Origin of the sequence: Rhizobium sp. CCGE531 (genome assembly GCF_003627795.1) — a bacterium.
Lineage (GTDB): Bacteria > Pseudomonadota > Alphaproteobacteria > Rhizobiales > Rhizobiaceae > Rhizobium.
In genome coordinates, this window is the sequence record NZ_CP032686.1 from 515,780 (window position 1) to 573,450 (window position 57,671).

At 56.7% G+C, this 57,671-nt stretch carries 44 protein-coding genes and 3 pseudogenes (1 of these 47 cut by a window edge); 25 read left to right on the forward strand and 22 right to left on the reverse strand.

Going from position 1 to position 57,671, the window contains the following annotated elements:
• From CCGE531_RS28735 to CCGE531_RS28750, 3 genes are all read right to left on the reverse strand, one after another.
• Nucleotides 1-781, reverse strand: the 5' portion of a protein-coding gene (locus tag CCGE531_RS28735) for an IS110 family transposase (RefSeq protein WP_120670180.1). 254 nt of this gene lie to the left of the window's left edge; only the first 781 of its 1,035 coding nucleotides appear in the window; the start codon lies at nt 779-781; its stop codon lies beyond the left edge, outside the window.
• A 485-nt stretch (nt 782-1,266) separates the two neighbouring features.
• Nucleotides 1,267-1,560: a hypothetical protein gene (locus tag CCGE531_RS28745; protein WP_120670182.1), complete on the reverse strand. Its 294-nt coding sequence runs from the start codon at nt 1,558-1,560 to the stop codon at nt 1,267-1,269.
• A 125-nt stretch (nt 1,561-1,685) separates the two neighbouring features.
• A complete protein-coding gene (locus CCGE531_RS28750) occupies nt 1,686-1,949 on the reverse strand; it encodes a hypothetical protein (protein WP_120670184.1) in 264 nt (87 codons plus the stop codon).
• Between the two features lie 598 nt (nt 1,950-2,547).
• On the opposite strand from CCGE531_RS28750, the gene CCGE531_RS28760 reads away from it, so the two are divergent.
• The gene (locus CCGE531_RS28760) at nt 2,548-3,507 is read left to right on the forward strand and encodes an HD-GYP domain-containing protein (protein WP_162944065.1); all 960 of its coding nucleotides are present in this window, start codon (nt 2,548-2,550) and stop codon (nt 3,505-3,507) included.
• Nucleotides 3,508-3,553: 46 nt separating this feature from the next.
• Here the strand turns inward: CCGE531_RS28760 and CCGE531_RS28765 are convergent, their stop codons facing one another.
• Nucleotides 3,554-5,257 (reverse strand): sensor domain-containing diguanylate cyclase, encoded by a 1,704-nt coding sequence (locus CCGE531_RS28765; protein ID WP_245459432.1) that lies wholly within the window; start codon nt 5,255-5,257, stop codon nt 3,554-3,556.
• A gap of 1,066 nt (nt 5,258-6,323) precedes the next feature.
• Between CCGE531_RS28765 and CCGE531_RS28775 the strand changes: the two genes are divergently transcribed.
• The 3 genes from CCGE531_RS28775 (at nt 6,324) to CCGE531_RS28785 (ending at nt 7,864) form a co-directional block, all read left to right on the forward strand.
• Entirely contained in the window at nt 6,324-6,935 is a 612-nt protein-coding gene (locus tag CCGE531_RS28775) for a plasmid pRiA4b ORF-3 family protein (protein WP_162944108.1), read from the forward strand.
• A gap of 134 nt (nt 6,936-7,069) precedes the next feature.
• On the forward strand, nt 7,070-7,354 hold the full coding sequence (locus CCGE531_RS28780; protein ID WP_120670192.1) for a DUF1778 domain-containing protein: 285 nt from the start codon (nt 7,070-7,072) through the stop codon (nt 7,352-7,354).
• Entirely contained in the window at nt 7,355-7,864 is a 510-nt protein-coding gene (locus CCGE531_RS28785; RefSeq protein WP_120670194.1) for a GNAT family N-acetyltransferase, read from the forward strand.
• Between the two features lie 313 nt (nt 7,865-8,177).
• Here the strand turns inward: CCGE531_RS28785 and CCGE531_RS28790 are convergent.
• A pseudogene (locus CCGE531_RS28790) lies at nt 8,178-8,435 on the reverse strand (IS30 family transposase); the annotation flags it as partial.
• 15 nt (nt 8,436-8,450) lie between these two features.
• A complete protein-coding gene (locus tag CCGE531_RS28795; protein ID WP_120670196.1) occupies nt 8,451-10,157 on the reverse strand; it encodes an adenylate/guanylate cyclase domain-containing protein in 1,707 nt (568 codons plus the stop codon).
• 327 nt (nt 10,158-10,484) lie between these two features.
• Between CCGE531_RS28795 and CCGE531_RS28800 the strand changes: the two genes are divergently transcribed.
• A complete protein-coding gene (locus tag CCGE531_RS28800) occupies nt 10,485-11,069 on the forward strand; it encodes a DUF4337 family protein (RefSeq protein ID WP_120670198.1) in 585 nt (194 codons plus the stop codon).
• Nucleotides 11,070-11,095: 26 nt separating this feature from the next.
• On the opposite strand, the gene CCGE531_RS28805 is transcribed toward CCGE531_RS28800, so the two are convergent.
• Complete coding sequence (locus CCGE531_RS28805) at nt 11,096-12,061, reverse strand: magnesium transporter CorA family protein (protein ID WP_120670200.1); 966 nt, start codon at nt 12,059-12,061, stop codon at nt 11,096-11,098.
• A 370-nt stretch (nt 12,062-12,431) separates the two neighbouring features.
• Between CCGE531_RS28805 and CCGE531_RS28810 the strand changes: the two genes are divergently transcribed.
• The 4 genes from CCGE531_RS28810 to CCGE531_RS28825 all read left to right on the forward strand — a co-directional run bounded on the left by CCGE531_RS28810 (nt 12,432) and on the right by CCGE531_RS28825 (nt 16,744).
• Entirely contained in the window at nt 12,432-13,424 is a 993-nt protein-coding gene (locus CCGE531_RS28810) for an AraC family transcriptional regulator (protein ID WP_120670202.1), read from the forward strand.
• A 579-nt stretch (nt 13,425-14,003) separates the two neighbouring features.
• A complete protein-coding gene (locus CCGE531_RS28815; RefSeq protein ID WP_245459434.1) occupies nt 14,004-16,007 on the forward strand; it encodes a methyl-accepting chemotaxis protein in 2,004 nt (667 codons plus the stop codon).
• A complete protein-coding gene (locus tag CCGE531_RS28820; protein WP_120670206.1) occupies nt 16,007-16,471 on the forward strand; it encodes a chemotaxis protein CheW in 465 nt (154 codons plus the stop codon). Before CCGE531_RS28815 ends, CCGE531_RS28820 begins: the two co-directional genes overlap by 1 nt.
• A gap of 84 nt (nt 16,472-16,555) precedes the next feature.
• Nucleotides 16,556-16,744: a hypothetical protein gene (locus tag CCGE531_RS28825; RefSeq protein ID WP_120670208.1), complete on the forward strand. Its 189-nt coding sequence runs from the start codon at nt 16,556-16,558 to the stop codon at nt 16,742-16,744.
• A gap of 529 nt (nt 16,745-17,273) precedes the next feature.
• Here CCGE531_RS28825 and CCGE531_RS28830 read toward each other — a convergent pair.
• The 7 genes from CCGE531_RS28830 to CCGE531_RS28865 form a co-directional block, all read right to left on the reverse strand.
• A complete protein-coding gene (locus tag CCGE531_RS28830) occupies nt 17,274-17,858 on the reverse strand; it encodes a TadE/TadG family type IV pilus assembly protein (protein ID WP_348633036.1) in 585 nt (194 codons plus the stop codon).
• Between the two features lies 1 nt (nt 17,859).
• On the reverse strand, nt 17,860-18,390 hold the full coding sequence (locus CCGE531_RS28835) for a TadE/TadG family type IV pilus assembly protein (protein ID WP_120670210.1): 531 nt from the start codon (nt 18,388-18,390) through the stop codon (nt 17,860-17,862).
• Nucleotides 18,387-19,733, reverse strand: a complete 1,347-nt coding sequence (locus CCGE531_RS28840) for a TadE/TadG family type IV pilus assembly protein (protein ID WP_245459504.1) — start codon at nt 19,731-19,733, stop codon at nt 18,387-18,389. The genes CCGE531_RS28835 and CCGE531_RS28840 overlap by 4 nt, the downstream gene beginning before the upstream one ends.
• A 391-nt stretch (nt 19,734-20,124) precedes the next feature.
• Nucleotides 20,125-21,297 carry a DUF2252 family protein gene (locus CCGE531_RS28850; RefSeq protein ID WP_120670214.1) on the reverse strand — a complete coding sequence of 391 codons (1,173 nt, stop codon included), beginning with the start codon at nt 21,295-21,297 and terminating at the stop codon, nt 20,125-20,127.
• 21 nt (nt 21,298-21,318) lie between these two features.
• Nucleotides 21,319-21,522, reverse strand: a complete 204-nt coding sequence (locus tag CCGE531_RS34500; protein WP_162944066.1) for a hypothetical protein — start codon at nt 21,520-21,522, stop codon at nt 21,319-21,321.
• A gap of 755 nt (nt 21,523-22,277) precedes the next feature.
• Nucleotides 22,278-23,204, reverse strand: coding sequence for an MBL fold metallo-hydrolase (locus CCGE531_RS28860; protein ID WP_120670218.1), 927 nt, complete (start codon nt 23,202-23,204; stop codon nt 22,278-22,280).
• A 278-nt stretch (nt 23,205-23,482) separates the two neighbouring features.
• The gene (locus tag CCGE531_RS28865) at nt 23,483-24,364 is read right to left on the reverse strand and encodes a LysR family transcriptional regulator (protein ID WP_120670220.1); all 882 of its coding nucleotides are present in this window, start codon (nt 24,362-24,364) and stop codon (nt 23,483-23,485) included.
• A gap of 135 nt (nt 24,365-24,499) precedes the next feature.
• Here CCGE531_RS28865 and CCGE531_RS28870 point away from each other — a divergent pair, with 135 nt between their 5' ends.
• Nucleotides 24,500-25,486 carry a quinone oxidoreductase gene (locus tag CCGE531_RS28870; RefSeq protein ID WP_120670222.1) on the forward strand — a complete coding sequence of 329 codons (987 nt, stop codon included), beginning with the start codon at nt 24,500-24,502 and terminating at the stop codon, nt 25,484-25,486.
• Between the two features lie 240 nt (nt 25,487-25,726).
• Here the strand turns inward: CCGE531_RS28870 and CCGE531_RS28875 are convergent, their stop codons facing one another.
• Together CCGE531_RS28875 and CCGE531_RS28880 are read right to left on the reverse strand one after the other, a co-directional pair.
• A complete protein-coding gene (locus tag CCGE531_RS28875; RefSeq protein WP_120670224.1) occupies nt 25,727-26,479 on the reverse strand; it encodes an NmrA family NAD(P)-binding protein in 753 nt (250 codons plus the stop codon).
• 127 nt (nt 26,480-26,606) lie between these two features.
• The gene (locus CCGE531_RS28880; RefSeq protein WP_120670226.1) at nt 26,607-27,011 is read right to left on the reverse strand and encodes a cupin domain-containing protein; all 405 of its coding nucleotides are present in this window, start codon (nt 27,009-27,011) and stop codon (nt 26,607-26,609) included.
• Nucleotides 27,012-27,660: 649 nt separating this feature from the next.
• On the opposite strand from CCGE531_RS28880, the gene hlyD reads away from it, so the two are divergent.
• The 5 genes from hlyD to CCGE531_RS28905 all read left to right on the forward strand — a co-directional run bounded on the left by hlyD (nt 27,661) and on the right by CCGE531_RS28905 (nt 34,003).
• On the forward strand, nt 27,661-28,671 hold the full coding sequence (gene hlyD, locus CCGE531_RS28885) for a secretion protein HlyD (protein ID WP_120670228.1): 1,011 nt from the start codon (nt 27,661-27,663) through the stop codon (nt 28,669-28,671).
• Nucleotides 28,668-30,410, forward strand: coding sequence for an ATP-binding cassette domain-containing protein (locus CCGE531_RS28890; RefSeq protein WP_120670230.1), 1,743 nt, complete (start codon nt 28,668-28,670; stop codon nt 30,408-30,410). Before hlyD ends, CCGE531_RS28890 begins: the two co-directional genes overlap by 4 nt.
• The gene (locus CCGE531_RS28895) at nt 30,407-31,549 is read left to right on the forward strand and encodes an ABC transporter permease (protein ID WP_120670232.1); all 1,143 of its coding nucleotides are present in this window, start codon (nt 30,407-30,409) and stop codon (nt 31,547-31,549) included. Before CCGE531_RS28890 ends, CCGE531_RS28895 begins: the two co-directional genes overlap by 4 nt.
• A 1-nt stretch (nt 31,550) precedes the next feature.
• Entirely contained in the window at nt 31,551-32,663 is a 1,113-nt protein-coding gene (locus CCGE531_RS28900) for an ABC transporter permease (protein WP_120670234.1), read from the forward strand.
• Nucleotides 32,664-33,244: 581 nt separating this feature from the next.
• Nucleotides 33,245-34,003, forward strand: coding sequence for an SDR family oxidoreductase (locus tag CCGE531_RS28905; RefSeq protein WP_120670236.1), 759 nt, complete (start codon nt 33,245-33,247; stop codon nt 34,001-34,003).
• Between the two features lie 102 nt (nt 34,004-34,105).
• On the opposite strand, the gene CCGE531_RS28910 is transcribed toward CCGE531_RS28905, so the two are convergent.
• Nucleotides 34,106-34,309 (reverse strand): hypothetical protein, encoded by a 204-nt coding sequence (locus CCGE531_RS28910; RefSeq protein ID WP_120670238.1) that lies wholly within the window; start codon nt 34,307-34,309, stop codon nt 34,106-34,108.
• Nucleotides 34,310-34,344: 35 nt separating this feature from the next.
• On the opposite strand from CCGE531_RS28910, the gene CCGE531_RS28915 reads away from it, so the two are divergent.
• The 9 genes from CCGE531_RS28915 to CCGE531_RS28960 all read left to right on the forward strand — a co-directional run bounded on the left by CCGE531_RS28915 (nt 34,345) and on the right by CCGE531_RS28960 (nt 48,276).
• On the forward strand, nt 34,345-34,629 hold the full coding sequence (locus tag CCGE531_RS28915; protein WP_120670240.1) for a GNAT family N-acetyltransferase: 285 nt from the start codon (nt 34,345-34,347) through the stop codon (nt 34,627-34,629).
• Nucleotides 34,630-35,408: 779 nt separating this feature from the next.
• Nucleotides 35,409-36,047 (forward strand): response regulator, encoded by a 639-nt coding sequence (locus tag CCGE531_RS28925; protein ID WP_120670244.1) that lies wholly within the window; start codon nt 35,409-35,411, stop codon nt 36,045-36,047.
• A 421-nt stretch (nt 36,048-36,468) separates the two neighbouring features.
• Entirely contained in the window at nt 36,469-37,155 is a 687-nt protein-coding gene (locus CCGE531_RS28930) for a response regulator (RefSeq protein ID WP_120670246.1), read from the forward strand.
• Between the two features lie 790 nt (nt 37,156-37,945).
• On the forward strand, nt 37,946-39,130 hold the full coding sequence (locus CCGE531_RS28935) for an acetate/propionate family kinase (protein ID WP_120670247.1): 1,185 nt from the start codon (nt 37,946-37,948) through the stop codon (nt 39,128-39,130).
• A gap of 70 nt (nt 39,131-39,200) precedes the next feature.
• Nucleotides 39,201-41,615 (forward strand): phosphoketolase family protein, encoded by a 2,415-nt coding sequence (locus tag CCGE531_RS28940; RefSeq protein ID WP_120670249.1) that lies wholly within the window; start codon nt 39,201-39,203, stop codon nt 41,613-41,615.
• A gap of 467 nt (nt 41,616-42,082) precedes the next feature.
• Entirely contained in the window at nt 42,083-46,564 is a 4,482-nt protein-coding gene (locus CCGE531_RS28945; RefSeq protein ID WP_245459514.1) for a PAS domain-containing protein, read from the forward strand.
• A complete protein-coding gene (locus CCGE531_RS28950; RefSeq protein WP_120670253.1) occupies nt 46,561-47,202 on the forward strand; it encodes a response regulator in 642 nt (213 codons plus the stop codon). The genes CCGE531_RS28945 and CCGE531_RS28950 overlap by 4 nt, the downstream gene beginning before the upstream one ends.
• Nucleotides 47,203-47,204: 2 nt before the next feature.
• On the forward strand, nt 47,205-47,582 hold the full coding sequence (locus CCGE531_RS28955; RefSeq protein ID WP_120670255.1) for a response regulator: 378 nt from the start codon (nt 47,205-47,207) through the stop codon (nt 47,580-47,582).
• 1 nt (nt 47,583) lies between these two features.
• Nucleotides 47,584-48,276: a response regulator transcription factor gene (locus CCGE531_RS28960; protein ID WP_120670257.1), complete on the forward strand. Its 693-nt coding sequence runs from the start codon at nt 47,584-47,586 to the stop codon at nt 48,274-48,276.
• Between the two features lie 645 nt (nt 48,277-48,921).
• Here the strand turns inward: CCGE531_RS28960 and CCGE531_RS28965 are convergent.
• Together CCGE531_RS28965 and CCGE531_RS28970 are read right to left on the reverse strand one after the other, a co-directional pair.
• Nucleotides 48,922-49,062, reverse strand: a pseudogene (locus tag CCGE531_RS28965) (IS110 family transposase); the annotation flags it as partial.
• 286 nt (nt 49,063-49,348) lie between these two features.
• Nucleotides 49,349-50,635, reverse strand: coding sequence for an ATP-binding protein (locus tag CCGE531_RS28970; RefSeq protein WP_120670259.1), 1,287 nt, complete (start codon nt 50,633-50,635; stop codon nt 49,349-49,351).
• A gap of 763 nt (nt 50,636-51,398) precedes the next feature.
• On the opposite strand from CCGE531_RS28970, the pseudogene CCGE531_RS28975 reads away from it, so the two are divergent.
• Nucleotides 51,399-52,377: pseudogene (locus CCGE531_RS28975) on the forward strand (alpha/beta hydrolase).
• A 77-nt stretch (nt 52,378-52,454) separates the two neighbouring features.
• On the opposite strand, the gene CCGE531_RS28980 reads toward CCGE531_RS28975, so the two are convergent.
• The 3 genes from CCGE531_RS28980 to CCGE531_RS28990 form a co-directional block, all read right to left on the reverse strand.
• Entirely contained in the window at nt 52,455-53,726 is a 1,272-nt protein-coding gene (locus tag CCGE531_RS28980) for a hypothetical protein (protein WP_120670263.1), read from the reverse strand.
• A 31-nt stretch (nt 53,727-53,757) separates the two neighbouring features.
• Nucleotides 53,758-55,719, reverse strand: a complete 1,962-nt coding sequence (locus CCGE531_RS28985; RefSeq protein ID WP_120670265.1) for a cellulose synthase catalytic subunit — start codon at nt 55,717-55,719, stop codon at nt 53,758-53,760.
• A 133-nt stretch (nt 55,720-55,852) separates the two neighbouring features.
• Nucleotides 55,853-57,244 (reverse strand): HlyD family efflux transporter periplasmic adaptor subunit, encoded by a 1,392-nt coding sequence (locus tag CCGE531_RS28990; protein WP_120670267.1) that lies wholly within the window; start codon nt 57,242-57,244, stop codon nt 55,853-55,855.
• Nucleotides 57,245-57,671: the final 427 nt, after the last annotated feature.

Consider the following 57,671-nt stretch of genomic DNA (forward strand, 5'->3'; position numbering starts at 1 on the left):
CGACCTCGCCTGACTGGTAGCGTCGTGTCGTCAGCCCGAGCCAGGCGCCCACCGAGCGCGATGTTCTGAAGTTGGCCGGATCTTCAATCGCCGCGACGTAGGATAGGGCCGTGATGGCGCCGATGCCCGGGATCGTCATCAGACGCTTCGCAGCGTGACTCTGCCGCGCCGCTAAGACCAGCTGCCGGTCAAGTTCGGCCGCATGCCTACGTATGTCTCGCCAAGCATCGAACAGGGGCAATATGATCCGCGCCAGGCTGTCATGGCCATCCAGTAGTGCCTTCACATGGCCGTCGAACACGCGGCCAGTTCCCTTGGGAACGATAAGGCCGAATGTCTTCATCAGGCCGTGAATCTGGTTGCTGAGCTGGATCGAGATATTCAGGAGATGATTGCGTGCCCCAACCAGCGTGCGCGTCAGCATGCTGTCGAACGCCTTAACCCGGACGGCCTTGCAGAAGCCGGCTTCCGCCAGTTGCGCCAATCCGTCCGCATCATTGGCATCGGTCTTGTTGAGTGTTTCGTTCAACACTTTTTGCGCATGCCGTGCCTCAATGCAGATCGCAGGCATCCCTTTGGCTATCAGGGCGTGATAGAACCACGTCGACAACGGCCCCGTTTCGAAGACGACGCGTCTTGCGTGCGGGGCGTGCTTGCGGATCATCCCCGCCAGAAGTGTGGGGTCCGAAGGGCATTTCCCGCGCCAGATGCGTTTGCCGTCTTGCCGGATTGAGATCGCAGTCTCTTTCAAAGAAATGTCGAGCCCGATATACTGGTTCATGGTTGCCTCCAACAAATGATGTTTGGGCCGGTTCCAATCGTGAGCCCGTATTCCCATCTTATCGGGGGCAACCACCCCTACCAGCAACAACTGAGAAAATGGCCTGAGGAGATCGCGCCGCGATTACCCCATGTTTTGTAGCCGAGGCATTTGCGTGGCTGATCGTTGAGATGGCGAGCAAGGTGTGCCAGGTCGCGCTGCGGCACAATGCTGAGATCCGTATCCCGTCGGGAAGGATCTTTGCGACAAGGCAACGATCGTTGTCATAGACGATCGACTGCGGCACTGCCCCGAAGAAGACGAACGCATGGATGTGGCCGCCGACCCGGGAGGGTGAAATGCTCGCGATAAACGTCATAGCCGCTACGAACGTCACTGGCCCACTGGTCGGCGTTCTTGTTCCAGTGGTTAGCCACATCTTCTTCGGAAAGTGCGGTCACAGTCACGTCTTGCTCCCCGCGGATTTCATGAGGCCTTCGCTACTGTCAATGCAGCGTAATCGGTTCATCACGGTCTGACGCCAACACTTTGGTCATCTCCAAAAGCCCTATCGCTTGAGCTAGGATTTCGATGCCAATCATGGTTGAAGCAATCTCGCGTGCGTTGGCCATCAAATCGCTGGCAACGTCGTCCAGCATTTCAACGATATCGAGACGTCCGTCCGCAGCCATGCTTTTCGATGCAGAGCGGAGTTGGGCGATGAAGCGATCAATCAGGTTGAGGCGTCTGGCCTCGCTCAACCCCTCGAAAATCTTTCTGCCTTTGCTATCGCTCTTCATTAAGGCCTCGAATTCAAACCTGATTTCGGCGCATTTTCGTGAAGCAGTTCGCCACGCTATGGTATCGGCATCAAAAGGACACGACAATCCTGAGTTCAAGTTATCGGGTGCGATCGATCCGTCGGCTATAAGTCCTTGTTTTCGGTGCCGGGCGAGGCACACGCCAATTCCACAACGTCCCGAGAGAGCCATTGATGGGCGGCAATAGCAAATCGAAGCTCGGGAAGCGTGCGACTTCCCTCTCTGAACAGGGTGACGACGGCAGCCGCTGCGATTTCATATTCTGGTGCGTTCCGGCTAATGCCCGTTGCATCACGCCATTCTTCGAGTGCTTGGCTGATAATATCAAGTTCAACCGACCCGAATGTCGCATTCACAAAGTCTCTCATTGTCTCTCCCGAAAACAAGCGGCAGAGAGATGGGAATCGTCGCGGCCAATTTCAAAGGGACCATCACGACCGATCAAAACGGCCGGACGCTGTCACTTGGCGGATGGCGATCAGCATCCGCTTTTTGTCCGCGCGCTCGATCGGGTGCCTGAGGTTCGGGAAACCGATCCGAGACCGCCCGTGCCACTCGCCAGGTTATTCCCGCAAGAGCCGGAGCCACTGCCACCGGACTCACCGCAGGTTCCAGCACTGCCGGGGCTAGATCGGGCGCCGCCTACATCCACGCTTGATCGGCCGAACGAAACCCTTCGGGGTGCATGGCACTGCCGATATGCAGGGTGCACGTTCGACACTCGTTTTAGTATAAAGCTTAGATTGTATATTCGAGAATAATATCGTCGAATTTGCGAAATTAGATATGTAAATCTAGGATTGAAAATAGAAATGAGATATGAAAAGTCGATTCATGGTAAATATATTTCAAAACTGAGTATGCCGTGACTGCTGAGATGTGCTATGTTGCGTTCGCTGGACGGTATTATTCCGCAAGGACTAGTTTGGTTATATTCAGAATTTTTACGACTGGCAGGCGGTTCCGGTGATAGAGAAATTCGGATTACATCAGCTGGATATGAAAAACTTCGCAGGGGAGCGAGAACGCTCTGCGGATGAGATTTTCAGCGGGATTGACAATTTCCCGAAGCCATCTCGCGTGGCTATCAAGCCGACAGTGCAGCGGGAGGCAATATGGATCGACGCGAGGCAAGATGCGGATAGTGGCGCGGATGTTCCAAGGCCGATGAGGTCAACTGCTCTTGGAATTGCTGCCAACGTCCAATCACCCTACCGAGCAAAGCAGGTCAGACTGGCCAAGCGGCTGATCAAAGAAGCAATACCGGACGTTCGACATCTTTTTAATCGGGCACGGTGTTACCGCGACATCCAATATGATTCCGCCGGGAGAGTGGTCGGAAAGCTTATGTTACGGTCCTCGGCCGATGTTGTTGCGTTAATCGGTGCCGAAAAACCCGAAGGCGGACAGGAAGGAACTCTCCTTCATTCGTTGGCCGTAAGCGCATCGATGATTGCATTTGGCCGGAGTTTGGGATTGGACGAAGATGCGGTGGGCCCTCTCGGTTTCGGCGGACTGCTACATGACATCGGAAAAATGGCTTTATCAACGAAGCTATTGGAGAGATCTGGCCCGTTGAATACCGCCGAGCTCATGGTTATCCGCACACACCCGGAGTTGGGCTACGAGATGCTCAGGCAAATCGAGGACATACCGAAAGCCGTTCTGAACATTTGTCTCTATCACCATGAGAGGTTCGATGGCTCCGGCTATCCATACGGGCTTGTCGGAGTCGAAATCCCCGAGGTTGCACGCATCGCTGCAATCTGCGATGTGTATGATGCGCTCACCAGCGTGAGACCATATAAAACCGCATGGTCCCCCTGCGAAGCAATCGATGCGATGCTCAGGTCAACTGGACAGTTCGACCCCGTGCTGTTGGACGCGTTCGTATCGTGGGTAGCGCGCGAGGGGCTTATCCAGTAGATCAGGGATCGGTTGCGGGCAATGTTGTGGCGAACGGTGACTGCAATTATCCAGCGACAACCCTATTGCGTCCGCTATCCTTCGCTCGGTAGAGCGCACGGTCCGCTTCGCGTAAGAGAGTTTCCGATCCCAAGGGCGCGCCTGTGGGCAGAGCGGCGACGCCAATGCTGATGGTCGCAACGAGATTGGGATTGAGCTCATGCGGTATCGCCAGGTGAAGGATCGACTGTCTGATCTGTTCTGCGATGACGGTGGCCTCGGCTTGATCGGTATCGGGAAGAAGAACCGCAAATTCTTCGCCGCCATAGCGCGCTGCCACGCTGTTGTCTGACGCGACCGCAGTCTTGATTGCCCGACCGATCTGCTTCAGACAATCGTCACCCGCCAAATGGCCATAGCGGTCATTGAACGACTTGAACAAGTCGACATCGATCATCAGCAGGGCGATTTTTCGTCCTTCTAATTGGTTGCTGTGCAGCTCCCGCGAGAGGGCGCTGTCGAAGAAGCGCCGGTTGGCGAGACCCGTGAGCCAGTCTTCTTCCGCCATCTGTTGCAAACGCCGATTTGCGTCTTGAAGCTGCTCCTCGATGGCCTTGCGTTCGGATACATCGCGCAGTGTTCCGATGATCCCTGTCGGCGTGCCAGTATCCGGATCCCTCAGAGCCTTAAGTTGAGCCTCTACCCAAATCCAATATCCATCTCGATGGTGGAAGCGGCAGATCACAGTGCTCTTGTGGTTGTTGAGGAGCTGCGGCAACATCACTGCTATGCGTTCAGCATCTTCCGAATGCGCGAAGCTTACGAATTGCATGCCGATCAGCTGTTCTGGCTCGTGACCGAGAATTTCCCGGCATGCCGGCGAAACATAGCGATGCGCAAAATCGAGATCGAGCTGAAACACCATGTCGGTGCTATGATCCGCGAGCAAACGGTAGCGGGCCTCGCTCATCTGAAGACGGCGTTCGGCTGCAACGCGCTCATCAATATCGTGTCCAACCGAGTGGATGGCAATTCGCCCTTCAGCGTCGACCGTTGCTCTGTTCGTCCAAGCCATCCAACGAACCTGGCCATTTGGAAGTATGACCTGATTTTCGTTGTGAAGGCTCCAATTGACGCTGCAGACGGTTCGAAGATGCTCCGCTACGGCGGCACGGCCTTCCTCCGGGATAAAATCGAATAGGCTCCTGCCGATCATATCATGCGGTTGCAGGCCGTAATGGCGCGCATAAGCATGGTTGACAAAGCGAAGCTCGCCTTCGGGGCTGGCAAGCGACACGAGTTCCGTCTGGTCTTCGACTAAACCCCTATAGCGCTCTTCGCTCGCCGAAAGCAGTCGCTTCGCCGTCTTCAGCGCGGTCACATCCGTCACCACGGCAAGAGAAACATTCCCACTATCAGGCGAGCTCGTGTCGAGGACCGCCGATAAAAGCACGTCGATCACGCCACCGTCCTTACGCACCATCTGATATTCGACGTCGTCGATGCGTCCTGTTTGGAAGAATCTTGGCAGGATCTCCTTGATTGCGTAGGTCCGCGATTCCGGTGTCAGGAAATCGGAGGATCGTCTACCAATCACTTCTTCGCGGCTATAGCCGAGCTTTGCCAACCAGGCGTCGCTGACCGCGACAAGTCGTCCATGCTCGTCGATCGAGTGGAGCATCGCCGGCGTGACCTTCATGCGATGCTCGAGTTCGAGCAGGACATTATTGTTTGGTCGAATTTCTTTTTCGCCTGCTAGGGAAGGAGACACCTGAACTGATCCATTTGCTTCACATTGTCGGGAGCACTGTCATGTGGATGTAGCTCATGAAAATCCAGCCGGCAAAATAATGATCCAGTGGCTAAGCTTAGTGTGTTTCCACTATGAGACTATTAACTTTGGGATCGGGCACCCCGCCGACGAATGAGTGGTACCGAGGCTGCATGACGGGGTGCGCCGTGCCGCTGCAAGCGTACTAATCAGCGCATGGCAGCAAATCCGTCCTGTCGGTCCGCGTAACGCGAATGTTCGGACTCACCCGAGTTTCCAGATCTCTAAACACTTTCGATGCTGGAAACATCTGCGCGTGGTTAGCAAACCGAGACAACGAAGCACCGGTCTGTATATCCGCAAGTTGAACTTGGAATATCCAAACTCAGTCAAGGCGGCGATTCCATTGGATCGCCCACGCCATTTACGGATGAGCCTGGACAAGCAACATTGCAGGGCTGGCCAAGAGTGCTAGGACCATCAAGAGCGAAACACCAATCTTCAGCATTCTGATCCGCCGTGTTTTGGCGCCGCTCCAATCATATGCCATAGAGGTCCTCATACGCGAAATATAGAAGGCACGGCTACAGATAATGGTTGCAGACACCTCGGCCAAACAAAATCGGACCACTGCCCTTTCGTTGCAGACGCGAATGTCACTCAGCCAATAGCCTTAGTCCCTTCGCGGCAGTTTACATTTCGATCATCAATAGCCTGATTGCTCGGGAGTATCGGCAGTTCGGGCTAGAATTCCGACCGTTCGAACCTGGCGCCGTCTATCACTAGGTGATCTTTTGGCAAAGAGGGCGCCAACTCACTACCGGCATGCGACAGGCCGTCGACGAATTGCTTGTCGCTCTCGGGGGGATGTGATTTATCGAACCGGCCCAGCGCGGTGCATCGATGCCGATTGAGATGCGATGGGTTCGAATTCCACACCGCCAGTTTATATTCTCTGCAAATAGCAGCGCGGAGCCATGCAAATTGGGGAGGCATAATGGCGTCCGGCCGTAGGCGATTGATGGCGCAACTTGACTCCACTCTATCCATCCTGTTCATCTGCGGCATGTTCAAGGCTATCAACGCAGTTCAGGTTCAAGTTTCGCTGAACGAGATCGAGCCGAAGGTTTGGCGCCGGCTGGTTTTGCCGTCGCACTGGAACCTTGAACAACTGCATCTTGCCATTCAGGCGGCCTTCAACTGGTGGAACTATCATCTCCACGAGTTCTCTATCGGTGGTTTGCGCTACGGTGACGTCGAGTTGTTGACGGAAGATGCCTTCGACGATGACCCGCGTGTGTTCGACTTTCGCGAGGTTCGCCTTCGAGACTTTGAGCAGGGCGCGACGTTCAGTTACCTCTACGATTTTGGTGATAGCTGGCAACATAACGTCGTCGTCGAAGAATTCTTCGCTTTCGACACTCCACCTAAGTTCGGGAGTAGCATCGATGGAGCGCGCGCCCGGCCGCCAGAAGATGTGGGTGGTGTGTCCGGGTATGAACGCTTCCTCGAGATCATGGCAGATGATGAAGACCCCGAACATATCGACACCAAACGATGGTGTGGCGGGCATTTCGATCCGGAATGGTTCGATCTAGCGGTCGTGGACAAGGATGTGCGCAACGCCCTGCGTCCCGGTGTGAAGCGCCGGCTGCATCAGCCAAAGTCGAAGCGGTGAACTCCGCTCCTCATTCTCCAAACGGCATCTCGTTTCGATCGGCATAGGGAAGCGAAAGGAAGGCGAGTACCCCGCTTTGTATTGAAATCCGCGTTACAATGGGATATATACATCCGCAGCACAGGAGCGCTCTTATGGCAACTACGACACCAAGGAAGGAAACACCCGTCTCGATGCGCTTCCGCGATGACGATCTGACCATTATTGATCGCGGCGCGGAGTTGCTCGGCATGTCTCGCACCGAGTTCATGCGGCGTGCAGCTTTGCACGAGGCGCAGGCAGCAATCCTCAACGAGACCGTTATCCGCCTCTCGCCGGATGGTTATCAGGCCTTCATGCAGGCGATCTCGGCTCCCGCTGCCGCTCCTCCGCCCAAAGCAGCCGAGCGATTACGCCGCTCAGCGCCGTGGGAACGCTAGGTGGCGCTTTCAGGCATTGAACTGCTAAACGACACCCATCGTCTGGATGTATTCGACTGTGGGAAGCCGGCTCTCAATGCGTGGCTTACCGGCTTTGCCCGAGCCAACCAGTCTCGCGGTTTCACCCGCGTTCTGGTCGTTCACGAGGATGGTGCCGTCGTCGGCTATTACGGCGTCGCACCGAGTGTCATCCCGCCGAACAGTGCACCGCATGCGATCCGTACCGGACGACCACCGGATCCGATTCCCTGCCTCTTGATCGGACAGCTCGCGGTTGATCAGCGCTATGCCGGACGAGGTATAGGCAGCGGGCTGGTCAAGGACGCGCTGCAACGGTGCATTGCCGGTGCCGATATCGTAGGTGGTCGCGCTGTGGTGGTCCGGGCCATCGATGCCGAGGCGGAACATTACTGGCAGAGCTGGGGCTTCATCGCTTCCCGGGACAATCCTTCCGTCCTTATGCGCTCCATTCAGGACGTCCGACTCTGGCTGGCGGATACGACCCACTAACTTTAAGGGATTGCTTCCCGACTGATCGGCTTCCGGCACGATATGGAGCTCACTTCGTTTTCGAGCGGCATCAGGTCGAAGCGTCGGTGGCGCGGATAGATAGTGAACAGCTTTTGCCGATTTACAGCCATTCTCATTGATGCGGGTATCTAAGAAGGAACGATCCGCGCTTGGCTTAACATTGTAATGTTATAACTGTGGCGGCAAGGTTGGAATGTCCACTGTTGCGCAAAGTAGAAATGTCACTTTGGGCGCGTCTTCAGCCATGGGAGAAGCTCATCCGACTGCATCATGCCTGCGCTTGGGCAGGGGATCAGCCTCCCTCTTGCAAATGCTCCATGAACACTTCGGTTGGTGTCTTGTAGCCGAGGCACTTGCGCGGCTGGTCATTGAGATAGCGGGCAAGGTGAATCAGGTCGCGCTGAGAGACGGTTGCTAGATCTGTATTGCCTGGCATGAAGCGGCGAATGCGCTTGTTGACGTTTTCCACGGCCCCCTTTTGCCACGGAGCACTCGGGTCGCAGAACCAGCTGCACGCACCGATCCCTTCTTCCAAAGCCCTGAACCCGGCTGTCCCCACCCGCTGTCACATCTCCGGCAGGCCGGCCTTTCGGAAGCCGTCGACAAAGTGGTCTCGTACGGATGCATCGCGCAACGGTTGGGAGCTGAGCCAATGGCCGATCGTGAAATGAGGATGAGCGATCAGGAACAACTCTGCTTCTCGCCGCGCCTCCTCACGGTGGCCCAACTGCGCAAGCGTAGCAGCCAGGAATTTGCGTGAGTTGGTACGATACGTATCTTCCCTGCGGAGTGTTGCGGTTGCCGCCTCATAGTCACGCGCTGCGTATTGCGCCTGCCCAAGATGACAAAGATACCAGCAGGCTGGATAGGGATTGAGCCGCAGAGCTTTTTCGATCTGCGCTAATCCGTCGGCGACCCTGCCGTCCAGCACGGACATGTCTGACATGGCGGCCCAGGTGTCGGCGTGGTTGGGGTCTAGCTCCAGGGCCTTGGCGAAGGCGTCCTCCGATTCCTCCCATCGCCGCTCATAAGCCAAAATGGTCCCCAGAACGTAACGGCAGCCGGCATCGTTAGGATCTAGGTCGACGGCCTTTTGCGCAAACGTCGCCGCCATCTGACGGTTAGGATCTTCAGGCTCGCCGAAATGAGTCCAGGCAAGCCAGCGGTTATAGGCGAGCAGACCGAGCGCCTCGGCATATGACGGCTCAAGCTTAACCGCGCGTTGAAGCAGCATATACGCCTCACGCTCAGTTTGCGGCGACTCTTCCGTCAGGAGGCGGGCGCGCACACACAGATCGTACGCCTCAAAGTTTTTCGGCCGATTGCGCTGCTTCGGGATGGTCAGCCGGCCGACGAGGGCTTCAACAATCTTGGCGTTAACTTCATCCTGTAATTCGAAAACATCTTCCACGGTCCTGTCAAACCGGTCGGCCCACAAGTGCCGGCCGGCTCGCGCGTCGATCAATTGGGCATTGATGCGGACACGGCCCATTGCGCGTCTGGCACTCCCCTCCAGGACGTAGCGGACGCCGAGTTCCTGGGCCACCAGCCGTACGTCGACCGGCTTGCCCTTGTAGCCGTTAACGGAATTGCGCGCGATGACGAACAGGCCAGCTGTACGGGAAAGGTCGGTGATCAGGTCTTCGGTCAAGCCATCGACGAAAGGCGCGTCCGCTTCATCCCCACTAATATTCGTGAACGGCAATACAGCGATCGAGGGACATTCGGGCAGCGGCAATATGCTCTGGAGTGCATCTGGCCAATGCCATATGTGGACCGGGCGAGTCAGGTTCTTCAGGTAACGTTCACCTGCATCAAAGAATTGGTCGCCGATCTTGCCGACTATCTCGCCGTAAACTTTGGCTGAAATGCAAATACCTCCCGGCGCGGCCTGGGTCTCGAGGCGCGCCGCGACATTGACGCCGTCGCCGAGGACGTCTGCACCGTCGTCAATGACATCTCCCAGATTGACGCCGACACGCAAAAGCAGGCGCCGGTTCCCGGAAGACTCAACAGCAGTAGGGGCCCGTTGCATTTCCAGCGCTGCTGCGACCGCGTCCACCGCGCTACCGAATTCGATTAAGAAGCCGTCGCCCATGACCTTGAAGATGCGGCCGTGGTGGCGCATCACAGCCGGCTCGATAACGCCAGAACGGAGGTCCCTGAGGTTCGCCAGCGTTGCGGCTTCATCAGCCTCCATGAGGCGTGAGTATCCCACCACATCGGCAACGACGATGGCGGCAAGGCGACGCTGGATAGGTTGATCCGTCATGTGAGGACAAGCCTAACGACCGAGTTCACAAATTATTGATCAACCGCGGGTGAGTCAACAAATCGTAGGAAGTAATGTCCAGGCGATCTCCACCTCCATCGAGCCGTCATTCTCATTGTGACCGACAGTGTCGAGGTGGACGACACGGAAATGAGTATTCACGAAAAGCGGATGGTTCTTGAACTAGTTGAAGCCTTCAATCCTTTAAAAGGATCGGGCGATCGTGATTTGATTCTGACCGCCCGAAATCCCTTCTTAGCCTAGTTCCAGATGCGAAGATTTATGCGAGAATATGTGCCCTGATTGTTTTACTTTTTGAGCTGGACAATGCCTGAAGAAATCGAGGTCGATACCGATAAATTGCGTGAAGCTATCGATGAGGAGATCGAGAAGAAGTCCGCCTCTCTGCTGCGTTTCATCGCTCTGACAACGGCGTTATTTGCCGCACTCGCAGCAATCGGCTCTCTTTTGGCGGGAGGCTCAATCAATGAGGCGTTGGCTTTAAAGACCGAGGCGGCTCAAAAACAGGCTCAAGCCTCTGATCAGTGGGCTTATTACCAGGCGAAAGGTATCAAGGCTGCGATCCTCAAATCCCAGATGGAGCTTCTCGCCGCGCAAGGCAAGCCGGTGGCGCAGGATCTCGATGAAACGAACCGGCGCTATGCGGACGAAGAAAAATCAATCAGCGCTGCGGCGCATGAACTTGAAAAAATGCGAGACGAGAAGGATGACGAGGCCAATCTCCTTATTCATCGCCACCACTACTACGCCTACGCCGTCGCCATGTTGCAGGTTGCAATCGCGCTGGGTGCCGTGGCCGCCCTGACACGGAGACGCTCGGCCTGGTGGGGATCCTCAGCTCTTGGCCTTTTGGGTGGGGTGCTACTATTGTGGGCGTGGGGCGCAGGGTGATCCAGGTTCCGCTGTATCACCCGCCGTCAGAACCAGCCCTTCACCTTGAACCAAACCAATGGAATGAGAGTGCTAAGTAAGATGACGGCCCAACCATATTGATATCCCCAGGTCCAGTCATATTCCGGCATGTTCTTGAAGTTCATGCCGTAGATGCCGGCAACAAGGGTTGGAGGAATGCCGGCGATCGATACGATGGTCAGAACCTTGAATATGTCGTTTTGAGCAATGCCAATCAGGCCGACGAGAGCGTCCAGCACGAACTGGACTTTGTTGGCAAGTTGCTCTTCATAATCCACGAGCGAATGGATATCTCGGCATAACCCTGCCAGACGCGGTTCCAGATTTTCCGACCACCCCTTGGCTTGCTGCTCAGTGTAGGTCACAACGCGCCCGAGACCCTGTAAACCGTCTCGAATCTCGGAGAAACGGTCTCCTAGACGCCCCACCTGGCGCAATTGTGCTCGCAACAGCTTGTTTGCGCGGGCTGCATGGTGGCCGCGGGGGGCCTCAGCACGAAAGGCGCTTGTTGAAAGGCCATTGAGCTCTCCTGCCAGGTGCTCAAGAGCATCGGCAACGCGGTCGACAATGTCTTCACAGAGCAATGTGAAGACCTCGAGGCTCGATTTTGGAGCATCTTCTCCGGCAAATCCGGCCGCGACGGCGTCAACAGCCGGCAGTGCCATAAACCGGACCGTGACGAGACGATTCATGGATAAGACAAACCCGAGGGGAGGTGTCGTATCAGCCCCCTCCGGATGTCGGGCTGCTGACGGCGTACTCATGTAAAGCACGCCATGCTGATTTCTCAGTCGGCTCGACGTTTCGATTTCACTGAGGGCACCAAGGGAGGGGAGAGGCGCGCCAATGGCCTCCTCCACTTCCTTTAGCTCAGCACTGCTAGGACTCAGGAGGTCGATCCATAAGGCTTCTGCAAACGCTTGCGGCTGGCCCTTCTTATCGTCTTGCGGCACTGGGAAAACGCTTAACATTTCCTATGGTCACTCCCTGCCTATGGCCAGAAACTCTCGATTCGTCCGAGAATGGCACTCAGTCGACCGAACGGCAATTGGCGAGAATGAGCGCTGGAAGTAATGATATGTTCCGGCGGGCCTGATTTTGAAGCCTGGCAATCCTTCAAGGATTGGATCAGGCTTACGCGGGCACGCCGCACCACGATCACGATCTATCGTCGCTATCAGCGAACGCGCATCATGCTATGTCGGCTATGCAGCAATGACCTCTCTGAGGTGCGTACTTCGGCATGAACTTTGCCTGCTTTAAGGAAAAACAGCAGCCGCAATTTGCGGCGGCGACGTTTTTGATCATTTGCCACGTATTTCAGCAAAGTTGCCCGCCAGTATGCCACAGAATATCGCAACGAAGTTCGTGCCCCGCTTTCACGGATCGACTTTTGACGGCATGGTCGAGACGTTAGCCGGGCACTTCGGCTCGTTCGCCGCCGCGCCGATTGGTCAAACCTCGAGCTTCCAGTGGAACACGGATTTCTGGACGAACGGCACTTTGACATTGGTCACCGGCCAATATCACAACGAATGGCGCGTGAAGGCAGTGCCCCAAACGGCGAAATGGCTATCGATTCTCTCGGTGCATAGCGGCGCCATCGATATATCATCGGGCCAACGTGCCATTGAGAGCCGGCCCGGGGGGCTGGTGTTGGTCAACAACCACGAAGCCGACCATTTTTCCGTACGAGGCGCGCCGAATATATCGAACGTGTTGCGCCTGGATTGGTCGGTTATCGTACAAGCCGTCGCTGCAATCTTCGAAATACCCCTCGACGGATCGCTGGATCTCTTGCCGATGGTTGATCTTTCGACGCCTTCGGGGCTCCTTGTCGGCAATTTGGTCGGAACGGTTATTTCCGGTATGTATAATAACGGACCATTGCTGCAATCGCCGCTCGCCATGTCGCATCTCGCCCAGACGCTGGCCGATCTCGTGGTCCGAACGATCCCCCATCGTTTCTCATTCCGCCTGGAGAAGCGGATGCGTCTAATCGCACCATGGCATGTGCGCGACGCGATAGATTTCATGCAAGCGAACGTCGCCAAGCCGATCACGATGCCGGCAGTGGCCGAGGCCGTCGGTGTGTCGATACGTGCGTTGGAAATGGGATTTCGCACCTTCAAGGAAATAACGCCAGCAGCTTATCTCAGAACTCTTCGATTGCGCGCCGCCCGCAGCGACCTGCTCGACCCATTGAACCGGCAGTCCGTGAAGGCGATCTGTGTGAAGTGGGGGTTTTTCCATGTGGGCCGGTTTTCGGCGGCCTATCGGGCTATCTTCGGCGAAAATCCTTCGGATACCAGGAAGCGATCGACGGACGCATGATACCGAATCTGAGTTGTATGGCTGCCGGTCGGATCGAACCACGATCTAGGCTTGCTTGGAATATCGGGCATTATTGCGTCCAAACTCGAGCCATTCGGCAGGGTGTGCCAGCGTCTAGCAGGCGGGTAGGCGCCAACATATCTCTTGGCGCATATCTCGTTCAGTTTAGCGGCTGACCTCTCGTGCAAGTCCTCTCGCTACCGACTGGCATTGGCCGAACGCTTATCGTCGCTGTAGTTGTTGCTCACATCCTGCTTGCGCTCTTGGCTCAAAGTCAGCGACCCTGCCGTCGTGATGCCGCCGGATAGATCCGTTTTTCGACTTCACTATCCAAAAGGCGCAGCAATTTTGTGTCGCAGTAAAGCAAGAAAAGCTTCATTAACCATCGCGATCGGATAGATCATCTCAGACCGACATTGCGTTATCGAACCCGCAACATCGGTCCTGCCGCTCGAATGAGTTGAAGCGGTATGCGAAAATTGGGGCGGACAAATTGGTCGTCCAACCCCGCTTCAGCGACACTTTGATTGTGTTTTTGCTGATCAGAAAAGGCCCCCGCCACATATGTTCCAGAATTCGATGAACTCCTTGAAGATCGGCACTAAACTGCTGGCGCTCACCATCGTGACGGTCGCGATTGGCGCCGGTGTCGGCATTTTCGAGGCGAGGAAGCTTCGATCGATCAACGATACCTACAGTGCGGTCCTCGATCATAATGCCACGGGAACACTCGAGCTGGGGGAGATCATCCGCAATTCCGAGACCATATCGAAACTCGTGTTTCGGCTGGTTGTGGAGCAGGACGAGCCCTCGATGCACAAGTCGCAGCAAGAGCTGCAGAATGCCATTCAGGACACTGCTGTTCTGATCGAGGAGGCAGGAAAATCGTATCCCGAGCGATCGAGTGATTTTCGGACGATGAAGGCTGATTTTGATGCCATGCTGGCTGCCTCGCAACCCACCATTCAAGCGTCGCTGGTGAATAACAACAGTGTTTCAATGGATCTCGCCACGAGCCAATTTCGACCAGCAGCAAACACCTTCGCCGACGATGCTAAAGCCCTTTACGCATGGGCACAGTCGGACATGAAAAGCAGGAATGATGCTGCAAGTGCTGTAACCGATGATACGATTACGACGAGCTGCGCCGCGTTGGCTGCGGGGACACTGATATCAATCGTATTGGGTGCCGCGATGAGCACGACACAGATCGTAAGGCCTGTTCGGCGTCTGACCGAGACAATGGCCACGCTCGCCGGCGGCAACCTCGATGTCGATGTTTCCGGCTCCGAACGCGGTGACGAACTGGGTGCGATGGCCCGTGCCGTGGAGGTGTTCAAGCAGAACGGTATCAAGGTGCGTGAGATGAACGCACAGGAAGCAGCGTTGCAGGCCAAGAGCGCCGATCTGCAGTCGAGTATCGGCGAGGTGGTATCGGCCGCCGTCGCCGGGGACTTCACCCAGCGCATCACCAAGAAATATGACGATGTTGATCTCGATCGGTTCGCAGCCAGCGTCAACGAGTTGGTGACCTCCGTCGATCGTGGCATTGCCGAAACTCGCCGGGTCATCTCCGCGCTTGCCGATGGCGATCTGACGGAAAACATGCGCGGGGAATTCCAGGGCGCCTTCGGTGAGCTGAAGAACAACGTCAATGCGACGATGGCCAACCTGCGCTCCGTGCTCGGCGAAGTCCGCTTGGCGATCGACACGATCAACGGTGGCGCCAGCGAAATGCGTATCGCATCGGGCGATTTGTCGAAGCGCACGGAGCAACAGGCTGCCGCGCTGGAAGAGACCTCTTCCGCTCTTGAAGAAATCACCGTTGCGGTCAGAAGCTCGACCGAGCGGGCGACGGAAGCCAGCCACATGGTCGATGAAGCCCGCAGAAGCACAGAGCAGTCCAGTGCCGTTGTCAAGGACGCGGTTTCGGCGATGGGTCGGATCGAACAGGCCTCAGGCGAAATCGGCCAGATCATCAACGTCATCGACGAAATCGCCTTCCAGACCAACCTGCTCGCGCTTAACGCCGGAGTCGAAGCCGCGCGCGCCGGTGATGCCGGCAAGGGTTTTGCTGTCGTCGCCCAGGAGGTGCGCGAACTTGCCCAGCGTTCGGCAACCGCTGCCAAGGATATCAAGGCTTTGATCAACCGCTCCGGTGAAGAGGTGAACACCGGCGTCAAGCTGGTGACGGCGACGGGTGATGCCCTTGGCCAAATCCAGGGCCACGTCATCAAGGTGAACGAGCATGTTCATTCGATTGCCACGGCAGCGCGTGAGCAGTCGACGGGCTTGTCGGAAGTCAGCACGGCGGTCAATCAGATGGATCAGACGACGCAGCAGAACGCGGCAATGGTCGAGGAATCAACTGCTGCCACGAACCGGCTCGCCGATGAGGCCTCCAATCTGTCGCAGCTTATTGCTCGCTTCAAGCTCGACGGCTCGCCTTCTGCACCACGCGCTGCTCGCTACGACAGTAAGCCGGTCGCTTCGCCTGCTCGAATTCTGACCCAGAAGCTTACAGGAGCGTTTGGTGGGCGCAGTGGAGCTGCTGTTGCGACCAAGGAATGGGAAGAATTTTGATGGAAAGCATGGCTAGCAACGCAACGCTGGAAATCATCGCCTTTCATCTTGGCGATCAGCAGTTCTGCATCAGGACAACCGCGATCCGAGAAATCCGTGGGTGGGCAGCGGCAACACCGCTGCCCCATGCCCCGCCTGATGTTCTTGGCGTGATGAATCTGCGCGGCTCGGTCATTCCGGTGATCGATCTTGCGGCGAAGCTCGGTGTCCACAGCGCTAGTCATACGGATCGCAGCGCCATCGTTGTGGCGGAAATTGGCGAAAACATCATCGGTTTGGTGGTCGATCGCGTTTCGGACATCCTCTCCATCGGCAGCGACCGGATCCAGCCTGTGCCCGATCTCGGCAGAACCTTCGATCCCGCGTTTTCTCACGGAATCATCCCTCTCGAGCACGGCATGGTCTGCTTCCTCAATCTGGACCACATGTTTGCCGGCATTGAGGATCGGATCGAAGCTGCCTAGATCGGGCGTTTGCTCTCTCCTACTTTCCGCGGTTTTTTTCTCAAAGCCGCGGAGTGTCTCGTGAACCCGAGGAGAATTTCATAAATGTCCCAAGTCATCGCAATCAAATTTGGTCAACAGACCCAGACGGACATCAGCTTAGATGACTCCGAAAATGCAAAGATCCTACAGCGCCTGGAGCGAGAGCGCCTAGAGTTGATCAAATCCACCAATTATCTGGAAGCACTGTATGCTCGCCTGCTGATCATCCGTGCGGAGAGCCCCGCCGTCTAGCAGTTTCATATCGAAGCTATTTCCATGGAATAACGCCACGAGCGTCGCCAACTATCGTCATGCCGACGACCCGGATCGAAGAGCTAAGAAGATGCCGTTGAGGAAGGGCATTGCGCAATCGCGGTGGGAGTCGCGACATATTTGAGTACGGCAACAACATGCTTGGAGGCGCCGCCCCAGTCAAAGGGAGAGGATTCACTGCCTTCGATCTCGCCGGTCAGTTCGTAACCACGACGTACAACGGCTATAACAGCGCAGCGACGAGTATAATTCTGACCGCGTGAAAAGGATCCGCCGTCGCCAACGCACGCAGGTATCTTTATCGAGAGCCCTGTCCTTCATGCGTTATCTCGCTCCTCAAACCTCAAACGCGTCGCCACTCTCGTCGTCATCGTGATTAATCCCGTCCTCGGTTGCAACCGGCATTTCGCCATCAGAAGCACCGTTTCGCCTGAGCAATCCCGCATCTTCCAATGCGTCGATATTCGGCGGATCACACAGGGTCTCCATCCTAATGCGAACATTTAGCCTAGTTGTAGGTGATTTTGTCGGCTACTCGCGGCCGACTGAAAAAGTAGCGGTCAAAACTATAACTGCTGATACCAGTGAAGTTGCCGAGAAATGCGGAAAGTGGCGTAGTGAAAGTGTACCGAACGCGGGTCAGGACGACCTGTGCCCCAGATTCCTGTATCTTCGCGGGCACCAGAATCGGACTTGCTGCGCCAGAAGCAAGCGTCGAGGTGTTGAACGCAGCGGACCAATTCACCGTCACATTACCATTTGCCGCTACATCTTCCACCGCGACCATGATCGTCAGCGCTGCGGTATCGTAAGGCTGGAGGATGAAACTCATCCCCGAGAGCAGTCCGGCAACATTGGATTTTGTCCATGTGCTTTGCTGCGAAATGATGTCGCTGGTCGTCGCGGCGATTTCATCGATCTTGCGGCTGACGGTCAAGGCATAGCCGAGATCGACTGTCGCTGCCAGAAGCAGGAGCAAGAGCGGCAAAACCAGCGCAAACTCCACACCTGATACGCCGGCACGGTCCCTTAGCAAACGTCGAAGGCCAACGACTGCGATTCGATATCCCTGGTGATCGCATTTCATTGTCATGTCAGAATGGCTCGTTGCGAAACAAAACGGTCGCACCAAGGAGATAGCGACCGTCCGACAGCTTTGCGCTGGAATAGGTGAAGTAGTTGACGACGGAAGCCCAAGGCAGAAACGCCTGCACCAGCATGTAATCGCTGGCCTTGCCGGTGGCAAAAGTCTCGATGACGGCAAGATTGCCTGTGCTGTCAATTGGAGCGGCGCTGGTGATAGCCGACAGGTTGGAGATAACATCGACCTTGATCAAGAGATTGTCCGAACAACTGAAGGTAAGAGCCATATCCGCACAGATTTTTGCCTTGAAGTCGGTCAGCGTCATACTGGCCGATGCGGCCTCACCGGTGCGGATCATACGGGACATCTTCTGCACTGACGCATCAAGGCTTGAGGACGCGAAGAACATCACGGAGACCTCGATGATGGCGAAGATCATCAGGGACAGCGGAAATATCAGCAGCGCGAATTCGACCGCAGCCGCTCCCTTGCGATCGGCAAGCAGGCGATGCAGAGGTTTCGACAGTCCGAACCGCCTCATTGGGTTAGCCGCACGGATGCAAGATATTGTGTGAAGAGCGCCGAGAGGCCGGCCACGATATCCGTTGACGACGAGGCCGAAATGAACAGGCTCTTGGATGAAGCGCAATCAGCAAGCGCGTAGGGAATGTAGTCGCGCCGCGTGATGCTGGCGGATACACCGCTATCCATGATGCCGCCCCAGGTGCTGCGCCAATTGGCGCTCGACATCGTCGAGCCGACCGTGTTGTTGTAGCCCCAGTCGGTGGTGATGGGCAGATATTCGGTATAAAGAACCGCCATGGTGTTCGACTGGCCTTTCAAATATGCGCACCAGTCAGGATTGATGGGGGCGACCTTATTCCAGGATGGTCCAACCGTTTTAGCCTTCCCACCTGACACCTTGACACCGTCCGTCACCCATTCCCGCTTCGACTGAACGCCGTCTGTCAGCAGCAAGACCAACTTGAGGGGCTTGGCCAACGAGCTGCCATCTCCGCCGGTACCGACCTTCTGTTGCAGAGCCGGCAGGGCAACGTCGAAGAAGGTGTATGTAGTGGATGTTGCACTCGTCAGCCCATAGCTGTCATCAGAGAGCCGCTTGCGCGCGTCGCTCGTTTGGAGGGTTGGAGCAAGAACTTCAGTCGTCGTATCGCCCAGACTATAGAGTCCGACTTTGATGCGTTCGTGGCTGCTATCCGCCTGATCGATCAAAGTGATGACTTCGTTGACGGCATCTACCGCAACATCGGCTCGCAGCTTTATCCCTTTGGCATGCGCGTACGCGTAATTGTCACTGTAGCTCACGCCGCCGGCAACGTGTGCGTCTCCGCTATGGCAGGCGAATTGGCAGCCGATCCCGTTATACATCGTCTGTTGGCCTGCTGTCGTTGCCGCCAGCAGCATGGATGGTGATTTGTCAATGACGATATAAACGTTGAGATAAGACGTTGCGGGACCTTTAACGGAACTGGCGACGCTTACGGCCACATTATCAATGTTGGCGATCTTCATGAGTGTCGTCGGCACGACGCCACTTGCAATTGCCGTTATCTTATGATTATCGGAATCTATTTTGATATCGCCAACGGAGTAGCTGTTTTCCGATTGAGCATCGAACCAATCCGCAACCTTCTGCTTAAGAGAATCTGTGTTAGCAGTATTGATCTTCTTCACGGCAGCGATCAATGCAGCATCGAGATCGCTTTGCATTTTCTGCCTGACGTTGTACGCCCTGATATAGTCGAGGCTGGCACCAACTGCAAGCATCATCGGAACCAGAGAGAGTGCCACAACGATCGCGATGTTGCCATGTTCGCTTGCAAAAAGCCTTCGCAGAGCAGCAACGAGATGATCGCGTGAGATGAAATGTCTTAGCTTCAACGTCGCCACCAATATTTATCATACTAATGCACAACTGAGGCTGACTTGGCCTTAAGCAGTTCTTTACATCGCCGCACGACCAGCTGGATTTTCGGCCAGGCGTTTAAGTTTCTGCGCGATCTGACCTCGATTGCGTGTTCTGGATATAGGCGTATGGCGCATTTTGTTGCTTGGGCTGCATCCTCGTCGTCGAATCCCGCTCTTCCACATGGATGATAGCGGCGTCACGCGACCTTCTGGCTTGCCACGCTCTATCAGAGCCCGCCGTTCTAACCCGTCGATTAAAGGGGGCATAATTGGGCTTTCCGGTCGATGATCTAGAACGGGCGGGTCGATTGCGGACCGCGTTTGGTCCAATCCACGACTGGCGCTCCTAGTGATGCGTCAATGCAAATTTCCGGCAATGCTCAAGATACGCCTTATCGTGAATGGACAACAGTTCGACCACACTCGACCAAAGCCAAGATGGCGCTCCCGGCTTTTTCCTGCGCGAATGACCAAGTTCCGACGTCCATGACTGCCATTCCCGACGATCCATCTGTCGACCATGAGCATGCCCCACGACCCCGCCAAGGTAGCGGGCTAACGCCTGGAGTTCGTTTCCATCGAGACGATCGATCTCGATCTTCATGTCCTGGGGAGCGATTTCGCGAACGAACACAGCCTTATCCATCACCCTCGATGCGACCATCCGTTCACCAAGATTGGGTGAAAGCGCCGTCGCTCCTGCGACTACCCTTTCTGCATAGCCCCGCGGCATTTCCGCTTGAGATGCCGACGGAGCGCAGGCTGCTGCTGCTTCCTTGATATCCAGCAAGGAAACCGGTCCGTGCTTGCAATCTTGAACCAAGACTGCGCATCGCAGACGGCCAAGAGAGCTACAGCCCTTGATCCAAAAAGCAGCATCGAGGATTTTCAAATCGCCGGATGTCAATTTCTCGGAGCCCAGCACACTCATTTCCATTTCCCGGTCACTGCAAAGCGCCAGAACCGCAGCGCGCTCGGCTCGATGCAGCGGCCAAAGGCGCTTATTGCGGGGGAGCAAGGGATGCTTCGTTTGAAAGTCCTCCATTGCGAGGTTCTTCCAGCGTCTGTGAGTGGCCCGTTTCAATAGCTTTCGGATGTCCTTGGGCTTGCGGAGGTGCGGTGTGCTGGCCTGGCTTTCCACCGAGGCGAGCTCGTATCCGGCAATGAGGGCGTCCAGCATTCTTGCCGTCGTGACGCCGGGGAGGTCCGAATCGCGCGCAGCCGATGCGAGCGAAAGGCCCAGCCGGATGAGATCGTGTGCGGGATTGCCTATAACCGTCTGATCGAAGTCCCGAATCTGAACTGCAACTTTGCCCTCGCAATCAGCCAAGGCGCCTAGATTCCCGAGGTGACAGTCACCGCAAATCCAGATAGGAGGCCCGTCCGGAATGAATATTGAACGTCGCTCGAGCCATTCATAAAAATGCTTGGTCGTGCCTCGTATGTATGTTGCCGGGGACCGCGCCATCTTGAGGTTTCGGCGTGAGGCCAGGAAAGAATCGCGATCTTTGCTACTCATCAGATCACATTTGCGCCTCTGCTACTTTGTGCTCATCATGCGCCCACTATCGATTGGAAGCTGATGGGAAATTTCTCCATCCCGGCCTTCGCGATGCCGGCGTTCGGCTGCCGCCTTGGCTGCGGCGAACGCTGTATCATGATCCAGAAACGTCTCAGACCAGATCTTTCCAAGACGATAACCGTATCCATCTTCGTGCTTACCCACGTGATGGGTTACTGTCATGTGGTCTCCTCCATCTGATCAAGATCAATTTGCGCGGCGGCATTTATCGCCTCGGCAGATGCATAATGGGTGTCACAAGCCATGATGCTGCAATTGATGAACGAGCAAAGAAGGCTGTGGTTCCGGTGTGCAGGGGGCGGCGTCCGATCGATCTGGTGAAATCTCACCGATACATATGCAAAGACCTCGTTGAGAGGACTTTCAGCACTCAGATGCCGGCGGCTCGTGACGTCGGGTCTGGAGGCTTATGGCTGTTGACGACCAGGGGAACAATGCTCGCGAACAGAGCTACTCGGACTCAGAACGAACGGTGCAAGGAAATGGGTCGCTTGCCACGCTTGACTATCCAGTGAGGAGGAGTCCTCTGTCTGGCGAACCTCTGGGCTTCCGAGACGATGGAACTGCACAAATTTTGCTGTTTTAGGCTCGAGCTTCTCCTGACGGGTTGCACGTCAAAATGCCCCGACACTGTTGGATAATTACGCGGTTCTGTTTGAGCGCGGTAAGGCCAATGACCTCAGCGCCCGGCCGACACCGACCGGGTCGCCGGCCAGCGGGCCATGGCCGTTCTCGAGAACGTGTCCGTGGGGCTGTCGGATCCAAGCGTCGCTACCCGCACCCGCCGGCGCGCTGCATCTTCGACCGAACCGCCGTGCGAAGCCCGGTCGATTGCCGGGCCTCGCAACTCAAGCTGAATGTCCGATACCCTTTTCCACCGCGATTTTTTTGCAACAGCAAAGGTGCAAGGGAAGGCGTCAGTAATCCCAAAAGACCGGAACCCAACGGAAAGCTTTGCCCGATGCTGCGACCCGACCGACAGACGGGAACGGCAGGTGAGTGGCCACCAACAGCTCGCCAGTATCCGCGAGCTCCCGCAAAAGGTCCGTTCTTACGAGGACCGCTTCCGCAGGGTTGTGCTCAAAGCCGTTGTACCAATCCGGTTGTTCGAAACCGACTGGAAAAACCACATCGCCTGCGAACGTCAGCCGCTCGGCACCCGATTTGAGCCGTATGATGCTGTGTCCAGGGGTGTGGCCGCCAGTGCGACGTGCGACCACACCGGGAGCCACCTCGTGCTCGTCGTCGAACAGCCGTAGGGAGTCGCGGTATTCGCCTAGGAACCGCTTGGCGGTTGCCCGCAGCGCGTCCGGAAAGCCCTCCGGCATATTGGTATGGGAGAAATCAGGTGCCTCCCAGAACTTTGCTTCGGCGGCCGAGAGGTGGATCCGCAGATCGGGACGCAGCCGCTCCTTGACCCCTTCGATGAGAAGTCCGCCGATGTGATCCATGTGCAGGTGTGTGAGCACCACATCCGTCACAGATCCAAGATCGATATCTGCCGCCTCGAGGCGTTTGATCAACTGTCCCGCCCGCGGCAAACGCAGGTTCGGGTCCAGACCCAGTCCGGCGTCGAGGAGTATGGTTTTTCCACCGCTTCGTACCACGACAGCGTTCAGAGGCCAATCGAAGGCGTCCTGCGGCAGGAACATGTCGTGCAGCCACGTCGCCCTGACTGATGGTTCTGCGTTATATGCCATCATTGTGGTTGGAAGAGGTAGCACTCCATCGCTGATCACCATCACCTCAATATCGCCGATGCGCAAGGCATAGCGCGATGGAACCAGTTCGCCCGGAGCGGGTGTGACCGGAGATGCACGGGTTATTGTTTCTGACTGCGACATGGGAACTCCTGTGTTAGATGGGCACAAGCCTGCCACTTTCCAATCGGCAGTACATTGACGGTCCAAACCGACATGGATCAGTCGCTCGAGCTTGGATTCAGGATGTTGCGGCGTTCGAGCGCCATTGGTGGCGGCTCTCAAAAGGTTTACAGCCGACCACTCGCGCCCGTAATCCATACTTTGGTTTGGGGGTGGCGTCGGATGCATGCCTCCGCGACATCAACCCTGTTGCTCTGACCTTGCGGTTGCTAACGCTGATTTTACGCGTGACTATTCGGTTATCCCCGATGGAGTTCGTCGACTAGGAAATCGATCAAAGCCCGAACGCGATGACTAACCGCGCTGCCGTCCGTCACTGCGTATAGGTTGGCGTTGTCGGGGAGAAACCCATCGAGCGCTGTGACCAAGGCACTCGAAGCGAGTTCTTCGCTAATATCCCAGACCGGACTCAGGAAGACGCCATAGCCCTTCAAAGCCCATCTCTTTAGAATTGAGCCGTCGTTCGCTACGCGATTTCCAGAAACTCGGATAGAGACCATCTTCCCGGCGTCCATGAAACGCCATGTCGAAAATGTAGTCCCCGGCCTCGACACCATGAGACAGGTGTGGCTCGCGAGATCTTCAGGATGCAACGGTACACCGTGGGTGTCCCAATACGACGGCGCGGCACAAACCACACGCTGGCCGCGCAAAATGAGCCGTGCAATAAGTGAGGAATCCCTAAGAGGTCCGTTCCGTATTGCCAGGTCGATATTGTGCTCGACGAGATCGATGACCGTATCGGAGATATGCAGATCGATGGAAATTCCGGGATGGAGTTCCATGAACCGGTCTATCGCTGGAACGATTTTGCTTCTCCCGAAGTTGACGGTCGAAGTCATCTTGATTGGTCCCCTTAACGGGCCTTCCTTTACCCCACCGATGGAGGCGTCCCAGTCAGCAAGCAATTTCCGAGCATCCGACAGAAACTGAAGTCCTTCGTGTGTGAACGAAAGTCGTCGTGTCGACCGTCTGATCAGGGTCGTGCCTGCTTGCTTCTCAAGCTGTTGAAGTGCAGCCGTTGCTGTCGACGTGGCGACTGAATGCTGCCGCGCTGCCGCTGAAAGGCTTCCCACCTCCGCGATGCCGACGAATAAACGTAGAGCGTCAAGTGTATCCATTTTTCGAAAATGCCGAAAGGTCCTCTCAGAAAGTATAGGTTTATCACGCAAACCAAAACGATCAATATCTTGGCACGCCAGATTGGGCGGCGCTCACTCCAGCGGAGTGACGTTTTCACCCGAAAGGAAACTGAAATGTCCGTCAAGTCACTCGCTGCACGCATTCATAGCTATGGTCCGCCGGAGGTATTAACATTCGAGGACGTATTCCTCCCGGAGCCCGGTGAAGGAGAAGCGCTTGTCCGCCACACGGTCATCGGCCTGAATTTCGTCGACGTCTATTTCAGGCGGGGCTCGATGGATGTCGCGTCGTTTCCTGCCGTGATCGGCAACGAGGCAGCAGGCATCGTCGAGGCCATCGGACCTGCTGTTACACATGTGAAGGTGGGAGATCGTGTTGTTTTCGGTCACAGCACTGGTGCTTATGCCACGCTTGGCATTCACCCAGCCGATCGGTTGGTCGTAATTCCGGATGGCGTCTCCGACACGCAGGCTGCTGCCAGCTTCCTCAAAGGTTTGACGGCGAGATATCTGGTCAAGGACGTGGTCCCGTTGAAGCCGGGAGACACGATCCTCTATCATGCTGCCGCGGGTGGTGTGGGTCAGATTTTCGTGCAATGGGCAAAATCTCTCGGTTATCATGTCATCGGGACTGTTTCCGGCGAAAGCAAGATTAAGGTTGCTCTTAAGGCGGGGTGCGATCACGTCATCAATTACAGCACGGAAGATTTCGTGGCGCGCACCTTCGAGCTGACGGGAGGCGTTGGCGTGGAAGCGGTCTTCGATTCCGTCGGCGAAGATACGTTCCGTGGGTCGCTTGCCGTCCTTAAAGTCCGCGGTACGTTGGTGCAGTTCGGTAAAGCGTCCGGTGAGATCACCCCAATCGATCCCTACCTACTTGGTCCGCGGGGGCTTCATCTCACATGGCCAATGTTACAGCACTATGTGTCGACGCCGGAACAGACAGCAGAGGCCGCAGCCGATCTATTTGCCAGGATAAAAACAGGCCATCTGAAGGTCGATCCCACTCACATCTATGCATTCGAAGACGTTGTCGCGGCTCATCGCGATTTGGAGGGGCGGCACACAATGGGTTCGGCGGTCCTTCGCGTTAAAAATTAAAGCGAAGCGAACGGTATTCCCCAAGCCGACAATTCGAGACATGCGGCTGAAGTTGAGACCCGAAAATAAAGAAGGGTCGACGCCAGAGGGTTCGACCCCTTTTTGGTGTCCTGGAGGATTTAACCGAGATAGGTTGACAAGCGATTGAACTCCAAAGCGCCTGCTAAACAGGTCGCTCGTTTGATCATCGCATTCAAAACCCGATCCTTGGTTGCTGGATCTTGTTACGCGTCGCCAAGCCTAGTTGGCCATAGAGCGGTTGAGCCATTCTATGAACCGCGTCGAGCCAATGTGCGTGTTGTCGCGCGGCAACAATGTATCGTCGTTCAGCTCGACGCCATAGTATCGCGCGTGGTCGTCCGTGAGCACCTGACGCGTGTCTTCGTTCGCGGCGATGTACGTTCGAGCGATATCGTCGAAGGCGAACTGTTCTGGTCCAGCGATCTCCGCCGTGTCGTTCACCGCTGCTTGCAACGCCAATCGGGTCAGCATCTGAGAAACGTCGTCGGCCGCCACAGGTCTTACGAACGCCGAAGGAAGCCGAACGGTGTCTCCCTCCGCGGCCATGTCTATGACGCCGCCAATGAAATCAAAGAATTGGGTTGAATGAAGAATGGTATAGGGCCGTCGTGCCGCTCGTATCAGGTTTTCCTGCACCATCTTGGCGCGGAAGTAATCGCTTTCGACAAGCCGCGGGGTTCCCACTACCGAGAGAGCGAGATAGTGGCCGACCCCGGCATCCGCAGAGGCGGCCAACAGATTGCCAGTCGACGTCTTGAAGAACTCCAAAGCGGAATTGTCGCCGAACAAGGCTGCATTCGTGACGTCAATGACGACGTCCGCTCCGTCCAGCGCCGCCCGAAGTCCTTCCCCAGTCACGCTATTCACACCCAGGGAAGGCGATGCGCGGATCACGTCCGCCCCTGCTTGCCGAAGGCCCTCCGCGACCCGCGTTCCGATCCGCCCGCCAGCTCCCATGACCGTTACTCTCATCAATCTGCTCCTTCCCTTCGTTCTGACGGCAGCGTCGCAGCTGCCAATGATGATGAAGCGATGCCGGCCTTGGATTAGGCCGGCACCGAAAATTTGATCCAGGTATTCGTCCGCGGCCGCACCAACGTCACTTCACGGGTATCGACACCGGATTGCTCTTCTTCTTGAGCAGCACCACGATGAACTTTGCCGGCTTCGTATCACTCGCGTTGCGACTGACCAGATGAATGTCGGAGGGGCTTTCGTAGAACGCTTCGCCCGGGGACAAGGTCACCTCCTTTTGCCCTTTGACCTGCATCACGATCGAGCCTTCGACGACATAGACGAATGCATCCGCCTCATGTTTGTGGACCGGTGAAGAACCCCCAGGCCCGTACTCGACTGCTAGCATCAGTGCTTCTCTGCCCGGATAGTCGGGAAGCCCCTTGGTCATCAGCGGCGTGACCTTTGCAGAATCTTCGGCAGCGACGGCCAAAGTGCCAGAGAGGCAGACACTGGCCGAGACCAGGAATACAGACAGCATAGATCTCATTGTTGCAAACCTTCATTGTTGTTGGACATACGATCCTCTTGGTCAGGTAGCGGTCGCGAGAGCCGACACTGCTTCACACCAATGCGGCGCATGCTCCCGCTGTGGGAGTATCGCCGGGCTTCTTGGGGAATGTAACTAAACTAACGTTGGGGGTGTCAGGCGAGCGCGCGTCAGGAGACAGTTCTGTTTCAGCCTAACCGGGCCCGAATGACTGAAAATCCGGCACAACGAGGCCAATTCGGACCGCTGGTACTAAAAGTTGGTTGGCCTGGTCTGGTGGCACAATCGCGAGTCCATCCGTTGCAGGCTTTTGTCACGTCAATCTTTTCATCGGCGATTGAAAGGGGTTTTGCGCGGCCGTCGGGTGTATGGCTGTGAGATTGCTACCTCAGCAATACTTCCCATTGCCGGACGCCTGTCCATGATCGGTCACCCGTCAACGCAAACCAAGGTTGGGCTAGCGGTGAAGGTCACTTCGGTCGCTAATTACGCATTGACGCTTCCAATGCCGATCAGACCCCGTCGCCCCCGTGGGACAAAAGCATTGGTGGACGTCTGCATCCGCAAGGTCGGGATAACAGAGCAGGAATGTCAATGTACTTCGAGCTTCCGCTAGTTGGCACGTTTGGCTCCGCCATAGGAGACAGAAATGAATAAAGCCGTACCGATCATGATCGTTCTGGCAACCTTGGGCGCTGCAGCGTGGAAGTATGACGTGCCGGCCGCTCTGGGAATCTCGCGAAATACCACCGAGGAATTGGTTCTCTATGGCAATATCGACATCCGCCAGGTACCGCTTGCCTTCCGCGTCGGTGGCCGCATCGACGCTGCTATGGTCGACGAAGGTGACGTCATAAAGCGCGGTGACCTTTTGGCCCGCCTCGACAAGGATATTTACGACCACTCGGTGAGTTCGGCAGAAGCGAATGTTGCGGCACTGAGGGCGACGCACGAGAAGCTGGTAGCGGGCCCGCGACAAACCGAAATCGCACAGGCGCGGGCAACCCACGATGCAAGCATGGCGGATTTGGAACAGGCAAGTCTCGCTTACGACCGGGCGCGGCGGTTGCGACCGCAAGGAACGATCTCCGAAGCCGGCTTAGATGAGGCAACTGCTGCAAAAGCGATGGCCGCAGCGCGGGCGGATATGACGAAGCAGGCGCTTACCTTCCTGGAAGAGGGCAGCCGCGCGGAAGACATCGCCGCAGCCGCCGCACAGGTAAAGGCGGCCGAGGCGGTGCTCCTCTCGGCTCGGAGCTCGCGTTCCGACACGGAGCTCCGCGCGCCGAATGACGGCATCATTCTTTCGCGGATCAAAGAGCCGGGCGCAATCGTATCGCCCTCCGATCCCGTATACGTCCTGTCCCTGGCTGTACCTGTTTGGGTACGCAGCTATATCGGCGAAGTCGATCTCGGTCGGATCCATCCGGGGATGAAAGTCAAAGTCGCGTCAGATACGAATCCTGGCAAGAGCTACGACGGAACGATCGGATTCATTTCGCCGGTCGCGGAATTCACTCCCAAGTCCGTGGAGACGCCGGAGCTTCGCACCGACCTCGTTTATCGGCTGCGCGTCGTGATCGACGTGCCAGGTCAGGATCTTCGTCAGGGAATGCCCGTGACGCTTCGCTTCCCAATGATGAAGGCAGAAAGCAAATGAACGATCGAGCCGCAGCCACTCGAGCCGCCGATTTCGTCCGTCTGGACACTGTCACCAAGCGCTTCGGTGAGGCCAGACCCGCACTGGATCAGGTATCTGGCTCTATCCGCGGCGGTGAGATCACTGGGCTGGTAGGGCCTGATGGCGCCGGGAAGACGACACTGATCCGATTGATGACCGGCCTGATGTTGCCTGATGCCGGCAAGGTGGACGTTCTTGGTTTCGGAACGCGTGATCACTCCGCCGACATTCAGGCAGCCATCGGCTACATGCCGCAGCGCTTCGGTCTCTATGAAGACCTTTCCGTGCAGGAAAACCTCGAACTTTACGCCGACTTACGCGGTCTTCCAAAACAGGAGCGGGCGGCCGTCTACGACGAACTGCTCACCTTTACCGATCTCAAGCGATTTGCCAGCCGGCTGTCCGGAAAGCTGTCCGGAGGAATGAAGCAAAAACTTGGTCTTGCCTGCGCACTGTTGAAGAAACCTCGCTTGCTGCTTCTCGACGAGCCTGGCGTCGGCGTCGATCCCATATCCCGACGCGATCTCTGGAAGATGGTGGAGGACCTGACCAGGGAGGGTGTGGGCGTCGTCTGGTCGACCGCATATCTCGATGAAGCGGAAGCTTGTGATCGCGTTCTTCTGCTGAACGAGGGCAAGCTGCTGTTTTCGGGTGAGCCGAAGGAATTGACTGATCGGGTCAGGGACCGCGTGTACCGGATTACCGGCGTCACGGGCCGAAGGCGTTCGATGTTGGCGAAGCTGCTGGATGAGACCGGTGTTGTCGACGGCGGGATCCAGGGCGAGGCGATCAGGCTGGTGACGGCACCAGGTCGAGAAAGCCAGTTCGCGGCGAGTGGCGAGGCAACGGTCAGTGTCACCGAGCCCCGCTTCGAAGATGCCTTTGTCGACATGCTGGGCGGAGGGCCGGGCGGACGCTCCAAGCTTGCCGATGCTCAGGCTCCCTTGGAGGGTAGGCATGATGGGCCGGTAATCGAGGCCAGAGGATTGGTCAAGCGCTTCGGGGATTTTACGGCCGCCGACAACATAACGTTCGACATTCCGAGCGGCGAGATATTCGGGCTGTTGGGGCCGAACGGTGCCGGTAAATCGACGACATTCAAAATGCTCTGCGGTCTGTTGAAGCCAACGGACGGCGAGGGACGCGTGGCGGGCTTTGATCTGCGCCGCGATGCCGCCCAGGCGCGCAATCGTCTGGGTTATATGGCGCAGAAATTCTCGCTATACGGCGACCTGAGCGTTCAACAGAACCTTCAGTTCTTTGCCGGAGTTTACGGTCTCACGGGTACCAGGAAGCGTGACCGCATCGACTTGATGACGTCGATTTTCGACTTCGGGCCGCGCCTATCGATGTCGGCAAAAGATCTTCCCCTTGGTCTGAAGCAGCGACTGGCATTGGCCTGTGCGGTAATGCACGAACCGCAGGCTCTATTTCTCGACGAACCCACCTCGGGTGTCGATCCGATTACCCGGCGCGAGTTCTGGACCCATATTAACGGTCTTGTCGAGAAAGGCGTGACCGTTCTCGTCACAACGCACTTCATGGACGAAGCCGAATACTGCGATCGCATCTCCCTGATCTATCGTGGTCGATCAATCGCTCTTGGATCCCCGGATGAGCTGAAGGCGAGCGTCGTCACGGCGGAACATCCCGATCCGACGATGGAGGACGCCTTCATCGCGCTCGTGGAAGGCTCGGAAGTGAGGGATGCGAAATGACCGATTCGAGAGATAGATCGCAATCCGGCCGCGCGCTTCGGTTTGTCGCGCTCGTGCGCAAGGAGAGCTTTCAGGTTATCCGCGATCCGAGCAGCATTCTGATCGCCTTCGTGCTTCCGCTGATCCTGCTCGTTCTGTTCGGCTATGGCATCTCGTTGGACACAACGGAGACGCGCGTCGGCCTCGTCATCGAAGATGTGACGCCGCTGACTAGCGATCTGGCGGCGAGTTTCCAGGCTTCCCGCTATTTCTCGGTCACGACTGGGCGCGACCGACGGGAATTCGAGGAGGATCTTGTATTATCGCGGGTCCGGGGCATCATCGTCATTCCTGCCGATTTCACAGCCAATTTCGCGGCCGGAATTCGTTCTCAGGTCCAGGTGATCGTCGATGGGTCCGACCCGAACACCGCCAATTTCGTACAGAACTACGTCCAGGGAACTGTGGCGACGTGGTCGCAACTCCGACAATCGGAAGCTGCAGCACAGGCGCCACCTATTAGGGTCGAGCCACGCTTCTGGTTCAATCCGGAGCTGGCGAGCCGCTCCTTTCTCGTTCCAGGCTCCATCGCGATCATCATGACGCTTGTCGGGACCTTATTGACCTCGCTTGTGGTAGCCCGCGAGTGGGAACGCGGCACGATGGAAGCAATCATGGCGACGCCTGTCACAGCCATCGAACTTCTGGCCGGGAAAATTCTTCCATATTTCATACTCGCGCTCGCCTCGATGACGCTTTGCGTCCTCCTAGCCGTGTTCATATTCGACGTCCCGTTTCGTGGGTCAGTGGGCGCACTCTACTTGCTTTCTGCAGTCTTCCTCGTCCCGGCACTTGGGCAGGGACTGCTGATTTCGGCAGCTACGAAAAATCAGTTCCTCGCGTCACAGATGGCTCTTATCACCGCATTTCTGCCCTCATTTCTGTTGTCCGGCTTCCTGTTCGAGATCAATTCGATGCCTGAGGTCATCCAATGGATCACCTTCGTGGTGCCGACTCGCTATCTGATCCCCTGTCTTCAGACCGTCTTCCTAGCCGGCGACAGTTGGCCGATGTTCTTTCGCGCGATCGGAGTGATGTTCCTGATCGGCGCCATCTTCTTCGCACTCGCGGCCCGCAGCACGCGAAAAAGGATCGCCTGAGATGTGGTGGACGAGGCTTAAAGCACTTGTATTGAAGGAATTGCTAGCGGTGCTTCGTGACCCAAAGGGTCGCGCCATCCTAATCGGGCCACCAATCGTGCAGCTCGTGGTGTTCTCCTATGCGGCGACACTTGAGGTTCGAAACGTCGATGTGATGCTGCTCAATCGAGATGCAGGTCACTGGGGCGAGGAGCTGGTTGCACGTATCGAGGGGTCGCCGCGATTCCGACATGTCATGCTTACCGACAGTCCGCAGGAGATCCGCGACGCAATCGACCACCAGAGGGTGGCTGCTGCGATCACAGTCGGCCCGGATTTCTCTCGCACCATCGAAGCCGGAGAATCGGCGAACATGCAAATCCTGCTGGACGGGCGTCGATCGAACGCTGCCCAGATCGTTTCCGGCTACATTACCCAGATAGTGCTGGCGCTGGCCGCGGAGACGCCCGCAGGCAAACGGAGGGCGGCGACAATGATAGAAATCGTGCCACGCTACTGGTTCAATCCCAACCTCATCTACCAGTGGTTCATGGTGCCAAATCTCATCGCGAACATCGCGCTCCTGATTGGACTCATCGTGACCGCGCTCTCGATCGCACGAGAGCGTGAGCTCGGTACCTTCGACCAATTGATGGTCTCACCGCTGCGCACGCACGAAATTGTCATCGGCAAGCTTACGCCACCGATGTTGATCGGCCTGTTTCACATGACCGTCTACATTCTCGCCGCCGCTTTCATCTTCGCGGTTCCGCAGCGCGGGTCACTCGTTCTGCTTTACGCAAGTTCACTGTTCTATCTGGCCTCGATCGCAGGTATCGGCCTTTTCATTTCGGCGCTGTCGATGACCCAACAACAGGCAATCCTCGGCGCGTTCCTGTTTCTCGTGCCGGCAACGCTGCTCTCCGGCTTCGCAACTCCCATAGAAAACATGCCAAACTGGTTGCAGCCAATCACAGTAATCAACCCGCTGCGCTACTTTCTCGTCATCGTAAAAGGCATATTCTTGAAGGACATCCCCCTGTCCGAGGTATTGCACCAAACGTTGCCGCTGTTTGCGATTGCCGTCGTGACGCTAGGGGCAGCATCATGGCTGTTCCGAAGTCGCCTCGAATAGCTGCTAAGGGGCAGACCTATCGTTTGATAGCCGCTCCCGTCGGTCAACTATGGTGTTGGCTCGCGCTGCGCCCCGAAGAAATCAGATCAGATATTTGCTTCGAAATCCCAACCGTCTCAATCCGTATCTTGGTCACGGGACAGGCATCGGCTCGGATTTCATGTCGCGAGAACGGGTATGGCTCAGAAACTTCAATTGCTGCCGCTACTGATAAGTTTCTTTGGGGTTGCTGGAATCGTGATGTGGCATATGCGCCGATAGCCGTTGAAGCCACAATCGCGCCCAACCATCGTATAGCTATTCCGCCCTCCCAGCGGCGCGTACGATCCGGGCATAATCAAACACGTTAGGAAGGAGAAAATCATGCGGACGCCGGCGATGGGTCCGCTATGCACGGCCATGATCGCGTTACCTGCCGTCGCTGCGGATAAATCGCAGGCCGACATGGATGAGACGAAGCTGGTGTATCCCGACAACTAAGATTGCCGCCTGGGCAGCGAGAGTTCACGGCAAACCGCCGCTGCCTTGTTCTCGAAACCACGAAAGATCCCGCGAAGGATCTCCAAGCAAAGAGTAGAACCATGAGAATCGTTATTATCGGAGGCTCCGGCCTCATCGGAACAAAAGTTGCAGCGCTCCTCAGGAACCAGGGACATGATGTGCTACAGGCGTCCCCTTCCACCGGAGTCAACACGCTGACAGGCGAGGGGCTCCCTGGCGCACTCGCCGGCGCGGATGTTGTGATCGATCTGGCCAACTCTCCGTCTTTTCAGCCCAGTGACGTGCTCTCATTCTTCGAGCAGTCCACGTCGAATCTGATCAAGGCCGAGCAAGCAGCCGGTATTCGTCACCATGTGGCGCTTTCAATCGTCGGCATCGAAAGGTCGCCCGACAACGGTTACTTTCCGGGGAAAGTCGTGCAGGAAAGCATCGTCAAGAATGGCGGCGTTCCCTATACGATCGTCAGATCGACACAGTTTATGGAATTCCTGGGCGGCATCGCCGACAGCGCTACGGTTGGGCAGACAGTTCATGTATCGCCCGGCGCATTCCAACCCATAGCTGCAGACGATGTCGCAGGCTTCGTCGCTGAAGCTGCAACCTCGACTTCGGAAAACCGGACCATCGAAATCGCCGGGCCTGAGAAAAGGCCGATGAGTACGTTCGTGACCGGCTATCTTGCCGCCGCTGGTGACGCGCGGACCGTAGTCGTCGACAAGGAGGCCAGGTATTTTGGCTCTCTCGTCGACGACCAATCCCTGGTTCCCCTCGGAACGGCAAAGCTCGGGCGGCTGGACGTCAAGACATGGTTTGCGCAGCGCGCCAAGGCCGTTGCGTAAATTTCGAACGGACAAGCGGCCAAGGCCGAGAACATGTGCCTTGGCCGTTCCCAGTTGCAGCGTGAATGGCACATGCCAATTGCACCGTGATCAACGTGTTATTCAATCCGTGAGCGCGTCGGGCGATCCTGCTGCCCTCGTCGTCGGCGCAATCGCCGCGTGGGGAATCGGCGAGGTCTTCGCTGAGATGTCGCCGCTGGTAGTGTTCACAATTGCCGGATCGATGGCGAGCGTTTCATTGTTGGAGCGCCATCCGACATCATCACTTCCGTTTAGCTGAAGCAGCAGATCATATCGCTCCATCATAGCCCCATCCATGAACAGCTCGGAAGGAGAACGCAATGGATTCCCAAGTCAGAAACAACAGCGAACAGCACCGTTTTGAACGGCAAATTCACAATGGGATGTGGGCGGCGGCGTACTACGAAATTAAAAACGAAAACTTTGTATTTTTCCACGTCGAAGTCCCGGAATTTGAGGGGCAGGGTATCGGTGCGGCGCTTGTTCAGGGCGTTTTCGATATTCTTCGCGAGCAAGGTAGGAGAGCGATAATCAGGTGCTCCTTTATGGAAAACTTCTTGCTTGCCCACCCGGAATACCGTGACGTCGTGGCGGTCACGTCTTGACGCATTGATCCCAACGATTGCAGGCACGGCGGGCTGGTCCGCGAAGCCCGTTATCGGGCAAAGAAATGCCGAAATACCGCGCTGCAGGATTTGTCACGACAAGGTGAGGATCTTCAGTCGCGGCTACGAGCTCTTTCGCAAGCTCGACCCGTCGAAGTTGTTCGTGCCCGTCTATTTTCATAATCGTGTTAGTCGGTTTCGTCACCGCCAATTCGGCGATCGAGCAAGTATTGCCGAACCCTTCGCTACGTCGAATCCGTCACATTCGAGAAGCCGAGTGGTCCTGGAACCTGTCATTCCGGTTGCGCCGACAACGGCGATTTTCGTCACATTTTCCGGTAGTAAGGTGTTCCAGTTGCTGGGGTCCATTCACCATCGCGAGATTCGAACCTACTGCCAGCCAGGTCAATGCAAACCAATGTTTGGGATGCTGATGTATTTTTGAAATGATAGCTCGATCTTCGTGAGCTGTGTCAACCGGACGCGATGGAGATGATGAATGCAGGGTTTTTTCCGGTTTCTTCCTGTGGCCAACGAAATGGCAGCCGAGCGTCCCACCCATCCAGCCCAGGACCATAAGCCAGGACTGCCAGCCGCTGTCGGTCTTTGCTCACACGGTGTTGCGATGTAAACCGAGGTTTACCATCTGCCGAATGAGAACCCGTGATAAATTAGTTGCGAGCGGCCGCGAACGACGTCGTTTGGTTTGTCAACCATGTGGCGGTGGCTGCCATCCTCTTTTGAGGAATGCCCGTTTGCAAGTTAATGGAGGATAGGTCATGCAAAACTTGCAATTGACATCGGATTCGACCGCCGATCCCATTGTCTACGTCATCGATGACGACAAGGATGTGCGGGACGCTTTGCTCGATCTCTTCGAGGCGACGAAAAGGCGGGCCACGGCCTACTCCAGCGGGCACGAGTTCCTGAGCACGGCGGATACGAGCGCGCCTGGCTGTGTCGTGGTTGAACTTCGAATGCCTGAAGGTACAGGCCTTGACGTGCAGAGCCATCTGATTGCGATAGGAAGCCGAATGCCGGTCATCTTCCTGACGGCCGATGCAGATGTTCCAGCCAGTATCAGAGCGATGAAAGCCGGAGCGGCCGATTTCCTAACGAAGCCGTTCGTCAATCAGGATCTGCTCGATGCCGTCGACCACGCAATTCGGCAAGATGGCGCGAGACGGAAATTGAAACGCGACCGGGATCGGATCCGCGCGCTCGTCGACACGTTGACGCCGCGAGAGCTGGAGGTAATGTTTGGTGTCATCAGTGGGCTCATGAACAAGCAGGTCGCGTATCAACTCGGGATCAGCGAGATGACTGTGAAGCTGCATCGGATGAGCGTGATGCGCAAAATGCAAAGTCGTTCTCTTGCCGATCTGGTTCGCAAGGCTGAAAAACTTCAAAGGAATTGAGGGGAAACCCGCAAAACGCAAGCATGAGCGGAAAGGCCAGCCGTTGTAGTTTCGCATTCGTCAACGGCGCGACAATTGCCTCCCAAGTGACCGTGACAGCCTCGCTTCGGCCGCTCTCTCCCCAAGCGAAGCACGGTGGCATCAGCCTTGTCCGCCCAAGGCCGTCTTTGATTATCAAAGGCGGCCTTTTCTATGTTTGAACCTGCGCCACGAAGCAGGATGCGAAGACGCCCCTCCAGGCACATAAGCCACAAACCTGACCATCCAGACAAGGCCGCCCTAGACTTTCGGACAGGTTAACTGCGGCTGGAGTCTCATGGTGATCAATTTGCGAAAGCGATAAAGTTGGCTCTGAAACAATCTGCTGGGTCAAGAAAAAAGCCTAGACTGATCCCCATGAACACAACTCAGGAGAAGTCAAATGCTCGAGATTATCCGCTCTGACAGCCCGCAAGCGACCGTTCACATCATCGACGATGATCCCAACCTCAGAATGTCGCTATTGAATTTTTTCGAGTCGACCGCAATTTGCGCCGATGCATTCGGCACAGCCGACGAGTTCCTCGACAACGCCGATCTATCATTGCCGGGTTGCATACTCCTGGATGTCAGGCTTCCCGGAATGACCGGCATCGAGCTTCAGGCACGGCTAAAGGCGATGGGATATCCTCTTCCAATAATCTTTATGAGCGGCAACGCCAATGTGGCGATTAGCGTGCATGCCATGAAGGAGGGCGCGTTTGACTTTCTATTGAAGCCGTTCGATGGAGAGACCCTCATCGAAACCACCCTGTTGGCTTTCAAGCGCAATCTCGAACTGCGCGATCAGACCGCTGCTTTCCTACAATCACGGGCATGTGTGGAAACCTTAACACCTCGCGAAACGGAGGTCTTTGCCTATGTGTCCGAGGGTATGATGAACAAGCAAATCGCCTACGAGATGAAGATCAGCGAGATCATGGTGAAACTCCATCGGGGACGGATGATGAAGAAGCTGCAAGCTCGCTCCCTGGTCGACGTCGTCCGTAAATTCGACCAGATGCACGAGGCCAAGCGTATGAAGGTCGATACTACACGGCCGCTTGAGGTCGAAGACCTGCGTTCCTGAGCTTTGTCCGAGGGCCGGCGGGCACAGGTGGCCCCTTGAAACGTGTAAAACGCGCTTGGTCCGACAATTCATAAGCGAACGCAATGGCAGAAATGCATCGTTCGGGCTTAAGCATCATCAACTGAGTGCGTTCTAGCCTCTTTTTGAAAAGAAAAGTGCGCGGCGACATGCGGAAGGTGGTGAAACGCGCGCTTGAGATGACCGGTGCTCATGCGCGCATCTGCATCAAGATTATCGCCTTTAATAGCATTGGATAGTCGGATTTCGACAAAACTCGATGTCTTTCATATTGCCATTCCTATAGGCGGTCATGGCCGCGACATGAAACTGTTGTAATTGCAAACGTCGGTTGACGTACGAGCGCTGTATCCGGCAGGTTGTTAATTGTGATGGTTAGATCAACATTGTCTTTCTCGATCAGATCATTGAGTCAATTCCGCTCAGAAAGAGAACCATCTCCATGTTTCTAAGTGAAACACGGGGTTCTCCGGCTCCAGATCCAGCATAGTAACGCCTCCAGTCGTACGGTCTGCCAATCGCTGTTGTGCGAACGTATGGATGTTGCAGGAACTAAGGGCATTACGCAAACCTTCGTTTATCTGCCATGTCTTTAACTGCTTTACTAAAGTGTATCCTCAGCAATGAGCAAGATAGTTTATGCGTAACGTTTCAATTTCCCTTCTTCGTCGGTTCGCTCGCAGCAGCATAAAATCAGTTGCAGCTCCTCTTGGAGACCGTAGTCCGGCAGGACGCCACGACCATTGAACGACATCATCGCGAGAGATTGGACATGACGCACACTGACCAGCTTTTAACGTTCAATGCAGGATCATCGACGGTCAAAATAGGCCTGTTCGAGATCGACGGAAAAAGAGCCCACCGCATCGGTACGGGACTGATCGACTTCCGCCGCCGCCCTTTTAGCTTCCATCTAACCGAAGGATCTGCTGTCTTCGATGTTCCTCTGAAAGCAGAGGCGGACGAGGATCTACATGATACCATATCCGAAGCATTCGAAGTCCTCGGAGCACATTTCAATATAGACCGGATGCGTGCCGTCGGCCACCGTATCGTTCATGGGGGTGATCGGTTCACCGGTCCGGTTCGGCTCGATGCCGCCACTATTGGCGACATCGACGCGCTGGCGGCGCTGGCGCCGTTGCACCAATCACAAGCCCTGCGCCTGATCCTCGCCGTCAGACATTTGAAGCCCGCCCTCGCTCAAACGGCCTCATTCGATACCGCCTTCCACGCCACCCAAAGCGACCTCGTTCGCCGCTTCGCTCTTCCTCGAGCCTTGCACGACCAGGGAATCAAACGTTACGGCTTTCACGGCCTTTCCTATGCTTTCATTGCCGCTGAATTGTGCCGTCGCGCACCGGAGGCTGCCGCCGCCAAAATCATCATCGCCCATCTCGGCAGCGGCGCCAGCCTGTGCGCATTGGATGGCGGCATCAGCCGCGACTGCAGCATGGGGTTTTCGACGCTCGACGGCATTCCCATGGCGACGCGCTCCGGCACTCTTGATCCTGGCGTGCTGCTGCATCTTCTTGGAATGAAAGGCGCAACGCTGCAAAGCGTGGAAGATATGCTGTACCACCATTCCGGTTTGCTTGGTGTTTCTGGCATCAGCGCAGATACGCGCGATCTGCTGATGAGCGAACGATCGGAGGCGCGAGAGGCGGTTGACCTCTTCGCCTTGCGCATTGCCGGCGAGATCGGTCGCATGACGATGACGCTCGGCGGCCTCGCCGCCGTCGTCTTCACCGCGGGGATAGGCGAGCATCAGCCGGAAATACGCGCCGCGATCTGCGACCGCCTCCGATGGCACGGCCTTTATATTGACAGCGATGCGAATGCCGCTAATGCGCCAGTCATCAGCACATCAGCAAGCACCATCACAGCCTTCGTCATTCCAACTGACGAGGAGCAGATCATCGCCGATGAAGCCCTCGTGATTTTGGCGGCCGAGTAATTCAGATCACAAGCACCCCGTTTCATCGGGGTTAGTCTCACAGTCCACCACATTAAATCGGAGCAATCACATGGAAAAGCAGCTAGCCGCATCTTCCACTCTCACACCCGACGCTGCCGAACTGACGCTGATTGATCGCTACTGGCGAGCAGCGAATTATCTGTCTGTCGGACAGATCTATCTTCTCGACAATCCTCTGCTGCGCGAACCCTTGAAGGCAGAGCACATCAAGCCGCGGCTGCTCGGTCATTGGGGGACGACGCCAGGCCTCAACTTCCTTTATGCTCACCTCAACCGCATCATCCGCCAACGCGATCTCGATATCATCTATATTTGCGGGCCTGGGCACGGCGGTCCCGGCATGGTTGCCAACACCTATCTCGAAGGCACCTACAGTGAGATCTATCCGGATATTTCTGCGGATGCAGATGGCATGCGCAAGCTTTTTCGTCAGTTTTCCTTCCCGGGTGGAATTCCGAGCCACGCGGCGCCGGAAACGCCTGGTTCGATCCATGAGGGCGGCGAACTCGGCTATGCCCTTGTTCACGCCTACGGCGCGGTGTTCGACAATCCCGATCTGATCGCCGCCTGCGTCGTTGGCGACGGTGAAGCCGAGACCGGTGCGCTGGCCGCGAGCTGGCATTCCAACAAATTCCTCAATCCTACCCGAGACGGCGCGGTGCTGCCGATCCTGCATCTCAATGGCTATAAGATCGCCAATCCGACCATTCTTGGCCGCAGCAGCGATGAAGATCTGCGCCATCTCTTCATCGGCTATGGCTACGAACCCTTCTTCGTCGAAGGATCGGACCCATACCAGATGCACCAGACAATGGCAGTCACCTTCGAACTGGTCTTCGATCGTATCCGCGCCATTCAACGGGAGGCCCGCACCGGCGCGCCCGGAAATTTCTGCCCCCGTTGGCCGATGATCATGCTCCGGAGCCCAAAAGGCTGGACGGGACCAAAGGAAGTCGACGGTAAAAAGGTGGAAGGCTTCTGGCGCGCGCATCAAGTGCCCGTTTCCAATTGCCGAGAGGATGAGGGACATCGCAAGATCCTGGAGGACTGGATGCAAAGCTACGATCCCCAGGATCTATTCGGTCCCGACGGACGATTGAAGGCCGAATTGCGCGCGCTCGCGCCGGAGGGTAAACGACGTATGGGCGCCAATCCTCACGCCAATGGCGGTCTCCTGCGTTGTGAACTCGTCGTTCCGGACATTCACGACTACGCCGTAGCGATCCCCGAACGCGGCGGGACAATGGCACAATCGACGGAAGTCCTCGGCCATTATTTGCGCGACACCCTGGCTCTTAACGCAGATCGCGCCAATTTCCGCATCTTCGGGCCTGACGAAACGGAGTCCAACCGTCTCGGCAGCGTCTTCGAAGTTACCGACCGCGCCTGGATGGGCGAAACAAAGCCCTATGACGAGCATTTGAGCCGCGACGGCCGGGTGATGGAGGTGCTCAGCGAGCATCTCTGCCAAGGTTGGCTTAAGGGCTATCTGCTAACTGGCCGGCATGGCCTGTTTTCCTGCTACGAGGCATTCATCCACATCATCGATTCAATGTTCAACCAGCACGCCAAATGGCTGAAGGTGTCGCGCGAGCTACCGTGGCGCAAGCCGGTTTCGTCACTGAACTACCTGTTGACCTCTCACGTCTGGCGGCAAGACCACAATGGCTTCAGTCACCAAGATCCGGGGTTCATCGACGTTGTTGCCAATAAAAAGGCAGATACGGTGCGTATCTATCTGCCGCCTGACGCGAATTCCTTGCTTTGGATCAGCAACCATTGCTTAAGCACCTTTGACCGCATCAACGTCATAGTGGCCGGTAAGCAGCCGGAACTCCAATGGCTGCCGATGACCGAAGCCATCGAGCATTGCAAGGCGGGGATCGGAATCTGGGAGTGGGCTGGTAACGAACGGAGTGCCGTCGAGCCCGATGTGGTTATGGCTTGCGCGGGCGACGTGCCGACGATGGAAACGCTCGCCGCGGTCGATCTCCTCCGTCAGAACATTCCGGAACTGTCGATTCGCGTCGTTAATATCGTCGACTTGATGGCTCTTCAATCCAAGGAACAACACCCCCACGGCCTCACCGATGAAGATTTCGATGGGCTGTTCACGCCGGATCGACCTGTGATCTTCGCCTATCACGGCTATCCTCACCTGATCCACCGCCTCGTCTATAGGCGCACCAACCACGGCAATATCCACGTCCGGGGTTTTATCGAGGAAGGCACAACAACGACGCCATTTGACATGACCGTTCTCAATGAGCTCGACCGCTACCATCTGGCCATGGAGGCAATCATGCGCGTACCGGGACTCAAGGAAAAGGCGGTCGAGGTGATTGACCATTTCCGCAATAAGCTCGAAGAACATCACCGATATGTTCGCCAATGCGGTGAGGACATGCCGGAAATCAGCAAGTGGAAATGGCCCTATGACAGCAATGGGTACCGCTTGCCTTGAACACTGTCTCGTCCAGAATGAGGTCGGGCAACCGGCCCTCACGTGACGACTAGCCAAACCAGCGGACCACCAAACAGGCCACAGCACCAATCAAAACACCGGCCAAAACCGCATTGCTAAACGCGCACCATCCAAACATGACATCACCTGCGCGACGTGTGGTTCGGAGCTTACTCGATCCGGATAAGAGGAGTGATCTCGGATGGAGCTGCCGAGACGATTGCTTTGGATTGATGCGGTAATGTCGCGCCCGGCCTCACCGAACCTTCTCGGTTTGCCCGGTGCATCGGGGCTTTCCAAGAGCGCAACAACAACGTTTCCGTGTAATGCATGGATTTCCATGAGTTGCAGCTGGAGCCTTGCGGGATTACGTTGCCATCATGAGTTCGCCAGCCCCAAAAACGAGAATACGTTATATAAAACACATTGACGGTCGTCTGGCTTTCGTTGCCCGACAGCGGCTGCGGATACTACGCATATGGTCGCACCACCCCCAGTTCTTGCATCTGGGCCTTTTTATTGCTGCCTATATCCTGGGCTGCGGATTCGCTCAGTTGCTCGCAATCGTGCCAGGAACAGGTATTTCCATTTGGCCGCCGAGCGGGCTTTTCATTGCTACGCTCCTTCTTTCCTCCCGGTCTAGCTGGCCATGGTGGATTCTGGGGGGCTGCTTGGCTGAATTGTTCAGCAATTTTCTGTGGTTTCACAGTCCGTTTCCTGCTGCCTTCCTGATCTATATCGGCAACGCTCTGGAAGCGGTCGTTGGGGCATGGCTCGTGAGCCGGATTTTGAGGCAATCGATTCGGCTGGAAACCTTGCGGGAAGTTCTTGCATTCGTCTTGCTGGGGGCCGGAATTGCGCCAGTTGTAAGCGCGACCGTGGGAAGTGCGACACTTGCATGGTTTGGCATACTGTCGCAAACCTTCGAGGCGGCTTGGCCCCTTTGGTGGATCGGAGATGCCACTGGGGTCTTGATCGTAGCTCCACTGGCGCTGGTCGTATTCCAGAACTGGCGCGGTAAAGCACAGCTTTCGGCCGCTCGCTGGATCGAAGCCTGCGCCCTGGGGCTGATCTTACTTGGCGTCGCCGCCCTTTCGCTGAGCGGTTACCTGCCATTTGCCTATATTATCATGCCGCCCCTCCTTTGGGCTGCGGTGCGTTTCGAGTTCAAAGGTGCCGCCGTCACCTTGGCTCTCCTTGCGCTGATCACCGCCGTTTTTACATTATCCGGCGCAAGTCAGTTTACCGGCAATCCGGAGTCGCAGAGGCACCAGCAAATCATGCTGCAGCTTTTTCTGGCGATCTCGGCATTTTCGGCGCTGATCGTAGCCGCCATATCCCGGCAGTACCAACTGGCGGTGCTTACATTGCATCAAAGCCTGGAGGCCTTGCGCGACCGGGAGCGGGAGCTCTCGCAATTGGTCGATATGGTCCCGAGCCACGTTTGGCGTCTGCGGCCCGACGGCGAGCCGACTTTCTTCAACAAGCGCATGGTCGATTTCCTCGGTCTGGACGTCAGTAATGCCGACAAATCGGGCATGAGCCGGTTGGAGGCTGTCATTGGAACCGTCATTCATCCCGATGATGCGTTTGAGCTCAAGAATACCTTGAGACGTAGTCTTGTCACTGGCGAGGCGTTCGCCATGCGCTATCGACTGCGGCGGAACGACGGCGTCTATCGCTGGATGTCAAGCCGTGCTGAGCCGATGAGGGATCAGACTGGAAGCATCACCCAGTGGTATGGCATCGGTCACGATGTCGAGGACCAGATGCAGGCCGAGGAGGCAGTGCGGCGGAGTGAGCGGCAGCTTCAACAACTGATCGACGCTGTGCCGGCCATGATCTGGACTGTAACGAACGAAGGAAAGCCGGACTACGTGAACAAGCAGTTCACAGATATCGTGGGCGCTACGCTTGCCGATATGAGAGCGCCCGACGGCATTGCTTCACTAAATTTGATCCATCCTGAAGACAAGCAAAGGGCTGCACAGGCATTGGCCGACTCACTTATTACCAGACAACCTTACAGCCTGAGACTTCGGCAACTTCGGCACGACGGGGTTTATCGCTGGGTTGAGGCCCGGGTTGCACCTTTGCAAGATGAGTCTGGAGCTATCCTGCGATGGTACGGCGTCAACGTCGACGTGGACGACGAGGTTCGCGCACAGGAGGCGTTGCGAGAGCGAGAGCGGGAGCTGTCGCTGCTCGTCGATATGGTCCCGGTTCACATCGGCCGCATGTCGCCCAACGGCGAGCCGACCTTCTTCAGCAAGCGTACTTTGCAATCCATCGGCCTCGACCACGTCGCGGCTTGGGACAAACCTGACATGAGCCGCTTGGTGGCCCTCATAGGGGCAACCGTCCATCCCGAAGATGGCCTGCGCATGCGGGAGGTGCTCGACCGCGCCCTCGCCAGCGGTGAGCCTTATACGATAAGATATCGCCGCCGCCGCGCAGACGGCGTCTATCGCTGGATGGAGGGCCGCGCCGAGCCATTGCGGGATGAAAAGGGAGTGATCGTGCAATGGTACGCGGCTGCCCTAGACATCGATGACGAGGTGCGCGCGCAGCGGGCCCTGGAAGAACACGAGCGGGAGCTCCAGCAGCTGATCGATGCGGTGCCGGCTCTGATTTGGGCCACAACACCCCAGGGAACGCCGATCTACATCAACAAGCGGTTCAGGGATGTAACGGGCGCTACGCTCGAGGATATCACGGCGCCTGATGGGTCGCCGTCCCTGAGCGTGATCCATCCAGACGACAGAGACGTGGCTCGGCAAGACATCAGCAATTCGTTCCGAACGGGTGCCCCCTACGTTCAGAGGTATCGTCAGCTGCGGACCGACGGCAGCTATCGTTGGACTGAGACCCGGGCAGAGCCGTTGCGCGACGATACCGGTGCGATTGTCCACTGGTACGGCGTGAGCGTGGATATCCACGATCTCGTGACCGCGCAGGAGGCTTTGCGACAAGGCGAACGGCGCTACCGCGACCTCTTCCACTACATGCCCATCGGGCTCACCCAGGTGGACGCAAGCAAGCTCATCCCCTTGTTCAAGGAGCTGCGGGAACAGGGTGTGACGGAACTCAAAACCTATTTAGACGAACATCCGGAATTCCTGCCGCGTGCGCTGGAAGCTCTGGAAATTGAAGAAGTCAACCAGCATATCATCACGATGTTCGGCGCGAAGAATGCCGAGGAGATGCTCGGGTCGATTTCCCGCTACTGGCAACCGAGCATGGCCACCATACGACGCTCCATCGAGGCGCGGTATCGAGGCGAAGAAGTTTTTCAGGAAGAGACCAAGGTAGCGCGCATGGACGGTAGCGTCATCGATGTTCTTTTCACAACCGCCCGGCCCGGCGCGGTTGCCGACAAGAGTCTGGTCGGTTTCATCGATATCACCGAGCGCAAGAAGGCGGAGATGGCATTGCGCAACCGGGAGCGGGAATTCTCGCAGCTCGTCGACATGGTTCCGAGCCTCCTCTGGCGGCTAAATCCAGCGGGCGAACCGCTCTTCTTCAGCAAACGCATGATCGAGTTCATCGGTTTAGATGTTGGGGATTACGATGGGGCGGAAATAAGCGGGCTAGCTGCCGCCATCGCGGCGCTCGTCCATCCCCATGATGCGATCCGACTGGCGGACGCGCTCAACCACTCTTTCGCCACCGGTGAGACCTTTTCACTGAATTATCGCCTCCGTCGCGCGGATGGGGTCTATCGCTGGATGTCGGGGCGTGCGGAGCCTATGCGGGATGAGAGCGGGCGCATCGTCCAGTGGTACGGCCTCTCGCATGACATCGACGATCAACTGCGCATTGAGGAGGAGGTGCGTGAGAGAGAACGCTCGCTCTGGCAGCTCGTTGAAACGCTCCCCGTCATGATCGATTGCGCCGCACCGGATGGCGAGCCGGTCTATCGCAACCCTCAACTCCGCGATTTCCTTGGATATAAGCTCGAAGATCTGGACGGGACAGGAAAGTCCCGATTGGCCGGCACGCTCGATGCCGGCGTTCATCCTGACGAGGTCGCTGGCGTCAAAGAGAACTATGCGCATTCATTGGCGACGGGCCAACCTTACGCGCGTAGGCACCGCCTGCGTCAATTCGATGGCGAATATCGCTGGGTTGAGACCCGTGCTGCTCCAATGCGAAACGCGGGAGGTGCGATCGTTCAGTGGAATGTCATCTGCCTGGATATCGATGGCGAAGTTCGGGCGGAGGAAAAATTGCGTCTTGCGCAAGAGAGTCTTGCACGGGCAAGCCAGGCGGCGAGCCTCTCTGAGCTTTCGGCTTCTATCGCCCATGAGGTGAACCAGCCCCTGGCGGCCGTCGTTGCGAATTCGCACGCCTGCCAACGCTGGCTCATGGCCGAACCGCCAAATATCGAGCGAGCCGAGAAAACGGTAGAACGCATCATTCGGGATGCCAACTCGGCGGCGGATGTTGTCAGCCGCATTCGCGCCTTGTTCAAGCAATCTGTGGATGCGAGGGTCTACACGGCACTCGCTAGCGTTATCAACGAAGCGCGGAGCCTGGTGGCTGTTGAAGCATCACGACGTCACGTGCGGATGGACGTGAAGATCGATGGCGACTTTCCGCTCGTTGCCATCGATCGTGTCCAGATCCAGCAGGTTCTGATCAATCTCATTCGCAACGGCATGGAGGCTATGGACTCTATTACCGGCGACCGAGTGCTGGGGATACACCTGCGCTATATGGGGGATGTCATCCAGACTGACATCAGCGATCTCGGCCAGGGTATTGAATTTCCAGAGAGAATATTCGAGCCGTTCTTTACGACAAAAGAAGACGGCATGGGTATGGGGCTGGCGATCTGCCGTTCTATTGTCGAGTCACACGGCGGACGGTTGTGGGCGGAGAACAACCAGCCGCATGGCGCGAGGTTCACCTTCACCCTGCCGGTTGAAATGAAGGCGGTACCATGACAACCGACGATCATATTGTCTTCATCGTTGATGACGACGAACGAATTCGAGAGGCACTGAGCGAGCTCCTTGACTCGCATGGCATGCGCGCAGCCGTATTTGGATCCGCAGGCGACTATGTCAGCGCGGACAAGCCGGATGTCCCTGCCTGCCTCATCCTCGACATCGAATTGCCTGATATCAATGGCCTTGACCTCCAGAAACAGATCGCGGATGGGGGTCATCCACCGATAGTCTTCATTACAGGACATGGTGACATCCCATCTTCGGTGCGCGCGATCAAGCACGGCGCCGTTGATTTCCTGACCAAGCCTTTTAGCGAAGCGGATCTGATGGCAGCGGTCCGCGCAGCGATTGCCCAGGATCGGGAAAAGAGATTGGAACGCGCTGAGCTCAGCATTCTGAGACAACGCTATCTGGAGCTGACACCGCGAGAGCGCGAGGTTTTGCCGCTCGTCGTGAGCGGTCTTCTCAACAAACAGGCGGCGGCAGAGCTAGGGATCAGTGAAGTCACGCTGCAAATCCACAGAAGGAACGTGATGCAGAAAATGGCGGCAGCATCGTTCGCCGATCTCGTTCGCATGGCGGAGAGACTGGAAACACCGATTACCCACTCACGAAGAGTGGGAGGGAATTGAACATGAACAAGACAAGACATGTCGTGGCAGTTGTTGATGACGATCCGAGAATGCTTGAGTCGGTCGGCGACCTCCTGGAATCTGCGGGCTATGTGGCTCGTAGTTTCTCGTCGGCAGCATCGTTGCTCGTCAACGGACTATCGGACCTGGATGTGCTCATCACCGATATAGGGATGCCTGGCATAGACGGTTTTGAACTTCGCGACCTCGTGAAGAAGGCACGTCCAGAACTGCCGGTATTCCTGGTCACAGGCCGCCACGAAATAGCGGATCAGAGCCGCGCTCGAGGCATCAGCGGTTTTTTCCGCAAGCCCTTCGATGCTCAGGCCCTACTCGCCGCGATCGCCAATGCGTTGCACGAATCGAGAGATGGAGGGTGACATGAGAGTTGACCAACCGTTGCTGCGCAGATCGGCGCCGTTATCACTGCAGTGTGGAAAAGAAGAGGATCAGCCGCTCGTCGTTATTGTCGATGACGATGCATCTGTTCGAGAAGCGTTGGCGGAATTGATCCTGTCAGCGGGCTTCCAGCCGGTGTGCTTTGCCTCGACCCGGGAATTGCTTGGCGCCGATATATTGGACCGCCCCGGCTGCTTGATACTCGATGTGCGCATGCCCGGCGCAAGCGGTCTCCATTTGCAGCAGCATCTTGCGGAAAGCGGCAACCCCAAGCCGATCATCTTTCTGACCGGGTATGGTGATATTCCGATGACCGTCCAGGCGATGAAGGCGGGCGCTGTGGATTTTCTGACCAAGCCGGTGCGGGACCAGACACTGCTTGACGCTGTGACTACGGGCATTGCAATGGATGTCGAACGACGGAAGGAAGCCGCGATCGCCAGGCGCAACATAGAACGTCTTGAGACGTTGACGCAGCGCGAGCGCGAAGTGCTGTATGAAGTGGTGCATGGACGACTTAACAAGCAGATCGCCTTCGATCTTGGCATTAGTGAAGTCACAGTCAAACTCCATCGCAGCAATGTCATGCACAAGATGGAGGCGGCTTCCATCGGAGAACTGATCCGGGCGTGGGAAACTCTGCCTTTACAAATGCGCGAGGCGGGCACGCGCTAAAACTGAAACCGCTCTGCGGCAGAGGCGTTGTCACGTTGCCTGTGGCTTAACGCTAGAACGATCATTGGGCTGAAATGAGCAAGCCCTGTGATCGGTTACAAGAATGTCGAGCCCTACCTCCCTTTCACCCTGATTTTTATTTTGCGATACAACCCAGAACCCTTGCGGCACGCTGCTTTATTCGTATTAGTCTGGGTTCATGGAAAATGGAAAAAGCATTGAAAGGGACGCGGAACTTAACAGCCTAAAACGAAGCTTCATAGTGGAACGTATCACTTCACAGCGCAATATTAAGTCATTCTTTTTATTCACGAAACTCCCGCGACATTGCAATCTGACTTCGAGGGACTACGGTTCAAATCCCATATGTGGACGGCCCCCGACTCGCAAGATATTTTGAGATAATTTGATCTGATCGCTTGCGTCCATATGTCCGGCCTGTTGTTGCGTTCGCACATGAACGCTGGCCAAGATGGTTTCCGCAACACAGGTCCCAAACATCAAGGCGGCCTTGAGGGGCCAATGGGATTCCCGGGGTGTCCTGTGTCCCGGATCGATCGATCACACCATCTGCTATTATCCTGCAAGTTGTCGTATTACCAACACGTGGTGAAGATCATGTCCCTGGTTCTTGCTTCCCAATCGTCATGCGGCGCATCCCGTCAAAGCTGGCCCTGATTGCGCGCTGTATGTCTCTCCGGAGACCATGAGCTTCCAAGCCATGCGCGCCATCTTGTTGGCGAGTGCGACAGCTGCCAGTTTAGGCGGCTTGCGCTTGAGCAGCTCAGTCGGTTCTGTCGCAAAACGGAATGGCAAGGTATCTCCGGCATTAAGCCCTCTTGTTTTCAGGGGAGCTGCAAAGCACACAAACAAACCGGCGATATCGCCTCCACTGACGGTGTGGCGGGACATTTTCCTGCTGTGACCGCTACTCACCCCTGATGGGAACTCAAGAGCGTGACTATCAGCTCAGACGCGGATTTGATCCCGACGCAATCGCTTCGATCGATTAGGGCCTTCCCAAACCTGGTTGAGTATCTTGGCCGCTAAAGCCGACTTTATCCAAGCCCGCTCATGATGGCGTTGTTGCCTTCGGGAATGAACTGAAGATCGACACCGGTATCGCAAATTGCCTGTCTCCAAATGCTAAGACCTGATCCCCGGTGTAGATCACCAAGCCTAAAAAGTCCCATTTGGCGGCAGGACCGCTCTTAAAGACATCGAAGTTATCGAAGTCGGCGCGGGTGACGGTCGAGGAGGCTTTCATCTCGAATCCCACGGCGAGGTTGCCGCTCTCCGCCACGACATCGACTTCGCGTCCTCTCCGGTCTCGCCAGTGGTAGAGACGCCATTCATCGCGCTGCAAGGAGATACATTTCAGCAACTCAGTAAACACGTAGGTTTCGAAAAGTGCGCCTAAAGGGGTCTGATCTTTCCCGAGCGCGAAATCGCCTGCCGCCAATCCACGCAAGGCGGCAGTAATTCCTGTATCGATGAGGTGGCACTTTGGTTGCTTGATATCGCGCCCCGCCTCGCCGGACGTCCAGGTGGGCAATCTGATGACAAGCGACAGGCGTTTCAGGATATCTACATATTCTCCTACGACCTGCCTTGTCAGGCCGACCTTGTCGCCGAGATCGGTCATGTTCAGTTCGTTTCCGGTTCTGACGGCAAGTTGATTTATCAACCGACGCATCGAATCCGGTCGTCTTATTTTCATGACGTCCGCGACATCCCGGTCTACGATGGTGTCGATGTACTCTCTGTATCTGCGTTGACGAGAGCGTTCCGACAGAGGCCGGATTTCGGGATACCCGCCGCGAATGATGCGGTCGATCACCTCGATCTTCGATATACTCCTGCAGGGGGGCAACGCATTCAGTTCACCACTCTGTTTGGCCCAGTCCAATATCAAGCATGGACCGGCATCGTCGATCTCCGCTGAGCTTAGGGGCAGCATCTTGAGCGTCTGAACCCTGCCTGCAAGAGAATCGAGTACATCAGCTGAAACGAAAACATTCGAGGAGCCAGTCAGGAGGAATTGGCCCATCCTGCGATCGGCGTCGACAACGCGCTTTATTGTGAGCGCAATCTTCTTTGAGCGCTGGACTTCATCAATGATGATGGGCTCGCCGTTCGCGGCCGTGACCAAGGTTTGCATCTGGCCTCGCGGATCGGCTTCAATCGCCGCAAGAACATTCTCATCGTCGAACGACACAAAATGGCCGCTTCCCAGCATATCACGCACGAGGGTCGTCTTGCCGATTTGGCGTGGGCCGATCAGGTTAACGATCCGTGCGCTTTCAAGTGCAAGCTCCAGCTCCGACCTTATGTGTCTCTCGTATAAGTCGTCGGCCATGGCATTTCCTGAAGCAAAAATACGAGATTAATCAGCTGGATAGGAGCCTTTATGGCTTGGGCGGAATGTTAACCACAGCCTTGGCAGAATGTCAATTTAAATGTGGCAAAACGTTAATTAGATGTATGGCGAAATGTTAAATAGAGTCATGACGAAATGTTAATTTACAAGTCGACGGAATGCAAAATGGAATTCCTTCTCGGTGGTCTCTACCTAAAGGAGTTGTGACAGTACGGTATTGTCACCTCCAACGCCCTTGTTCGATAAGCTCGCTGGGATCGTTCAGCTAAAGGTTCGAATCACCCCCACAACCTGATTAAGATGGTCCAGGGATGCTGCAAGGGCGGATAAAGATGCAGCAACGTCCTCAGGATAATGAAGTCGAGACGTGTGAGATAGTCCGCCATCCGACCCTGCTTACGACGTTCGCACCCCTACAGCAGTTCCGATCAAGGCAACGACGACGAAAGCCGCAACTGCCTGTCTCTCTTGTATGACCATTTGCTGACACTCGGGAATGGTTATCCGACGTGGGCTTAGCTCGGTTAATAGTTGAAGTATGTGGTAGACTTGGTGACATCAGTATCGCCCACTCTCCACAATGTTTTGCCCAATTAAGGTTCCGATTGTTTCAAAAAAATTGCCCTGCCGGGTGGGGCCAGGCAGGGCAGCAACAGGAGCGCTGTTGAACGCGCGAGTCGGGGTGAACTGGAGTTCAGTAACTTGCGCAGCTTCAATCTATCATTGTGTGACAGCTTTGTGAATGCCACTAATCGCATCTACGATCCCAACACCTGATGGCGCTTCCAGGCGCCTGCTCAAGGGGGTTGCCGCCGCCGGCGTCGGCCTTGCCGCTGTTGGCGTCAGTCAGCTCAGCCGATGCAAAAACACCGACGCCGACAAATACCGGCAAGCCGACAGCGGACCGGCTGATCATGAAAGATGGCACCAGCCTCTACTTCAAGGACTGGGGCACCGGGCCGGCCGTGGTGTTCAGCCATGGCTATCCGCTCTCGTCCGACGCCTGGGAAGACCAGATGTTCTTCCTGCTGCAGAACGGCTATCGCGTCATCGCCCACGATCGTCGGGGCTTTGGGCGCTCGAGTCAGCCGTCCAGCGGCTACGACTATGACACCTTCGCCGACGACCTGGCCCAGCTCGTCGGGGCGCTCGATTTGCGCGAGGCGACATTCGTCGGCCATTCGATGGGCGGCGGCGAGGTCGCACGCTATGTCGCGCGCCATGGCCAGAGCCGCGTCGCCAAGGTCGCTTTCGTTTCTTCGGTGACACCGTTTCTGCTCAAGACCACGACCAATCCGAACGGTGCTCCTAAGAAGCTGTTCGACACGTTCCGCGCCGCCGTGCAGACAAACCGGTCGCAGTGGAATCTCGACGTCACCATGCCGTACTACAGCTTCAATCGTCCCGGGGCGCACGTCTCAGAAGGCCTGCGGGAGAGCTATTGGCGGCAGGGCCAGATGACAGGTTTTCTTGCCGCCTACCATGCGCTCGGGGCGTTTTCAGAAACCGATTTCCGCGATGACCTCAAGAAGATCACCGTTCCCGCGCTGGTGGTTCATGGCAGCGACGACCAGATCGTGCCGCTGGAAATCTCCGCGAAGTTGACCGCCGGGCTCATTCCACATGCGAAGCTCATTGTCTACGAAGGCGGCTCCCACGGGCTGCTGCATGTCGACAAGGACCGCTTGAACGCGGATCTGCTGGCGTTCCTTCGCGGCTGATGGCGTGCATCATTTGGAGGTGGGGACCGGCGTCCATCCCGATCGCCTGTCCTCAGCGGAAATTGATCGGGAGGCGTTCAAAGCGGCCGTTGCAATTGAGCCGCTTTCCAGAGGAAAGGGTTATGCTTCAGCCCCGCCAGCACGGCCCATGCCGTCGCCCCTATGTGAGGCAGGCGGTAGTACTTGAAATCGCCGAGATCCGAGGTCGGGCCGACCTGAAGGCCGGTGGAAAGCTGCTCCTGGTTGGTCGCATAAACCAAGCCATCCGGTGCGATCTGCGTAGAGATCGTGTCGAACAGCGGTCCTGCCTTGTCCTCCTGGCCGACGAGACGAAAGACAAGCGCCGCCTGCGCGGTGCCTTCCAGCCAGATGCCGTCGCGATCCTCGTTGAAATCGAAGCCGCCAGCGACACCATGATTGCGCTCGGTCCATTCCAGCACCCGGCGGGCCTTATCCGCATAGGCCGGAACTGCGATCAGCGGCCAGAGTTCGGAATCGAGGCCCGACGTGCCGGTATTCGGCGCGTTGCTGCCGGGCACGCTGCCGATGTAAAAATGACCGGCCGGCTCATCCCACATTGCGTCCAGGAACAAGCGGGCGAGCTCGGCATGGCGCTTCCAGTCGCCGCTGGGATCAAGGCCGGCAAGCCAACGGTTTGCGGCATAGACGTCGAGATTATGCTCGGTGGATTTCCATGTCATGCGATCGGGCGTGGGCTCTCCGCCGAAAAAGCCGCCGAAATAACCGACATTGTCGGGATCCTCGGTATTTTCATCGACCCACGCCATGACCGTGCGCGCAGAGTCGAGATAGGCCGGATCGTTGGTTTCGTCGTAGGCGGTGAGCAGCGCCAGCGCGCCCCAGGCCGTGCTGCCCGTGGCACTGCCGACCTGATATCCATCCTCGAGCCAGGCATTGTTCGCAGTGCTCCAATAGCCGGGCAGCAGCATGCCGTTCGCACTCACGATAACAATGCCGGAGCGATACGCATTCCGCAGCCGGCCGTCGCGATAATGGCGGTCGGTATACAGCGCCAGCACCAATGCGTCGGCAACGCGTTTTGCCTCAGGCCTTCGGCCGCACGCATAAAGCGCCATGACCGCCAGCGCATTGTCGTAGGTGAAACCGCTATTCTCGAGCGCCGGATGCAGCGTCGAATTCTGGTCGAAAGGCTCGAAACTGCGGAAGATGAAGGGCTGCGCGGGGTCACCGGTCATGCGCGCGGCAAGGCCGTCGCAGAGCTTAGCCGCGAGCTTTGCATGCGGGTCCTCATCACCAGCCCTTGAGCCTGAAATCCCAGGAACAACAAGCGTGCCGAGCACCAGAAGCCACCTCGCAACAGCGATCATCAGACCTCCTTTGACGATGCTTTGGCCGACCTCAAGAGAAGGCTCGCGAAAGCAGCATCTGAACCGATCGCCTGAGATCACCCTTTTCCGCGACATTGTCTGGCGCGGTCCTGAAGAGCAGTCTCAGGATGGCATTGTGCTGATCCGGCGCTGGCGACAGCGATAATTGCGTGGAGGGCATCGGGCTGGGGCCTATCGGAACCCAGCCGACATCAGGGATGAACATCGCCTCGTCCTCCGCGCCGCGGGCGATCAGTCCGGGGATGGAAGCCCCCTCTGTGGACAAGGCCGATATCGTAACGTCCTCGATCCGACCGTTGGCCCGATATTTCGCGGGGATCGTCATCTCGATGGGCTCTTCCTGGCCAAATCTTGGAAGCTCGATGCAGCAGATCAAGCTGGTGAACGCAATCAGCATCGCGACCGACGACCAGATGAGATTGAGGCATTCGCGCGCCGAAAATTCCACCGGCGCGTCCCAATCGTAAACCGCCCGGATGACGGAGAAGGCGGACATGGCGGCGACGAAGCCGAAAAACAAAGCCGTCGGCCGGTGAATGCGGATCGTCGACCGGTCGCCGCCCTTCTCGGTCACCTTGAAAGGCCGGCCGAAGGGCTTGCGGATTGCCTGCAACAGGCTGATGGTGATTGGCACCGCCGTCAACGCATGGGTGACCTCGGTAAAGAGCGGCAGCGTCCGTCCTTCCGAGATCCAGGTCGAATAGGCCCAGAAGATGAAGAGCGAGCTCAGCCCAAATTTCATGAACAGCAGTTCGTCAGCCTGCAGCGCCGAGACGCCGGTCAGCCAGTAGATCGAAGGTGCGAGCAAGAGGCAGAGGATGAACGGCTTCGATAGCCAGCAAAAGAGACCGTGCAGGTAGTGCAATCGCTGCGTCAGCGTGAAATTGCCGCGCCAGAGCGGCCCGTTGCGCAGCAGTCCGATCTGGATCGTGCCGAGGCACCAGCGGGTTCTCTGCGTGATATATTCGGGAATACCTTCCGCCGAGAGCCCGACGCTCAGTTTCTCGTTGAGCCAGCGTGTCACGTAGCCTCGCTCCATCAAGCGATAGGTCAAGAGCATATCTTCGGACAGCGCATCATGCGGGAAGCCGCCGATCTCGTTGACCGCTCCCCGGCGCACGACAAAGCTCGTGCCGACACAGAATGCGCAGCCGACGGCATCCTTAGCCGGCTGGAAAGTGTCGAAGAAGACCCGCTGATCGTCGACGAAGGAGCGCCTTATGCCGAGATTGTGCTGAATGGGATCGCTGTTGAAATAGAACTGCGGCGTCTGCACGACGGCGACCTTGCGGTCGCTAAAGAGGCCGATCACCCGATTGAGGAAATTCGCCTGCGGGGCAAAGTCAGCATCGAGAACCATGATAAAATCCGAAACCTCGGAGAGGGCGTTCGTATGGTCCAGGGCATTGTTCAGATTTCCGGCCTTGGCGTGCGCATTGTCAGGCCGTGTCAGATAACTCACCCCGATCCGTTCGCAATAGGCCCGGATCTCGGGTCGGCGCGTATCGTCGCAGACGAAGACCCGCAGATTCCGATAGTTCAGTGCCTGGGCTGAAATGACCGATTTTTCCAGGATGTTGAGCGGCTCGTTGTAGGTGCAGATGAAGACGTCGACCGGGGGAACCCGGATGGCGGCGGCCAGCTCCTGCTCCCCGCGGTCGGCATCGCGAGACCAGTCCGTCGTTCGCAGCAGGATCACGACCGAACCGATGGCATAGACGACCGAGATCGCCTCGAAGAGGAAGTAGACATAGTTCCAGAGCACATCGATGGAGATATCGAAGGGAGGAAGCGTGTCTAGGGCGCGCCATGAGATGTAAAGCCCGAGGGAGGCCAGCATCAGCAGGCTGAACACGACCCTGTCGACTGTCCGTTTCGGATCGGCAAGCAAGGCGAATAGGATTGCACAGGCGGCAATCACGACATCGAAAGTGAGGACATTGGAGAGGTCGTCGTCGGAGCTGAAAAACATGGCCGCTGCCCTTCTCTCTGTCTTGGTTCGATGGACTGGGCATACTCTCGCTGGCCGCATGTCTGCGGCCGCCGAGCTCGTCGGAAATGGTCGATGTCTGGATCATGTCGGCAAACGGCCGTTCACGCGGTCATCAGCCCTTCCGCGGCAGAATTCCCATCCGGTCGTTCAGCAGATCGATGGCATTTTCCTCCGCATGGCCGACCCGGATACGATCGCGATCAACGGCAGGCTGCCCATCTCGCCGGCTCTTACTGCGCTGATCCTCAGATGCCATCAGGCCGATCCGCTCGGCCGATTGCCGGACCACGCCACTCAACTCGGCTCGCGCTGCCGGCCATTGTGCGGGCGATGCCTGCGCGATGCCCAGCAGCGATGTCGATGCCTCGCGGATATAATCCTCGGTCCGCTGCACCCACTCATGGGGCATAGTCACCTCGACCCATGTGCCGACCGAGCAGAACTGCTTGCTCTGGACGGACGACCGGGCGAACTCGGTCAGTCGGATATAAGCGTACAGCTCGCGCCGTTCCGTCGGCGGAAAGGGTACGGCATAGTCGAGGTCGACCCTCTCGGTCGTGCGCGGAATCAGCCGCTCGACGACACCATCGACCGGCTGCCCCCAATTCTCTGCGTTAACCTGAACCTTGGAGCTAACGGCCAGGGCCTGCGCCTGCCGTTCGGAGAAAATCGCAACGATGAAGGCCTGTCGGCAATCCAGCGTTTCCGCCAGCGTGTCGCCGGCTGTCACTTCGCGGCCCGATGCCGCCACCGGCTTGTAGAGGACGTTCGTCGGCGGAATGCGGATATCGGCGCGGGCGAGCCTGTCGATGCGCTGCGATTCCGTCATGACAAGGCCGTTGAGTTCAGCCTCTTTCGACTGCATCGTCGCGATCTGCATCTTGATCTGCAGGAGGTCTGCCTTGCGGGTGCGGATCTCCAATTGAAGATTTTGCAGTGACTGAAGCTCCGAGCCGACATAGATACCCTTGCGGGCGAAGTCGAATTCCGTCGAGAGCTTGGCGACTGCGAGCTTGGCCGCTTCGACCTTGGTGTCTTCCAGGCGGACGGTGTCGGCGATCTCGTCCGCCGAGCCGGCAGCAATCCCCTTGGTCATGAGCTTGAGCTTGCGGGCAGCCTGCGATCGTGCGATCCGGGCCGAATAGGTAACCATTTCGAAGGCTGCCTGCGCAGCCTTAAGATCGGCATCGATCCTCGCGAGCAGCGCGGTCTGCTGATCGCGCAAATCGTTTTCGAGACCGTGGAGACGCTGGGCATAGTCGACAGCGATCGAGTTCTTCTGTTCGAATTCATTTTGGAGCGCGGTCAGCTGAACCTTCAACCCGATCAAAGTCGAATTGTCGACGCGATCGTTCTCGACCGTTATGTCGTCGGTCGACCCGAGCGACGTCACCTTTCCGCTGATCGGCGTCGTCAACGGGACAAGCGGGGCGTTGATCACCGCACGACTGGATGTCGATGTGAAGAAAGGCGGAAGTGCGGACGAGGCAAATACTGTCCCCATGACGCCAAGAACTGCATAAGAAGAAAGTCTGACTGAAGCGCCGCTACTTATCGTTTTATTACTCTTCCGGAAAATAAACATAGCCACAGATCCTTCTGAACGCGGTTTATGTCATTCCTCCCCAAGTAACGTAACGATCGTTGCACGTTTTTTTGTGCGGCGCAATATAATCAAATTTATCCTATTGTCTTAATCCAAATGGATTAGACGACCCGGTGCCGACGGTCGCGGAAGCACGTCGCGCAAGGCGCGAGGCGATCAAGGGACGGGGGAAGCGGGGCGTCCAAGGTAAGGATGAGGGAGCGAAGGCGCAAGCGATATCCCGTCCCTGCTGACGATCCGCCGCCCAGGATCGTCCGTCCTCATTAGTCCTCCTAACGGAGGACTGTTACCATGCTTTTGTCTCAAAATCGGGGTGCACTACACC

Bases quoted from the DNA above. Each gene is read 5' to 3' on its own strand.
- CCGE531_RS28880 (WP_120670226.1), bottom strand. From the start codon at position 27,011: ATGAGATCTATGCTGTCTGTATTCCTGGTCTCGGCCAGTGTCTGCCTC.
- CCGE531_RS28835 (WP_120670210.1), bottom strand. From the start codon at position 18,390: ATGAGGCGGTTCGGACTGTCGAAACCTCTGCATCGCCTGCTTGCCGAT.
- CCGE531_RS28935 (WP_120670247.1), top strand. From the start codon at position 37,946: ATGACGCACACTGACCAGCTTTTAACGTTCAATGCAGGATCATCGACG.
- CCGE531_RS28910 (WP_120670238.1), bottom strand. From the start codon at position 34,309: ATGATGGAGCGATATGATCTGCTGCTTCAGCTAAACGGAAGTGATGAT.
- CCGE531_RS28825 (WP_120670208.1), top strand. From the start codon at position 16,556: ATGTCCCAAGTCATCGCAATCAAATTTGGTCAACAGACCCAGACGGAC.
- CCGE531_RS28930 (WP_120670246.1), top strand. From the start codon at position 36,469: ATGCTCGAGATTATCCGCTCTGACAGCCCGCAAGCGACCGTTCACATC.
- CCGE531_RS28950 (WP_120670253.1), top strand. From the start codon at position 46,561: ATGACAACCGACGATCATATTGTCTTCATCGTTGATGACGACGAACGA.
- CCGE531_RS28875 (WP_120670224.1), bottom strand. From the start codon at position 26,479: ATGAGAGTAACGGTCATGGGAGCTGGCGGGCGGATCGGAACGCGGGTC.
- CCGE531_RS28905 (WP_120670236.1), top strand. From the start codon at position 33,245: ATGAGAATCGTTATTATCGGAGGCTCCGGCCTCATCGGAACAAAAGTT.
- CCGE531_RS34500 (WP_162944066.1), bottom strand. From the start codon at position 21,522: ATGACAGTAACCCATCACGTGGGTAAGCACGAAGATGGATACGGTTAT.
- CCGE531_RS28805 (WP_120670200.1), bottom strand. From the start codon at position 12,061: ATGTTAAGCGTTTTCCCAGTGCCGCAAGACGATAAGAAGGGCCAGCCG.
- CCGE531_RS28860 (WP_120670218.1), bottom strand. From the start codon at position 23,204: ATGTCGCAGTCAGAAACAATAACCCGTGCATCTCCGGTCACACCCGCT.
- CCGE531_RS28810 (WP_120670202.1), top strand. From the start codon at position 12,432: ATGCCACAGAATATCGCAACGAAGTTCGTGCCCCGCTTTCACGGATCG.
- CCGE531_RS28795 (WP_120670196.1), bottom strand. From the start codon at position 10,157: ATGACGGATCAACCTATCCAGCGTCGCCTTGCCGCCATCGTCGTTGCC.
- CCGE531_RS28895 (WP_120670232.1), top strand. From the start codon at position 30,407: ATGACCGATTCGAGAGATAGATCGCAATCCGGCCGCGCGCTTCGGTTT.
- CCGE531_RS28870 (WP_120670222.1), top strand. From the start codon at position 24,500: ATGTCCGTCAAGTCACTCGCTGCACGCATTCATAGCTATGGTCCGCCG.
- CCGE531_RS28775 (WP_162944108.1), top strand. From the start codon at position 6,324: ATGTTCAAGGCTATCAACGCAGTTCAGGTTCAAGTTTCGCTGAACGAG.
- CCGE531_RS28955 (WP_120670255.1), top strand. From the start codon at position 47,205: ATGAACAAGACAAGACATGTCGTGGCAGTTGTTGATGACGATCCGAGA.
- CCGE531_RS28750 (WP_120670184.1), bottom strand. From the start codon at position 1,949: ATGAGAGACTTTGTGAATGCGACATTCGGGTCGGTTGAACTTGATATT.
- CCGE531_RS28865 (WP_120670220.1), bottom strand. From the start codon at position 24,364: ATGGATACACTTGACGCTCTACGTTTATTCGTCGGCATCGCGGAGGTG.
- CCGE531_RS28900 (WP_120670234.1), top strand. From the start codon at position 31,551: ATGTGGTGGACGAGGCTTAAAGCACTTGTATTGAAGGAATTGCTAGCG.
- CCGE531_RS28890 (WP_120670230.1), top strand. From the start codon at position 28,668: ATGAACGATCGAGCCGCAGCCACTCGAGCCGCCGATTTCGTCCGTCTG.
- CCGE531_RS28850 (WP_120670214.1), bottom strand. From the start codon at position 21,297: ATGAGTAGCAAAGATCGCGATTCTTTCCTGGCCTCACGCCGAAACCTC.
- CCGE531_RS28820 (WP_120670206.1), top strand. From the start codon at position 16,007: ATGGAAAGCATGGCTAGCAACGCAACGCTGGAAATCATCGCCTTTCAT.
- CCGE531_RS28915 (WP_120670240.1), top strand. From the start codon at position 34,345: ATGGATTCCCAAGTCAGAAACAACAGCGAACAGCACCGTTTTGAACGG.
- CCGE531_RS28925 (WP_120670244.1), top strand. From the start codon at position 35,409: ATGCAAAACTTGCAATTGACATCGGATTCGACCGCCGATCCCATTGTC.
- CCGE531_RS28940 (WP_120670249.1), top strand. From the start codon at position 39,201: ATGGAAAAGCAGCTAGCCGCATCTTCCACTCTCACACCCGACGCTGCC.
- CCGE531_RS28815 (WP_245459434.1), top strand. From the start codon at position 14,004: ATGAACTCCTTGAAGATCGGCACTAAACTGCTGGCGCTCACCATCGTG.
- CCGE531_RS28780 (WP_120670192.1), top strand. From the start codon at position 7,070: ATGGCAACTACGACACCAAGGAAGGAAACACCCGTCTCGATGCGCTTC.
- CCGE531_RS28745 (WP_120670182.1), bottom strand. From the start codon at position 1,560: ATGAAGAGCGATAGCAAAGGCAGAAAGATTTTCGAGGGGTTGAGCGAG.
- CCGE531_RS28990 (WP_120670267.1), bottom strand. From the start codon at position 57,244: ATGGGGACAGTATTTGCCTCGTCCGCACTTCCGCCTTTCTTCACATCG.
- CCGE531_RS28980 (WP_120670263.1), bottom strand. From the start codon at position 53,726: ATGATCGCTGTTGCGAGGTGGCTTCTGGTGCTCGGCACGCTTGTTGTT.
- CCGE531_RS28960 (WP_120670257.1), top strand. From the start codon at position 47,584: ATGAGAGTTGACCAACCGTTGCTGCGCAGATCGGCGCCGTTATCACTG.
- hlyD (WP_120670228.1), top strand. From the start codon at position 27,661: ATGAATAAAGCCGTACCGATCATGATCGTTCTGGCAACCTTGGGCGCT.
- CCGE531_RS28985 (WP_120670265.1), bottom strand. From the start codon at position 55,719: ATGTTTTTCAGCTCCGACGACGACCTCTCCAATGTCCTCACTTTCGAT.
- CCGE531_RS28800 (WP_120670198.1), top strand. From the start codon at position 10,485: ATGCCTGAAGAAATCGAGGTCGATACCGATAAATTGCGTGAAGCTATC.
- CCGE531_RS28970 (WP_120670259.1), bottom strand. From the start codon at position 50,635: ATGGCCGACGACTTATACGAGAGACACATAAGGTCGGAGCTGGAGCTT.
- CCGE531_RS28830 (WP_348633036.1), bottom strand. From the start codon at position 17,858: ATGACAATGAAATGCGATCACCAGGGATATCGAATCGCAGTCGTTGGC.